Source organism: Nocardia sp. NPDC050630, from assembly GCF_044457245.1.
Taxonomy (GTDB): Bacteria; Actinomycetota; Actinomycetes; order Mycobacteriales; family Mycobacteriaceae; genus Nocardia.
This window is the reverse complement of the sequence record NZ_JBITGN010000011.1, coordinates 1-57,671: the sequence shown is the minus strand read 5'-3', so window position 1 is coordinate 57,671 and position 57,671 is coordinate 1. Positions and strand designations below refer to the sequence as shown.

Annotated in this window: 46 protein-coding genes (1 of these 46 running past the window's edge); 24 read left to right on the top strand and 22 right to left on the bottom strand. The window is 65.4% G+C overall.

What is annotated here, in order from left to right:
• Together ACIBG0_RS25785 and ACIBG0_RS25780 are read left to right on the top strand one after the other, a co-directional pair.
• Positions 1 to 206, top strand: the 3' end of a protein-coding gene (locus tag ACIBG0_RS25785; protein WP_397035544.1) for a PLP-dependent cysteine synthase family protein. It extends 922 nt beyond the left edge of the window; 206 of the gene's 1,128 nt are visible here — the last part of the coding sequence; the start codon falls outside the window, past its left edge; the stop codon is at positions 204 to 206.
• Entirely contained in the window at positions 203 to 1,480 is a 1,278-nt protein-coding gene (locus tag ACIBG0_RS25780) for an MFS transporter (RefSeq protein ID WP_397035543.1), read from the top strand. The genes ACIBG0_RS25785 and ACIBG0_RS25780 overlap by 4 nt, the downstream gene beginning before the upstream one ends.
• A 239-nt stretch (positions 1,481 to 1,719) precedes the next feature.
• Here ACIBG0_RS25780 and ACIBG0_RS25775 read toward each other — a convergent pair whose 3' ends face one another.
• Entirely contained in the window at positions 1,720 to 2,211 is a 492-nt protein-coding gene (locus ACIBG0_RS25775; RefSeq protein ID WP_397035542.1) for an STAS domain-containing protein, read from the bottom strand.
• A 757-nt stretch (positions 2,212 to 2,968) separates the two neighbouring features.
• Between ACIBG0_RS25775 and ACIBG0_RS25770 the strand changes: the two genes are divergently transcribed.
• Positions 2,969 to 4,210 (top strand): glycosyltransferase, encoded by a 1,242-nt coding sequence (locus ACIBG0_RS25770; RefSeq protein ID WP_397035541.1) that lies wholly within the window; start codon positions 2,969 to 2,971, stop codon positions 4,208 to 4,210.
• Between the two features lie 239 nt (positions 4,211 to 4,449).
• Here the strand turns inward: ACIBG0_RS25770 and ACIBG0_RS25765 are convergent, their stop codons facing one another.
• Positions 4,450 to 5,031 carry a TetR/AcrR family transcriptional regulator gene (locus tag ACIBG0_RS25765; RefSeq protein WP_397035540.1) on the bottom strand — a complete coding sequence of 194 codons (582 nt, stop codon included), beginning with the start codon at positions 5,029 to 5,031 and terminating at the stop codon, positions 4,450 to 4,452.
• Positions 5,032 to 5,292: 261 nt separating this feature from the next.
• Here ACIBG0_RS25765 and ACIBG0_RS25760 point away from each other — a divergent pair, with 261 nt between their 5' ends.
• The 3 genes from ACIBG0_RS25760 to ACIBG0_RS25750 all read left to right on the top strand — a co-directional run bounded on the left by ACIBG0_RS25760 (position 5,293) and on the right by ACIBG0_RS25750 (position 9,113).
• On the top strand, positions 5,293 to 7,308 hold the full coding sequence (locus ACIBG0_RS25760) for a polyprenyl synthetase family protein (RefSeq protein WP_397035539.1): 2,016 nt from the start codon (positions 5,293 to 5,295) through the stop codon (positions 7,306 to 7,308).
• A 378-nt stretch (positions 7,309 to 7,686) separates the two neighbouring features.
• Positions 7,687 to 8,292 carry an ABC transporter ATP-binding protein gene (locus tag ACIBG0_RS25755; RefSeq protein ID WP_397035538.1) on the top strand — a complete coding sequence of 202 codons (606 nt, stop codon included), beginning with the start codon at positions 7,687 to 7,689 and terminating at the stop codon, positions 8,290 to 8,292.
• A complete protein-coding gene (locus ACIBG0_RS25750; RefSeq protein ID WP_397035537.1) occupies positions 8,289 to 9,113 on the top strand; it encodes an ABC transporter permease in 825 nt (274 codons plus the stop codon). Before ACIBG0_RS25755 ends, ACIBG0_RS25750 begins: the two co-directional genes overlap by 4 nt.
• Positions 9,114 to 9,177: 64 nt before the next feature.
• Here ACIBG0_RS25750 and ACIBG0_RS25745 read toward each other — a convergent pair whose 3' ends face one another.
• Both ACIBG0_RS25745 and ACIBG0_RS25740 read right to left on the bottom strand, forming a co-directional pair.
• On the bottom strand, positions 9,178 to 11,187 hold the full coding sequence (locus ACIBG0_RS25745) for a polyprenyl synthetase family protein (RefSeq protein WP_397035536.1): 2,010 nt from the start codon (positions 11,185 to 11,187) through the stop codon (positions 9,178 to 9,180).
• A 1,436-nt stretch (positions 11,188 to 12,623) separates the two neighbouring features.
• Entirely contained in the window at positions 12,624 to 13,022 is a 399-nt protein-coding gene (locus tag ACIBG0_RS25740; RefSeq protein WP_397035535.1) for a hypothetical protein, read from the bottom strand.
• A 318-nt stretch (positions 13,023 to 13,340) separates the two neighbouring features.
• On the opposite strand from ACIBG0_RS25740, the gene ACIBG0_RS25735 reads away from it, so the two are divergent.
• On the top strand, positions 13,341 to 13,784 hold the full coding sequence (locus ACIBG0_RS25735) for a pyridoxamine 5'-phosphate oxidase (RefSeq protein ID WP_397035534.1): 444 nt from the start codon (positions 13,341 to 13,343) through the stop codon (positions 13,782 to 13,784).
• Between the two features lie 826 nt (positions 13,785 to 14,610).
• Positions 14,611 to 17,529, top strand: a complete 2,919-nt coding sequence (locus ACIBG0_RS25730) for a hypothetical protein (RefSeq protein ID WP_397035533.1) — start codon at positions 14,611 to 14,613, stop codon at positions 17,527 to 17,529.
• Positions 17,530 to 17,591: 62 nt separating this feature from the next.
• Here the strand turns inward: ACIBG0_RS25730 and ACIBG0_RS25725 are convergent, their stop codons facing one another.
• The gene (locus ACIBG0_RS25725; protein WP_397035532.1) at positions 17,592 to 18,374 is read right to left on the bottom strand and encodes an HAD family hydrolase; all 783 of its coding nucleotides are present in this window, start codon (positions 18,372 to 18,374) and stop codon (positions 17,592 to 17,594) included.
• A 67-nt stretch (positions 18,375 to 18,441) separates the two neighbouring features.
• Here ACIBG0_RS25725 and ACIBG0_RS25720 point away from each other — a divergent pair, with 67 nt between their 5' ends.
• From ACIBG0_RS25720 to ACIBG0_RS25710, 3 genes are all read left to right on the top strand, one after another.
• Positions 18,442 to 18,738 (top strand): hypothetical protein, encoded by a 297-nt coding sequence (locus tag ACIBG0_RS25720; RefSeq protein ID WP_397035531.1) that lies wholly within the window; start codon positions 18,442 to 18,444, stop codon positions 18,736 to 18,738.
• A gap of 157 nt (positions 18,739 to 18,895) precedes the next feature.
• The gene (locus tag ACIBG0_RS25715; RefSeq protein ID WP_397035530.1) at positions 18,896 to 19,348 is read left to right on the top strand and encodes a CBS domain-containing protein; all 453 of its coding nucleotides are present in this window, start codon (positions 18,896 to 18,898) and stop codon (positions 19,346 to 19,348) included.
• 117 nt (positions 19,349 to 19,465) lie between these two features.
• The gene (locus tag ACIBG0_RS25710; RefSeq protein WP_397035529.1) at positions 19,466 to 19,852 is read left to right on the top strand and encodes a universal stress protein; all 387 of its coding nucleotides are present in this window, start codon (positions 19,466 to 19,468) and stop codon (positions 19,850 to 19,852) included.
• Positions 19,853 to 19,903: 51 nt separating this feature from the next.
• Here the strand turns inward: ACIBG0_RS25710 and ACIBG0_RS25705 are convergent, their stop codons facing one another.
• On the bottom strand, positions 19,904 to 20,800 hold the full coding sequence (locus ACIBG0_RS25705) for a universal stress protein (protein WP_397035528.1): 897 nt from the start codon (positions 20,798 to 20,800) through the stop codon (positions 19,904 to 19,906).
• Between the two features lie 395 nt (positions 20,801 to 21,195).
• Here ACIBG0_RS25705 and ACIBG0_RS25700 point away from each other — a divergent pair, with 395 nt between their 5' ends.
• Positions 21,196 to 21,702 (top strand): DUF2267 domain-containing protein, encoded by a 507-nt coding sequence (locus ACIBG0_RS25700; protein WP_397035527.1) that lies wholly within the window; start codon positions 21,196 to 21,198, stop codon positions 21,700 to 21,702.
• Positions 21,703 to 22,154: 452 nt separating this feature from the next.
• Here the strand turns inward: ACIBG0_RS25700 and ACIBG0_RS25695 are convergent, their stop codons facing one another.
• Complete coding sequence (locus ACIBG0_RS25695) at positions 22,155 to 23,129, bottom strand: Acg family FMN-binding oxidoreductase (protein WP_397035854.1); 975 nt, start codon at positions 23,127 to 23,129, stop codon at positions 22,155 to 22,157.
• 240 nt (positions 23,130 to 23,369) lie between these two features.
• On the opposite strand from ACIBG0_RS25695, the gene ACIBG0_RS25690 reads away from it, so the two are divergent.
• Positions 23,370 to 23,810, top strand: coding sequence for a hypothetical protein (locus ACIBG0_RS25690; protein WP_397035526.1), 441 nt, complete (start codon positions 23,370 to 23,372; stop codon positions 23,808 to 23,810).
• 244 nt (positions 23,811 to 24,054) lie between these two features.
• Here ACIBG0_RS25690 and ACIBG0_RS25685 read toward each other — a convergent pair whose 3' ends face one another.
• The 13 genes from ACIBG0_RS25685 to ACIBG0_RS25625 form a co-directional block, all read right to left on the bottom strand.
• The gene (locus ACIBG0_RS25685) at positions 24,055 to 24,210 is read right to left on the bottom strand and encodes a DUF6131 family protein (protein ID WP_397035525.1); all 156 of its coding nucleotides are present in this window, start codon (positions 24,208 to 24,210) and stop codon (positions 24,055 to 24,057) included.
• A gap of 477 nt (positions 24,211 to 24,687) precedes the next feature.
• Positions 24,688 to 25,149: an SRPBCC family protein gene (locus tag ACIBG0_RS25680; RefSeq protein ID WP_397035524.1), complete on the bottom strand. Its 462-nt coding sequence runs from the start codon at positions 25,147 to 25,149 to the stop codon at positions 24,688 to 24,690.
• 77 nt (positions 25,150 to 25,226) lie between these two features.
• On the bottom strand, positions 25,227 to 25,400 hold the full coding sequence (locus ACIBG0_RS25675; protein ID WP_397035523.1) for a CsbD family protein: 174 nt from the start codon (positions 25,398 to 25,400) through the stop codon (positions 25,227 to 25,229).
• Between the two features lie 124 nt (positions 25,401 to 25,524).
• Complete coding sequence (locus tag ACIBG0_RS25670; protein ID WP_397035522.1) at positions 25,525 to 26,025, bottom strand: hemerythrin domain-containing protein; 501 nt, start codon at positions 26,023 to 26,025, stop codon at positions 25,525 to 25,527.
• Between the two features lie 177 nt (positions 26,026 to 26,202).
• The gene (locus ACIBG0_RS25665) at positions 26,203 to 27,393 is read right to left on the bottom strand and encodes a glycosyltransferase (protein ID WP_397035521.1); all 1,191 of its coding nucleotides are present in this window, start codon (positions 27,391 to 27,393) and stop codon (positions 26,203 to 26,205) included.
• Positions 27,390 to 29,285 carry a class I SAM-dependent methyltransferase gene (locus ACIBG0_RS25660; protein WP_397035520.1) on the bottom strand — a complete coding sequence of 632 codons (1,896 nt, stop codon included), beginning with the start codon at positions 29,283 to 29,285 and terminating at the stop codon, positions 27,390 to 27,392. The genes ACIBG0_RS25665 and ACIBG0_RS25660 overlap by 4 nt, the downstream gene beginning before the upstream one ends.
• Positions 29,282 to 30,373, bottom strand: coding sequence for a hypothetical protein (locus ACIBG0_RS25655; protein ID WP_397035519.1), 1,092 nt, complete (start codon positions 30,371 to 30,373; stop codon positions 29,282 to 29,284). The genes ACIBG0_RS25660 and ACIBG0_RS25655 overlap by 4 nt, the downstream gene beginning before the upstream one ends.
• Positions 30,370 to 31,536, bottom strand: a complete 1,167-nt coding sequence (locus ACIBG0_RS25650) for a glycosyltransferase (protein WP_397035518.1) — start codon at positions 31,534 to 31,536, stop codon at positions 30,370 to 30,372. Before ACIBG0_RS25650 ends, ACIBG0_RS25655 begins: the two co-directional genes overlap by 4 nt.
• Positions 31,533 to 32,372: an alpha/beta fold hydrolase gene (locus ACIBG0_RS25645; protein ID WP_397035517.1), complete on the bottom strand. Its 840-nt coding sequence runs from the start codon at positions 32,370 to 32,372 to the stop codon at positions 31,533 to 31,535. Before ACIBG0_RS25645 ends, ACIBG0_RS25650 begins: the two co-directional genes overlap by 4 nt.
• Entirely contained in the window at positions 32,365 to 33,102 is a 738-nt protein-coding gene (locus ACIBG0_RS25640; protein WP_397035516.1) for an alpha/beta fold hydrolase, read from the bottom strand. The genes ACIBG0_RS25645 and ACIBG0_RS25640 overlap by 8 nt, the downstream gene beginning before the upstream one ends.
• Positions 33,103 to 33,110: 8 nt before the next feature.
• Positions 33,111 to 33,449: an acyl carrier protein gene (locus tag ACIBG0_RS25635; protein WP_397035515.1), complete on the bottom strand. Its 339-nt coding sequence runs from the start codon at positions 33,447 to 33,449 to the stop codon at positions 33,111 to 33,113.
• The gene (locus ACIBG0_RS25630; RefSeq protein WP_397035514.1) at positions 33,446 to 37,915 is read right to left on the bottom strand and encodes a beta-ketoacyl synthase N-terminal-like domain-containing protein; all 4,470 of its coding nucleotides are present in this window, start codon (positions 37,913 to 37,915) and stop codon (positions 33,446 to 33,448) included. Before ACIBG0_RS25630 ends, ACIBG0_RS25635 begins: the two co-directional genes overlap by 4 nt.
• Entirely contained in the window at positions 37,908 to 44,876 is a 6,969-nt protein-coding gene (locus ACIBG0_RS25625) for an SDR family NAD(P)-dependent oxidoreductase (protein WP_397035513.1), read from the bottom strand. Before ACIBG0_RS25625 ends, ACIBG0_RS25630 begins: the two co-directional genes overlap by 8 nt.
• 890 nt (positions 44,877 to 45,766) lie before the next feature.
• Between ACIBG0_RS25625 and ACIBG0_RS25620 the strand changes: the two genes are divergently transcribed.
• From ACIBG0_RS25620 to ACIBG0_RS25590, 7 genes are all read left to right on the top strand, one after another.
• The gene (locus ACIBG0_RS25620) at positions 45,767 to 46,963 is read left to right on the top strand and encodes an Ig-like domain-containing protein (RefSeq protein WP_397035512.1); all 1,197 of its coding nucleotides are present in this window, start codon (positions 45,767 to 45,769) and stop codon (positions 46,961 to 46,963) included.
• Between the two features lie 445 nt (positions 46,964 to 47,408).
• On the top strand, positions 47,409 to 48,299 hold the full coding sequence (locus ACIBG0_RS25615) for a manganese catalase family protein (protein ID WP_397035511.1): 891 nt from the start codon (positions 47,409 to 47,411) through the stop codon (positions 48,297 to 48,299).
• Positions 48,300 to 48,536: 237 nt separating this feature from the next.
• On the top strand, positions 48,537 to 49,106 hold the full coding sequence (locus ACIBG0_RS25610) for a hemerythrin domain-containing protein (RefSeq protein ID WP_397035510.1): 570 nt from the start codon (positions 48,537 to 48,539) through the stop codon (positions 49,104 to 49,106).
• A 370-nt stretch (positions 49,107 to 49,476) separates the two neighbouring features.
• Positions 49,477 to 50,088 (top strand): flavodoxin family protein, encoded by a 612-nt coding sequence (locus ACIBG0_RS25605; RefSeq protein ID WP_397035509.1) that lies wholly within the window; start codon positions 49,477 to 49,479, stop codon positions 50,086 to 50,088.
• A 49-nt stretch (positions 50,089 to 50,137) separates the two neighbouring features.
• Entirely contained in the window at positions 50,138 to 50,341 is a 204-nt protein-coding gene (locus ACIBG0_RS25600; RefSeq protein WP_397035508.1) for a hypothetical protein, read from the top strand.
• Between the two features lie 157 nt (positions 50,342 to 50,498).
• On the top strand, positions 50,499 to 51,278 hold the full coding sequence (locus ACIBG0_RS25595) for an enoyl-CoA hydratase-related protein (protein ID WP_397035507.1): 780 nt from the start codon (positions 50,499 to 50,501) through the stop codon (positions 51,276 to 51,278).
• 203 nt (positions 51,279 to 51,481) lie between these two features.
• The gene (locus tag ACIBG0_RS25590; protein ID WP_397035506.1) at positions 51,482 to 52,129 is read left to right on the top strand and encodes a hypothetical protein; all 648 of its coding nucleotides are present in this window, start codon (positions 51,482 to 51,484) and stop codon (positions 52,127 to 52,129) included.
• A gap of 60 nt (positions 52,130 to 52,189) precedes the next feature.
• On the opposite strand, the gene ACIBG0_RS25585 is transcribed toward ACIBG0_RS25590, so the two are convergent.
• Together ACIBG0_RS25585 and ACIBG0_RS25580 are read right to left on the bottom strand one after the other, a co-directional pair.
• A complete protein-coding gene (locus ACIBG0_RS25585; protein ID WP_397035505.1) occupies positions 52,190 to 52,612 on the bottom strand; it encodes a tautomerase family protein in 423 nt (140 codons plus the stop codon).
• Positions 52,613 to 52,640: 28 nt separating this feature from the next.
• On the bottom strand, positions 52,641 to 53,342 hold the full coding sequence (locus ACIBG0_RS25580; RefSeq protein WP_397035504.1) for an SDR family oxidoreductase: 702 nt from the start codon (positions 53,340 to 53,342) through the stop codon (positions 52,641 to 52,643).
• Positions 53,343 to 53,396: 54 nt separating this feature from the next.
• Between ACIBG0_RS25580 and ACIBG0_RS25575 the strand changes: the two genes are divergently transcribed.
• The 4 genes from ACIBG0_RS25575 to ACIBG0_RS25560 all read left to right on the top strand — a co-directional run bounded on the left by ACIBG0_RS25575 (position 53,397) and on the right by ACIBG0_RS25560 (position 57,512).
• Entirely contained in the window at positions 53,397 to 53,582 is a 186-nt protein-coding gene (locus tag ACIBG0_RS25575) for a hypothetical protein (RefSeq protein ID WP_397035503.1), read from the top strand.
• Entirely contained in the window at positions 53,539 to 55,704 is a 2,166-nt protein-coding gene (locus ACIBG0_RS25570) for an acyltransferase family protein (protein WP_397035502.1), read from the top strand. Before ACIBG0_RS25575 ends, ACIBG0_RS25570 begins: the two co-directional genes overlap by 44 nt.
• 211 nt (positions 55,705 to 55,915) lie before the next feature.
• Positions 55,916 to 56,389, top strand: a complete 474-nt coding sequence (locus tag ACIBG0_RS25565) for a CinA family protein (RefSeq protein WP_397035501.1) — start codon at positions 55,916 to 55,918, stop codon at positions 56,387 to 56,389.
• A 130-nt stretch (positions 56,390 to 56,519) separates the two neighbouring features.
• Entirely contained in the window at positions 56,520 to 57,512 is a 993-nt protein-coding gene (locus tag ACIBG0_RS25560) for a TIGR03557 family F420-dependent LLM class oxidoreductase (protein ID WP_397035500.1), read from the top strand.
• The last annotated feature ends 159 nt before the right edge of the window (positions 57,513 to 57,671 follow it).

Sequence of the window (57,671 nt, the reverse complement as noted above, 5' to 3'; positions counted from 1 at the left end):
CGGTGTTCCCGGATGGGCCGCACCGATACTTCGACACCATCTACAACGACACCTACTGCGAGCAGCACGGACTGTTCGATGTCGATCCGCCGATCGAACCCGACACCATCACCCACCCGACCGAGCGAGTCGTACACTCCTGGACTCGCTGCACCACCGTCATCGATCCGAAACACCTCGTCCATGGTCGGGAGCAGGCGTCATGACCCTGCTCGCCAAGTTCCGCAGCTTCGATCTCGCCGCCCGCCTGCTGATGATCAACCAGTTCGGCATCAATCTCGGTTTCTACATGCTGATGCCGTACCTGGCCGGATACCTCGCCGGCCCACTGGGATTGGCGGCATGGGCGGTCGGCCTCGTGCTCGGCGTACGGAACTTCTCCCAGCAGGGGATGTTCCTCATCGGTGGCACACTCGCCGACCGGTTCGGCTACAAACCGCTGATCGTGGCCGGATGTTTCCTGCGGACCGGTGGTTTCGCGTTACTGGTGTTCGCGACCTCGTTGCCGGGCTTGCTGATCGCCTCGGCGGCAACAGGTTTCGCCGGAGCGCTGTTCAATCCGGCGGTGCGCGCCTACCTAGCGGCCGACACCGGAGAACGGCGCGTGGAAGCGTTCGCGGTGTTCAACATCTTTTACCAGGCAGGCATCCTGGCCGGTCCCTTGCTCGGACTCGCGCTGATGGCGCTGGATTTCCCAGTGACCGCGGGCGCGGCTGCACTGGTGTTCGCGGTGCTGACAGTGGCACAGCTGTTCGCCCTGCCCGCCCGGCGTGCCGAAACTCGGGCTGAGCAGACCACGGTGCTCGAGGACTGGCGCACTGTGGTCGCCAACCGGCGGTTCGTGGCGTTCGCGATGGCGATGATCGGCTCGTACGTCCTGTCGTTCCAGGTGTATCTCGCGCTGCCACTGCAAGCTGACTACGTGGCCGGGGCGCGGTCGCGGGAGGTGACCTCGGCGGTATTCGTGATCTCGGGTGTCGTCGCGGTGGTGGGACAGTTGCGCATCACCGCGTGGTTGCGGACCCGGTGGCGCGGCGGGCGCAGCCTGGTCGTCGGGATGAGCCTGCTGGCGGTGTCGTTTCTCCCCGTAGCGCTAGTGCCGGATCCCCAACGGTTCGGGACGGTGGCCGCGATCGTCGCACTCCTGGTGGCGGCGGCTCTGCTGGCGATCGGGACAGCGGCGGTGTTTCCCTTCGAGATGGACACCGTCGTCTCTCTCGCCCATGGCAGGCTGGTGGCCACCCACTACGGGTTCTACAACACCGTCGTCGGCATCGGAATCCTGATCGGCAACCTCACCACCGGCGCAGTGGTCGGCGCCGCCCACGCCGCCGGATCCGATTGGGCGGTTTGGGTCGGCTTCGCAGCCATCGGCGCGCTTGCCGCGCTGGCCCTGCATCGGCTCGACCGGTCCCACTCCGCGCAGGCCACCACCGGTATCGATCAGCCGAAGACCACTATCAGCGGCGGACGGCACTAACTCCCAAATTGCTGGCGCGGCCCGCCGATGATGTGGCGGGCCGCGTCGGACGCCACCACAATCCGGATGGTGCTGTCGTTTCTATCCGCGCACCCATTTCGAACCGCGCCCCCGCCCGACAGGCGGCAGCTCGAAGAACACCTTGCCGCAATGACCCTGGGCACCCTGCTGAATCAGGGCGAATCACCTGCGTAAGCGGACCACCTACCGATTCAGGGAGGCAACACAGGACCGTGTCTTCACGCGTGACCGTGCCGCTTCGCCACTTCACGCAGTGCATCGTCGAGATTGGTGAAGGTGTCGAAGCACGCTGACATACCGCTGGCCGCGATCACACGGTCCACGCACACGGTGCCGGTGACGAGGTACATCTCGTGGGTGTGCTGCGACCACACCCGCGCGTCGTCGAGCACCTCCATGCCTGCCACACCGAGAAAACCGAGTTGGGACAGGTCGATGATGATTGTCGGTGCAGCAGTGTGCAGCGTCGCGAGCAGTTGCCGCTCGAACTCCGCTACGGTGCGCAGGTCGACCTCACCCAGCACGCTGAACAGCGTGACACCGATACACGGCCGCGTTCGGACGACACGGACGTGGGCAGTCCGTGGTCGTCGGCCGACGTCGGTCGGCGAAGATATGCCCCTGCGTGCGAATTCCGGAATCGGGGGTCCGACCAAGCCCGTATCCGTCGGATTGCTTCTTGTCACCGGAACCAGGTATTTGGAAGGCATAGCGTGAATCCCGCATTCTTCTCGTACCCGCGCGATAGATATGGGCCGAAGATTCCTGCCGTCCAGTCGTCGATGGCCGCACTCGGGGTGTTTCCGAGGTCCCGGGTTGGAGGTTCAACCCCAACTGATCAGATCCCTCACCTTGATCTTACCGCGCTGGCAGTACGGGCGTACCAGAGGAAACCGAGGGGTTCGAGCGGTAGCGCGGGACGGATTTCGCGCTGAAGCCGCAGTGGGCTATATCCCCTGCAGGCAGATTTGCGGGCCCGAGTGGCGTTGATCCGCGACGGCGGAGCCTGGTAGCGATCGATTTTCTCGACCGATTCGTCTGGAACGCCGCCGACCGGGACAGGATGGTCTATTGACGTGACCTGTCTGCCATCAGCCAGTGAGGCATCCGGATCCGCGCGCCACACGCCGAGCGCGAATCCGCCTGATACTCGAGTGATTCCACCGCAACCGTCGACCTTGTGGCTAGCCGGAACCACGACACCAAGCATGCTCCTTCGCCAACCTGGGTGTCTGGTCACTCGGGTGCGGACAGCGCCGGAGGTCTGCAACCGGCGCGGTAGCCGGCCTCGGCGACGATGCCCGTGACGGTTCTGTCTGTGGAGGCTGTCCGTCCAGAGTGGACGAGAATCGGCGAAGACCACGAGACCCAACTCCTCCCCACTTCAACATATATCGGAGTGGGGGGCTTGCCGCAAGACCCGGGTCATACCCCAGAATTACCGGCCGAATGCCAGAATCTGCGGAAATGGGGAATTGCGAAGTGCGAGTGTTGTTGACGACGTGGGGATCGCGCGGAGATGTCGAACCGCTGGCGGGACTGGCGGCGGCGTTGCGAGAGCTGGGCGCGCAGGCGCGGGTGTGCGCGCCGCCGGACGAGGAGTTCGCGAAGCTGTTGGAGCGTATCGACGTGCCGCTGGTGCCGCTCGGCCCGACGGTGCACTCCATCGTCGCCAACCCGAAGCCGCCGACGGCGCAAGACGCGTTCCGGCTCGCTCCCGCGTTGGTCGCCGCGCGGTTCGAAACGCTCACCGCGGCGGCTGAGGGATGTGACGCGCTGCTGGCCACCGGACTGATGCCAGCTGGCGCACGGGACGTGGCCGAGAAACTGGGCATCCACTACGTGCTCGCGTGCTTTCACCTTCTCGGGCTGCCGTCGCGGCGCTTCCCTCCAGGAAGACGGCCTGGCACACCGTCCCCGCAGGAGGAGACCGACAACCGGGTGCTGTGGGAGCAGGACGCCCAGCGGGTGAACGCCTTGTACGGTGAGGCGCTCAACAGCCATCGGGCGGCGATCGGCCTGCCACCGGTGGACAACGTCCGCGATCACGTCCTTACCGGCCAGCCGTGGCTGGCGGCGGACGCGACGTTGTGTCCGTCGCACGGTATGACCGACCTCGACGTCGTGCAGACCGGGGCGTGGATCCTGCCCGACGAACGCCCGCTACCGGACAGGCTGGAGGCGTTCCTGGCCGCCGGCGCGCCACCGGTGTACGTGGGCTTCGGCAGCATGGCCGCGTACGCCCCGAAGGATATCGCCCGGGTGGCTATCGAGGCGGTCCGCGCGCAGGGCCGCCGGGTCCTGCTCGCCCGCGGCTGGGCCGAGCTGACCCCGATCGACGACGCCGACGACTGCTTCGTCCTCGGCGAGGTCAACCAGCAGGCACTGTTCGGCAAGGTTGCGGCCGTCGTGCACCACGGCGGCGCGGGCACCACCACGGCGGCCGCCCGCGCCGGTGCGCCTCAGGTGGTCGTGCCCCAGATCGCGGACCAGCCCTACTGGGCCGCCCGAGTGGCCGAGTTGGGTATCGGTGCGGCACACGCGGGTTCGACACCGACCGTCGACTCCCTGTCCGCCGCGCTCACCACGGCCCTGACTCCTGAGACCCGAACACGAGCCAGGACCGTGGCCGGCACGATCCGTCCCGACGGGGCAACGGTGGCCGCGAAACTGCTCCTCGACGCAGCCAGCCGGAAAAGCCGCCCATAACCATGTGAGCCGGACGGAATCGTCGAGCCGTGCCGCACAAGCTCGAGATCCAACTGGCCGGTTCCCATGGGCGGCTCGACCATGGACAGAGGGCTGGTGCGCGGGGGCAGAACAAATCCTGAAACGCGGCGAAGGGGGCGCTCGCCGATCTGGTTCGGCGGCAACTCAGGTCATCGCGGCACTGTGATGACGGGTCGACCGGCGCGGTGCGTGGCAGGGTCTTGGCGTTTTCAAGCCGCTTACGGGCTTGCTGGGGTGTCAGCGATCTGGGCGATGAGGAAGTCGAGCCGTTCCTCCTGTCCGTCTGCGGGGATCCGGCCGCTGTCCGACAGGACGGCCATGCCGTGCAACGCGCTCCAGGTGACTTCGGCGAATAGTTCGCGTTGCGTGTTGTCCGGCCGGAAGCAGCTCACGAACTCGTCGAAAGCAGCCCGCAGCGGGGCCGGTGTTTCGGCGCTCGCGAACTTCAGATCGGTGGGCAGGATGAACATGGCCTGGTAGAGGGCAGGTCGATCGGTCGCGAACTCCAGGTAGGCGCGGCAGACGGCGCGCAGGCTCTGTCCGGGGTCGGCGCCCTGCCGTGCGCGGCTCAGGTGGGCGGCGAGTTCGCTGAAGCCGTCCAAGGCGACGGCGCTCACGATCGCGTCCTTACCGTTGAAGTGGCTGTACAGCACCGGCTGGCTGTACTCGACACGTTCAGCCAGCCGCCGTGTCGTCACTGCCTCCCAGCCCTCGGTCTCCGCGAGTTCCCGCGCGGCCGTGATGATCAGCTGATGACGGTGGGCGCGTTCACGTTCGCGGCGCTCGCTGATGGCGGACATGACGACATCATAGCAACGCTAGACATTCTGTCGAGGGTAGAACGCCGCTCCGGCTCCACTGGGTAGTGGGTGCGATCGCCGAGGGGGAAGCCTCCGTGCTCGCGCTGGCGTCCCAGCCAGCCGGGCGGCGACTCCGGTGGCGGAGATGATCGCTAGTGGCGTCAAAATTGCCTGATACCAACATTTTCCGCGCGCTATGGTGTCAAATTTCAACTGCATCAACGGTATAGCTGACCGATGCCACTACTCAGGAGCGTGCGCGTGCCAAGTGAGATCGATTCCGCGGTCTTTCCGCAATTGGATGCGGACCTGGACCGTGTCCGTGATGTTCTCGGGCCCATACAGTTTCGTGGCAGGCCCGAGCTGACCGCACTCACTGACGAGGGCCAGAACACGTCTCGTCGGCTGGTGCGTCCTACGCTGACCTTGCTGTCGTACTACCTGCTCACCGATCCCGCGACACCGGCAGATCACCGGGCGGTGCGCGCCGCTGCCGGGGTGGAGTTGCTGCATCTGGGGTCGCTGTACCACGACGACGTCATCGATCATGCCGACCAGCGTCGCGGCCACCCGAGCACCAACGCGGTGTGGGGTGCGCATATGGCTGTACTGGCTGGTGACTGCGTAACAACATCGGGCACGCGCATGCTGGTCGAACTCGGCCATCGCGAAGTGTCCGCGGGGTTGATCGCGAGTGAGCAGATGTGTGCGGGCATGGTGATCGAGGCCGCCGATGAGTATGTGGCCTCCCGCAGTGAACAGTCCTACTTGGAGTCGATCGGCGGTAAGACGGCGGCGTTGCTGTCGTTCGCATGCCGGGTCGGCGCGATGCAGGCCGGTTGTCCGGACGAGCAGGAGCAGGCATTGGCCGAGTTCGGTCGATATTTCGGGCTGGCCTACCAGTTGTGTGACGACATCCTGGATTTGACCTCGACCGCCGACGAAATGGGCAAGCCGGTCAACACGGATCTGTTCGAAGGCATCTACACACTGCCCGTGATCCGTGCAGCTGCCCGCGACCAACGTCTTGCCGGCCTGCTCGGTCGGCGAATGACGCGGGAGCAAGCCGCACATGCCCGTGAGCTCGTAATCGCCTCGGGCGCCGTGGACGAGGCACAGGCGGTCGCCGACGAATTCATCGACCAGGCTCAGGACCAGCTTGCCGGTCTGCCGGTTGACTCTCGCGTTCGCCATGCGATGACCGGTTATGCCCGGTCGGTACTCGATCGGCGAACTTCCCGTCCGGCCGTTTCGGGGCCCTCGACGCCGACGTCCGAGGCCGGGGGCGAATCGGTCTCGCCGCAGGCCATGTCATGGCTGAAGAGCTTCATGATGGACACCGGCCTGATCGCCTCCTCGGCCGAGTTCGACCACAACCACCGGTGGGTGGGAGTGTTCCGGTCGCCGACGCACCAGTTCTTGCCCCCGGCCGACGCAGCTCGTGAACGGGCCTTCGTCGGCATAACCACCCTGCTGGCCGTATGGGATGACCTGTTCGATGATCCACAGCTGCGGGACCCGGAAACTGTCACCGCGCTGCGGCGTGGCCTGGTGACTGTGCTGCGCCAGGATCCGCAGGCACCGTGGCGGTCCGGCACGATCGCGACGGCATGGGCGGGTGTGTGGCCGCAGGTGCGCGAGGGTCGCACCATCGAGTGGCAGGAGCGGTTCCTGGAAACCGTCGGAGATTGGTTCGAAGCCTGCGAACGCGAAGCGCACCACCGTATCAACCGCTACGTCCCCACCACGGCCGACTGGCTACCGCTGCGGAACTCGACCGGTGGGTTCGACATCGCTGCCGCCGTTCTGGAGGTGCGCCAGGACTGGGAAGTGCCGTCGACGCTGCGGAAACACCCGGTGATCCGCCGTCTCGAAGAACTTATCTCCTGGGTGGCCATGGCGGAGAACGATCTGGTGTCACTGGACCGCGACGAGGCCGACCATATCCCCTACAACCTGGTCCGGGTGGTCCGTCAGGAAACCGGGTGCACCCGCAGTGAAGCCGTCGAGCAAGTGCAGCGTCAGGTGACTGAGAGACGCGCTCGGATCGACGGGGTGATCCGCTACCTCCCCGCTCTGCTGCGCGTACTTCCGGGTATATCCGGACGAAGGAAGGAGTACGTGTCGCTCTACGAGAGCATGCGAGATGTGGCATTCACGGCGCGGCTCGCCGATCGGTACACGCAGAGCTCGGCCTCGGCAGCACCGCATTTGGAACGCTTGCGCGGTGAGCTCTACTACTACCCCGCCGCCGACTCGGCTCCAAGCAGGCCGTAAACCCTTGCAGTCGCGGCACTTCACTGCTGCTCTGATTCCCCGGACCCCCTCGACCCGGACCGAGCACCGGTTTCCGTAGCTGCTGTGCCTGGCTGACGAACATTCTCTGCCGTGATGTCTCACCAACAATGGTTGGTGAGACAAGTTGAAGCGCAGAATATTTCGCCCCTCGATCTCGAATTCGACGCGTTGCCCTCTGCCGAATGGCGACTACATACGTGGGTGCAGGTCGGGCCCGCTCTATCAACGCGGTCGCGAGGCGGCAGGCCAAGTCCGCATAGTGACGCGAATTACCTGTCCCCGCACGGATTTTCGTCACTGCTTGGTAGCATGCGAACGGTTGCCGGGCCATGCATCGGCGGCAGGCAAGGGGCGATGATGGAAGTGGAGAACGTCCACCACTCATACGGCAGGCGGTCGGTGCTGCGTGGCGTCGATATGGTGTTGCCCGCGGGGACACTGGTGGGCATCGTCGGTGAGAACGGAGTGGGCAAGTCGACGCTGTTGAAAGTGCTCTCCGGAGAGCTGCGACCGGATCGGGGAACGATCCGGCACCGTGGGCGGTTCGGTTACTGCCCGCAGCAGGTCGTTCTGAACGACGCCTTCACCGTACGCCAGCACCTCGACTTGTTCGCCGCCGCTTATGCCGTTCCGGATCTGCGGCGGGCCGAGGAGACCATGGAGATCCTCCGGTTCTCCGAGTACACCGGTGAGCGGGTCGCGACGCTGAGCGGCGGCACCCGGCAGAAACTCAATCTGACGTTGGCGGTGATGCACGACCCGCAGGTTCTGCTGCTCGACGAGCCATACCAAGGTTTCGACTGGGAGACGTATCTGCGTTTCTGGGATCTGGTCACAGAGTTTCGTGACACCGGCCGGTCCGTTCTGGTCGTCTCACATCTGGCTCACGACACCGACAAGCTGGATCAGGTGTGGCGGTTGCACGACGGGGTCCTACAAGGCAGGCAAGAGAAGGTTGGATGAGCAACGGTATGCGCTTGTTTCTGATCGCCACCCGCTACGGCCTCATCGAGCACGCACGTAACCGGTTCGCCATGCTATTGGTGGCCGCCTTCGTCCCCATATTGATCACCCTGGTGCGAGTGGCCGTCACCGATATCGAGGTACCGTTCCGGCTTCGAGACACCGGTCTCGTGCTGCGCGCCAACGGCAATCAGCTCGCCCAGCTCAGCGGTGCCCTGATGGCGGTCTCACTGATCATCGGGTTCATGATGTTCGCGGCGACTTTCAGCAGTGGTGCATTCGATCGGCGACTTTCGATGGCCGGGTATCCCCGGGTCGCGCTGGGCCTGGCGAAGATCGCCTGCCTAGTGGTGGCCTCCGTGGTGGTCTGCGCGTACGCCACCGCGATCATCTGCTGCTATTGGTCGCCTCGTCAACCTGTCCTGGTCGCTGCGGCGCTCTTCGGCGCGGCGATGACCTACGGGGCGCTGGGTGTCGCGCTCGGCGCGCTGCTGCGCCGTGAGGTGGAGGGCATGTTCGCCATCGCGATGATCAGCTGCTTCGACATGGCCGTGCAGAACCCCATCGCCAGCATCGGGGCAGACAGCGAGCTCGTGCGCTGGCTGCCCTCCTACGGGGCAATGCAGGCTTCGACGGCGGCCGGTTTCTCCGATGCCACGCCATTCGGGGGGTTCGCGGTGCAACTGGCCTGGTTCGCCGCGAGCGCCCTCGTCGGACTGGTCGCTTTCCATCTGCGCACCCGCTCGTCCCTTCGATCCACGATGTGGATCCGCATCCCCGAAGCTCGCAGTCCCGGATCGACGAGGTCTGGGCAGCACTGAGCGGTGTCCCGCGCGACCAGTACGGTGGATTGCGCGGGACACCCTGATTGCCGGCTGCGGCGGCTTACGGCGCGGTAGTAGCCGGTTCGTCGGCCCAGTAGTAGATCTCACGGCGCAAGCGTTCCAAGTCCGGTGCTGCGGAAGCGGAGGTTGGCTCGTACCGATCGCTCTCGCGACCCCAGAGCCCCACGTTCGTCATATTCACGTACATCTCCGCGTAGTCCTTCCCCTCGCCCGACAGGCCGGGAAGCACGCGCAGGAGCGCGGGGACGTAGCGGATCAGCGCCTCGAGCTGGGCGCGCTGATCCGCTACCTGACTCTGCACCTGCTCGACCGCGTCGCGGCGGGTGCAGCCGGTCTCGTGACGGACCGCCCGCACCAGGTTGTAAGGGACTTGATCTGCCTCGTCCTGATCCAATCCCACCAGGTCGTTCTCCACGAAGGTCACCCAGAAGGCGAGTTCCTCGAGACGGCGGATCACGGGGTGGTTGCGCAGCTTCAACGGCAGTTCCCGGTCCTGGCGCACCTCCATACAGGCGATGGCGGTATCGATCCCGCTGGTCGACATCCGTAGCGGCAGATAGTCGGCTACGGAGGGGATATGGCCGTTGATGCGATGGTGCGCTTCACGTTCGGCGGCTTCGAACCAGTCCTCGATGCCGTCGAGGAACCGCTCCTGCCAGCGGGTGCTCCGGCCCTCCCGTAGGCGCGGCCACAAACTCGCCCAAGCCGTCGGGATCGCACCGGACCGCCACGGTTTCTGCGGGTCCTGGCGCAGCATTGCCACCATGCCACGCCTCAGCGCGGTAACGGCTTCCGGGTCCCTCAGCTGCGGATCCTCGAAGAGGTCGTCCCAGGCGAGGACAAGCACCGCCATGGCGTAGGCGGTCTGTTCACGGGCCGGGTCCGCTGCTGGGGCCAAGGATTGCGCCGGGATCCTGATCGCTCCCATCCACCGGTGGTAGTCGGCCTCGGCCGTGGAGACGGCAAGTCCGGTGTCCACCATCCAGCTTCGCAACCATTGCGCGAGCTGTGGCGAGAGCCCAGCACCGTGGGCTCGGGATGACCGCGTCGGCTGCCGGGACACCGCGGGACCAGGAGTGCGCCGGTCGAGTATGGACCGGGCGTAGGCGATCATCGCCTGGCGGGCGCGTGGGTCGACGGGCACACTGGCGAGCTGCCCACCAGCCTGATCCATGAATTCATTGGCCCTGGCCCGTGCTTCGTCCACGGCACCGGAGGCGACGACGAGCTCACGGGCGCGTGCGGCTTGCTCACCCGTCATCGCTCTGCGCAGCAGGCGGGCAAGATCCTGGTCGCGGGCAGCCGCGCGGATCACGGGAAGTGTGTAGATGCCCTCGGACAGATCCGCGTTGACGGGCTTACCCATTTCTTCGGCGGTGGAGGTCAGGTCGAGGATGTCGTCACACAATTGGTAGGCCAATCCGAAGTATCGGCCGAACTGGGCCAGCGCCTCTTCTGCATCCTCCAGCCGACCGGCCTGCATCGCGCCCACCCGGCACGCCAGCGACAGCACCGCAGCGGTCTTGCCATCGATCGCGTCCAGGTAGGACTGCTCGCTTCGGGAGGTCACGTAGAGGTCAGCGGCCTCGATCACCATGCCCGCGCACATCTGCTCACCCGCGATCGCCCCCGCGTGAACTTCACGCCGACCGAGTTCGGCCAGCATGCGCACGCTCGTGAGCATCACCGAGTCCCCACCCAATACAGCCATATGCGAACCCCACACCACGTTGGCACTGGGACGGCCACGACGCTCGTACGCGTGATCGACGATATCGTCGTGGTAGAGCGAGCCCAGATGCAGCAACTCGACGGCAGCAGCGGCGCGCACCACCCGGTCGTCGGCCGGGGCAGCGGGATCGGCGAGCAGATAGTACGACAACAAGGTCAAAGTAGGGCGGACCAGACGGCGAGAGGTATCGGGTCCTTCGTCGGTGAGCGCGGCCAGTTCGGGCCTGCCCTCCAGCCGAACGGGTCCGAGAACTTCACGGACGCGGTCCAAGTCCGCATCCAGATGTGGGAAGACGGTCGCATCGATTTCACGTGGCACGAGGGCGCTCCTGACTGGTTACATCGTCATCTGCAACACCATTGAACAGTGGAATTGGACACCAATTCACGCGGAAGATGTTGGTATCGGCCAATTTTGGTGCCCGTGAAACGTGTGCGATGGTGGGTTGCGAGCGCCGTCGCGCGCGAATGCGTCCCGGATCGACGTTGTCGAGCTGGTCGATCAGCAGCGGAGAACGTCTCCGAGCAGCCGCAACGCCTGGGCCCGGCATGTGGCGTGCGGACAACCGGCGCTCTTCGTCTCAGTGTCCTGCAGATCCGCAGCTACCGTGAAATCGCTGCTGGGCGTGACAATCCCGGTGTGCCGCGTGGTTAACCGGCCCCCTCCAGCGCGGTATGCAGCGGGTCGAGCGCGTGGTCGACCTCGATCGCGGCGATGGCCCCGTATCCGACGATAAGACCGTCGGGACCGTCGCTCATGCGATACCGGGAGATCAGGAAGATGCCGCTGCCGTCCGATCGGTTGGGATGTTTCGGTGGTACATCATGTTCGATGTGTCGAGGCTGGTGGGTGATCGGCATCGCGGGCCGACGGACAGGCAGTGGGATTTGTTGGGTACGGAAACCATTGACAGGCAAGCAAATCGAAGTTGACGCAGGCGTGGTCACTTGTATGGTTACTTGGGGATCGTGGATCGCGATTGTCCGCGAGCTCATCTCGCCCTCGACAAAGCCGGGGCTGCCGGAGAGCATGCCTGGATCGCTTTCCATCGCAGATCCCGTGCAGGCCAAGCGGTACTTACTCTCGACATCGTCCGGATTCACCGGCTTTCCGATGACTCGGGGCAGAAAACAGCGGACAACGTACCGAGCATCACTATCGGTGAAAGTGTCGCTCGCTCCGGTTACGCACACCCCCGACACGCGTATCCGTATTCGAATCACGACCGTGCTCAAACAATGGATAGCGCAAAAGGATCGGACAACGCCTTCGATAATCTGGAGAGTGACGCGTATTTCGCGGCGCTGCGCGGCGGAATTCCGCTGGAAGATCCGGCAGCCTAGCGCGGCGAATACGCATCGACCCCATAGACCAAGTGCTGAGCCGTGTTTCGTGTGGCTCCGGACGGATGTTATCGAACGACCACGATACGGACCATCCGGAACTACTACGCGCGTAGAGGTTTCCGAAAACCCGCGCGGGAGCATATCGAACGTTGGCGGAATGCCATGGCGGCGAGTCGAATCGACGAACCGAGCCGTTGGATCGGCGAAGACCACACCGCAGCTGTACCCGATGTTCGAAACCAGCCCCGACAGCCTGGCACGCATGGGTCCGGATACGACGGCAGCGCGCCGGTGCCGCTGGGCAACGCCCGTGCGAGCCCGCCGGGCTCATGTCCAAAACTACAGTGATATTCGCTTGCGAAGTATGTGTGCGGCGCTGAAAAGGGTTACTCGGTTATTGCGCTGCCATCAATCAGAGCCCGGCACTTGGGTGCCCAGCGCGGTTGTGGGGACACCGTAGGGCAGAAACCGCACGCGACGGCGTTCGTCGGTATTGTCGCGATGCGCACGCAAGGCCTCGAGCTCACTCGGAAAAACCTGCTCGACCCTGGCCTCGCCGGCGTCATCGATGCTGTAGATCGCCCACACTCCGCTGCCGGTCTCGCCGGTGGTCTCGCCCTCCGGTTGCGGTGGCCGCTGTCGCTGCGGCGGACCGAACTGACCCAGCAGCGACGCCAGCGTACTCACGGTTGTGCGATCGATGTACTCGCTGGCCCTTCCGAGGAGGTCACGGAATTCGATCCCCGCCTCGCGCAGCGCGCGTTCGAATTCTTCCGGATCGATCCCGAAAGGCCTGTCGGATGCCATGATATTGCTCCTAGTTGAATTCGGCGCTACGCCTTCAGTGTCCTCGCGTAATTCCGACTTCGCCACGTCCGGCAATATGATCTCTGCGCGCCGCGGCGAATTCGTCCCACTGGATCGGCTGTGTCGGGGCGCGTGTCGGCCTTCAAAACCCCGACAGTGACGATGTCGGGTGTCGACGACGCTCTTCGAAATCCGACCGGTGCCGCCCCCTGGGGCCATGGCTTTCGCGCACTGGGATAGGCCTGGGGACGTAATGAGATTGCACGGACTCGGCATCGGAAGGTCCGCATCGTCGCCCGCGGTCCGTAGACTTCGGCCGTGACCGATATCGCGGACTTTGCTCGGCTGATCGCCGGCGATCATGGCCTTTGTGTCGTCTCGACCTCGCGGGCCGATGGCACTGTTCAGTCCTCGCTCGTCAACGCGGGTGTGTTGGCGCACCCGCAGACCGGCGAGCCCGTGGTGGGCATGGTAGTCCGCGGTGGTACGCGCAAATTGGACAATCTCCGTGTTCGGGCACGAATGACCGTTGTCGTTCGTGTCGGATGGGCGTGGGCGGCCGTTGAGGGACCGGTGTGGATCGCGGGTCCCGACGACCCCGTGCCCGACATCGATGCCGAACGGCTGCGGCAGTTGCTACGGGAGGTTTTCACCGCGGCGGGTGGCACGCACGACGACTGGGACGAATATGACCGGGTCATGGCTGCCGAGCGCCGCGCAGTCGTTCTCGTCGTCCCGGATCGTATCTACGGAAACGGCTGAGGCGGCGAAAGTGCAGGCGGCGATCCGCTGCCGCCTGGAGCCCAGGGCGACGATGTTGATCTGGCAGTCGGTGCCGAGCCAGGCGACGTAGGTGATCCCCTTGTTGGGTCGCGATGGCGGGTGGCCCATTGGCTGATATCGGCACACCCTCGGCAGGGTGGATCACCAGATGGTCGACGCCATTGTCGATCAAAAGTGAGTTCCCCCAATACATTCCCGGAGCTCGCACCACGTATTGAGACCGTAGGTTCCGCGGCATGCGAAGTCAGGATTTCGTGTCGGCCAGCGGACCGCATTGATGAATAGAACGGTTAGCATCGACTCTCCGTCACGTCGGTGCGCTCAGTAGGCTCGGTCTCGCTTTCGATGATCCCGACCTCGGATTGATCAGTTGCTCAACGGGATTTCGCGAGTAGGTCGAACTCGGCGAGGCTGATGATCGTCGCTCGAGCACCTTGATCCGTTGACGTGGCCTTCAACAGGGCCGCTACGGCTAGGACTGCGCTACTGCGGCTTGGAGAGCTGACTCGATGAGGTGCGGCCGGTTCGCCCCGACCGAGTTTTCCCTGACATAGCAACATGCCAGCATCATCGGCTTACCGGAGTCGTGCGTACGCAGTCGCGTGACGGGGTGCAACCGCTCGAAACAAGCCAACTCGACGTTACCGGCGTTTCGGGTTACAGATCGGTGTCCAATGCGCACTTCTGTTGAATTGCATACCAGCACCGCCGGATTCGGAACCGGCAACCGCGATCCCGTGCGACGCTGTAGGCCCCCGCGGCTCGAACCGGGGAACTATCGCAGTGTTCGAAAGGGCAGACAATTATGACAACGACCGACGACCGGGCGCAGACCATCGACGGCGCGGCCGCCGCCGAGGAAGAGACGACAGCTACCGACGGCGAGGGGGCCGTGACTGAGCCGGAGACGGCCACTGCGGCCGAGGTCGACGCGCCCGCCGCAGCGGGCGAAGCCGTGCTCGCTCGGGGTGAAGTTGCGGTTGAGGGCGAAGCGGCGGCTGCCGTAGGTAAAGCGGTGGTTGCTGAAGACGAAGCGGTGGTTGCAGAAGATGAAGCAGCCCAGGAAATTACGGCATCGGTGGCTGAACACGATGTGGCGGCCGAGTGGGACCCAGCAGCTGCGACTGAGGGTACCGAAGCGGCCTGGAGCGAATCAGCATCTGCTCCGAGTGAAGCGGCCGTAGCCGAGAGTAAGTCCGTCACCGATGCTGAGGCGGAACCCGTAGCTGAGGCGCCCGACGTCCGTGAATCCCCCATCGCCGAGAGCGATCCGGTTGCCGAGGCTGAGATGATCACCGAAACTGCGGCAGTCGAGGGTACGGCAGTCGCCCAAGATGAGCCCACGACCGAAGATACAGTGCCGCAAGTGGACTCGAGAGTAGAGACCGAAATTGAGGTAGCCGACGCGGCCGAGGAAACGCAGGCGAGTGGCGCCGAAGACGAAGCCACCGCCGAGGCTCAGCCTGATGCTGATGCTGATGCTGAAGTTGCGGTGCCGGTCGCGGAAGCTGCGGCTGTTGCCGCCGAGATCGAAGCAGATACCGCAGCCGTAGATGATGTGCCGAAAGTGGAGGGCGTAGTCGAGGCCGAAGCTGAGGTTGCCGACGCGGCCGAGGAAACGGAGGCGAGTGGCGCCGAAGATGAAGCCACCGCCGAGGCTCACCCTGACGCTGAGGCTGAAGTTGGAGTTGGAGCGCCGGTCGCGGAAGCTGCCGCTGTTGCCGCCGAGATCGAAGCAGATACCGCAGCCGAAGACGAACTGCCGCAAGTGGACCCGAGAGTAGAGGTTGCCGACGCGGCCGAGGAAACGGAGGCGAGTGGCGCCGAAGACGAAGCCATCGCCGAGGCTCATCCTGACACTGAGGCCGAAGTTGCGGTGCCGGTCGCGGAAGCCGACGCTGTTGCCGCCGAGACCGAAGCCGAAACGGCAGCCGAAGACGAACTGCCGCAAGTGGAGGGCGTAGTCGAGGCCGAAGCTGAGGTTGCCGACGCGGCCGAGGAAACGGAGGCGAACGGCGCCGAAGATGAGGCCACCGCCGAGGCTCATCCTGACGCTGAGGCTGAAGTTGCGGTGCCGGTCGCGGAAGCCGACGCTGTTGCCGCCCAGAGCAAAGCCGAAACAGCAGCCGAGAACGAACTGCCACAAGTCGCGGCCGAGGGAGACGAGATCGCGGACGCGGCTGAGGATACGGAGAAGGTGAACACCGAAGACGAGGGCGTTGCCGCGAGTGGAGCTGGCATGGCCCGACCTGACGCGGAAGCTGAAGGATCGGCCGAAGGTGCGGAGTCGGTGGCGCAGACGGCTGCCGTTGCTGTGAATGAGGGCGAAGCGGTCGCCGAAGGTGAAGTGCTGGAAGCCGAACCGGTAGTCGAGGCCGAAGCCGCAGTCGAGATCACCGAAGACACCGACACCGGCGAAAGGGGGCCGACGGTGGCCGAGGAGATGGGCAACGCCTCGGGTGAGGTAGCGGTAGCTGAAGACGGCGTGGACGTCAGGACCGAAACGCCGGCCGAGGTGGACGTCGCCGCAGAGGACGGTGGTCATGCGGTGATCGCCGAGGCTGAAGCGGAAGCCGAGCAGGTTTCTGCGTTGGAGGTGGCCGCTGACAGCGCGGCACCCGCATACGGCGAGGAGGTGGCCGAGGCTGAAGCAGTTGTGGGCGAAGCGGCCGACGAAGGACATCCGGCCACTGTCCCCGAGGCGGAAGCGTCCGGAGTGACAGAGCCGGCGGCCGAGGCAACTGCGGCGGAGTCACCCGTTACAGACGCAGGGGTCTTCGAGGCGGTCGAACAGGGACAGGCCGAGGACGAGCCGCCAGCGGTGACCGAAGTGGAAGCGGAATCTGCGGCAGTGGTTGTGGAAGCAGCCGAGGAATACGCGGCAGCTGACACTGAGGAGGATGTGGAGACCGAAGCCTCCGCCAAGGTAGCGGCTGCTGAAATCGAGGCGCAAACTGACGACGAGACGCTGGCCGAGGTGGGTGATATCGAGGTAGCTGTAGAGGGCGTCGTCCAGTCCCTCGAGGCGGAAGCGGCCGCTGAAGTACAGGCGGTGGCCGAGGAAATGGCAGCGGTTTCGGAGGCAGCAGAGCCGCAGGCCCAGGCCGAGGTTGTGGTGGCGGAAGCTGAGGAGGTCGCCGAGGACCCGACTGTGGCCGAGGTGGGTGATATCGAGGTCGCTGTAGAGGACGTCGTCCAGTCCCTCGAGGCGGAAGCGGCCGCTGAAATACATGCGGTGGCCGAGGAAATGGCAGCGGTTTCGGAGGCAGCAGAGCCGCAGGCCCAGGCAGAGGTCGCGGAACCCGAGGAAGTAGCCGAGAGCGAAACCACTAGTGAGGTCGAGCAAGACGGTGACGAGGGCACGCCCACCGAGAGGGAGGTAGCCGAAGTTGCGGCAGCGACCGACGGCGGGACAGGCGTCGAGCCCGAAGAGGAAATGGGCATGGTGGCGGTCGGAGCAGAGGACCTGGTGACCTATTCGAGTTCAGTCGTCCTGGCCACCGAGAAACCGGCGTCCGGCGGTACGGGTGCAGCGGCGAGAATCACCGACCATGCAGCGATCATCAGCGATCAGGCGAGGATCATCGCGAAACTTCGACGGCGGGTGATGGTGCTCGAAACCATGGTCAAAGCGCAGCAAGCCCAAGCCGACTCGCTGGTCGGACTCGCCGCGACCTATCGGAACGAATTGACCAGTCTCGCAGCTGATCTCATGGATCTCTGACCGGCCACTACGAAAACACCGGGAAGTGCCCGCACGCTCGAAAGCCCACGGCGCTTCCCGGCCTATCGAGATGATGAGGCGCAGTTATTGGCTGTCGTTGCGGTAGATGCGGGGTCGTCGCCGAGATAGATCGGCAGCTCCGGGCCCGGCAGATGATTCAGGATCCAGTCCAGTGCCCTGCCCTTGTCCCAGTCCACCTCCGGGCGCAACTCGGTGACCTTTCGGCCGTTCGTTACTCGCAGCCCGCCCTGCTGTGCGACCGCGTGCACCGCACCGATTGCCAGGGTCGCCGGGTCGGGTTTGCCGGTCATTTCCAGCTCTTCGGCGACCGTCCCGTCGACGCGCACCGCGAACAGATCGTCGACACCGGCGGCCTCGAGCAGTTGGGCACAGTGGCAGCTGGCTGAGAAGATCGCCGTACCGAACCCCGCGTCACGCAACTCACGCACCAGCGCGACCGTGGACTCGAAAACCGGGACTCCGTCGCGGACCAGCCGGTCCCAGAACAGATGATCCTTACGATTGCCGAGACCGCAAATGGCGGCGTCGTGCTCCAGATCGGACGGGTCACCCCAAGGCAGCGAAATTCCCCGCGACGCAAGGAAATCCGCCACACCGCTGTAGCGCGGTTTACCGTCCACGAAACACTGGTAATCCGCCTCGGTGAACGGTGATCGATGCTGGCCCGGCTCGGCGGGGTGTTCGGCGAGAAATGCGTCGAACAGTTCGGTCCACGCGGCGGCATGCATCGACGCGCTGTCGGTGACCACCCCGTCCATATCGAAGATCACCGCGTCGTGTCGGCGTACATCTATCACCGGTGCGGGCTCTCCGCTTGCTCTCACCTATTCAGACTCGGGCGATCCGTCCCTGTGATCAAGGGCCAGAAGTCCCGGTGTGGTCGCGGCGGCAATGACGTCCACATCGAACTCCGCAGCTCTACCCGCACGCAGCGGGTATGGGCATCGTGTCGAGCAGGCGTTGGCGGGCCAACCGCTCACAGAATTCGGGCAATGCGCCGGGTGGAGTGCCCGCCAGATCGCCGGCGCACCGCCGGACCGTCGAAGCTACCCGGATTCGGGAGAACTGGCCGTCGAATTCCAGGTGCAGTCGCTCGACCGTCTGTTCGAACGGCCTCCGGTCGATCGTCCGGATCGGTTGTCGCTGTATCGCTGGGGTGGTCACGAGCCCAGCATGCCGCTCGCGTGAATCGTGTGGCAGAGCCGAAAGACCCTCCTCGTCGGTACCCACCAGGACCAGTATCGAGGAGTCGTCGCCGCGGTGACTTTCGGCCCTCGCTGACCAGCATGGAAACCGTCGATGATGGGAGTGACCAGTGCACGACTCATTCGACAAGGAGCCAGCCATGACCACCGCACAGGCCATCATGCAGCCCGATGTCGCGAGCATTACGGTCCGCGACACCATGGAGACCGCGGCGCAGCGGATGCGTCAGCTCGATGTCGGTGCGTTGCCGATCTGCGATGGTGAGGGACATCCCGTCGGCATCGTCACCGATCGCGATATCGTCGTCAAATGCATTGCCGCCGGCGTGAATCCGCGCACTACCACAGCGGGTGAAATGGCCCAGGGCGACGAACTGCTCACCGTCGACGCCGACACCGATATCGATGCCGCGCTGACACTGATGGAGCGACACCAGATCCGACGACTTCCGGTGACCGAGGCGGGCAAGCTTGTCGGCATCATCACCGAGGCCGACCTGTCCCGGAGGCTGCCCGAGAGCACCGTCGGCGAATTCGTGGAAGCCGTATGCGCACAGCACCTTCCGGCAGCCAGCACCCAGAGATCGCAATAACGTCACCAGTCACACCGAAATCGCCAGGATCGATCGCTATCGGCGCTCGGCGCTCCGGTCTGCGATGGCGCTGCGCTCCCTGACGGTCGGGTGGCGCGATGGTTCGCGGTGGTGGCGGTGGGCATCGACGGAACCGAACTCAGCATTCCGGCCATTTCCCACGCCTTCGAAATCGCCGCCGCGCTCGAGGTGCAGCTCACCGCCGTGCACTGCTGGCCTTCACGCATCGAACCGGTTGGCCACTGTCTCGACCACAATGAGCAGCAGCGCGCGCTGCTGGCCGAGTCACTGGCTGGCTGGCGCACGGAATATCCGGATGTCGAGGTCATCGAGGTGCCGATCCCGGGCCTGGCGCGCGCGGTGTTGAGCGAGATGGCGCGTGACGCGCAGTTGCTGGTCGTCGGCAGCCACGGCCACCCCGCCGCCTCCGCGCTGCTGTTCGGATCGACCAGCCGAGACCTACTCCACCACACCACATGCCCGGTACTCGTCTGCCGGAGCTGAACCGAGGAGACAGACACCGCTGGTCCACAGATCCAGCGCACTCGGGCTGCGTCATTCAACCCGCACGACTGTGATCGGGCACTGCACCGAATGCAGTAATGCGGTACTGGTCGAACCGAGTTGCATGCCCGCGAAGCCGCCGCGGCCATGGCTGCCGACCACTACCAGTTGGGCATTCGCGGACTCTTCGAGAAGAGAGCGAACGGGTTTGTCGCACACCAGGACTCGGCGGACCGAGACATCCGGGTAGCGTTCGGCCCAGCCCGCGAGGCCTTCGGCGAACAGCGCGTTTTCCGATTCCGGAATGTTCGTCCGGCCCGTCTCCGCCACGAATCCGCTCGCGTCACTCCAAGCGTGCAGGGCGATGAGACTCACCCTGCGCCGCGATGCCTCCTCGAAGGCCAATTCGATGGCGGCCACGCTGTTTTCGGTGCCGTCGACGCCCACCAGCACCGGTTTGCACGCCGAGATCGCATCGGTCTCCGAGTTGGTGTGCACCACGGTGACCGGGCAGTGTGCGTGTCGGGTGATTGCGGCGCTGACCGAACCCAGCAGCACGCGACGCACGGCGCCGAGGCCGCGGCCACCGACGACCAGCATGCTGGCCTGCTTCGATCGGGTCAGCAGGGCCGGGATGATCGGCTCGTCGATCGATTCGGTCGTGATCGCCAGTGCCGCATCCGGCGCCGCGCCGCGCGCGACCCGAATGGCCTGGTCGAGTACTTGTTCGGCGTCATCGCGGAGCTGGTCGATATCGGTTTGGGTCACCGTCGCCGACGGTCCGAAGCCGAACGGAATCGCGAACGATGTCACGATTTCCAGGCGGCGCCGGCGCACTGCGGCGTCGACCGCCGCCCAAGCCACCGCTTGCAGGGATATGGCCGAACCGTCGACCGCGACCACAATCGGCGCGTTGAGCGGCGCATGCGTAGGGGCTTGGCTCGGCATCGGTGTCCTCCTGCTTGGTTGAACTGTTCGATAGTCACGCTCGCAGCGTCGGTTATCTGGCGAAAGGGCCTAAAGACCTGCTCAGCGCGCCGATCGGTCCTCGCCCACCCTGTTGTGCCGTGAGAATGTCGCACCGGCGGCGGGCGTCGAAGTCCGTTTCGTCGCTGATCACGGTGGCGTCGCATGGCAGCTGCGGACCCGGGCCCGGTGCGAAACGTCCGTCACGGAAGGGACTTCCGACTTTCCCAGCTGACGTCGACACGCTGCCGCGGTAAGGCGGCCCCCGATCCGAATGCGGGACCATCGGCTCATCCGAGGCACCGTTCGGCCCTAGGCCAGTGGCCGCGCACGTCGCAGGCTGGGGCCTACACCACCGGCAAGCACTCAGGAGGCCAATGATGCCGCACCACGCCGATCCCCTAGCGCCCGCCGTGCAGACCGCGCACGATTGGCTGCGTGCTGTGGCCGACAGTCTCGATACCGACGAACCGGCATTCGCCTACCGCGCGCTGCGCGCCTGGCTGCATACCGTGCGCGACCGCATCAATGTCGGCAGCTCGGCACATTTGACCGCGCAACTCCCCGAGATTCTGCGTGGGGCTTACTACGAGGGCTGGGTGCCCGGCCACGTGCCGGTCCGGCATGGTGTCAGCGAATTCATCAGGCAGTTCGCCCGCGAGGCCGGTATCGATGAGGACGAGGTCGGCGCCGTCGCGGGCGCGGTCACGGCGGCGCTGTCGGAGCTGTTCTCCCCCGGGCAGCTGAATCGGATCTTCGCTGTACTGCCGATGCAGCTATACGACGTACTGTGCGGTGCGCGACCGGTGGTCGACGAATCGCTGATCGAATGGCAACCGATCGCCGAGCCCGATCCGGTCGCCAGCCTCGATAACCGTCCTTGACCGTCCATGCGCCATTGGTCCCACCCTGCGGGCACCACGCCTCTGCCTGGCGAGCACCATACGGCGCGACGGTGTCGGTATGGAAGCGAATACAACCCACATCGCGGTCCACTACACGACCGCACAGGGATCGACCGCGATATCGCCGAATTCGTCGATGACGCGCTCGCCGCGCGCGGCGCCTCGATCGAGCTGAGCGATATCGAGCATGCGCCGGAACCGGGATGGTCGAAAGTCCCTCGGCAAGCGTCGGTTCGGCACTGTCCTAGGACATAAGCCCGGTCGTAGCTTCGAAATCGAAGCAGTGTCCACGGCAGAGGAGTCCGAGATTGGAACGAGCGCGGGCCTGGGCGGATCGCCTCGCCCGCACCACACTCGACCGTATCGCGCACCGGTCCTGAGAGCTGCGACGTCGTATCAGGTCGCGCTCACCGAATCGACGTAATCGACCCCTAGCAAGCTGTTGCCTCGCTGGCCTCGATGGGATCGAGCACTTCCTCGACCTCCCGGCGCGGCGTCATGGGCAGCGGATCGGAACTCGGCGCCCAACCGACCCTTATCAGGGCCTGCGGATAGCCTTCCAAGCCTGCGGCGCGAACCCGGGGGCGCAGCGCCGGGATTTCGAGCGGTTCGGTCAGTACGCAGGTGGCCAGGCCGACGTTCGTCGCGGTCAGCAGGATCGCGCTCAACGCCTCGCCCGCGCATAGTCGCGACTGTCGGTCATCGCCCGAGGTGCCGAGTACGAGCAGTTCGGCGAAGTCGGGTTCGGGCACCTCGCCGGTCTGCGGACCAGCCGGAAATTCATCATCGGCCCGAACTCGCGTAGTGCCTCCTGCGGGCACAGCATCCGGTGTTCCGTGCCTGCCGCTCCACTCAGCCAGTTCCCATCGGTACTTCTCCAGGTCCTCGGCCCGACGCTGGACCGCGTCACGCAGCGGATCGACCAATAGCTCACGCGGCGTGCCGCTCACCTGCCGCACGACCGCACCCAATCTCGCGGCGCGCTCGCTGGCCAGTCCCAGATAGCCCAGCGGCACCGGCCATGAGCTGAAATGCCGATAATCGGTCCTTCTGCGGGTGATCGCGGCACTCAGCGCGATATCTTGGGAATTCGGCCGATTCCGCACCAGTTCGATCGTCGCCAGGTGGTTCGGTTCGGCCGGGTTCGGCAGGCGGTGCACCAGCGCCGACCACCCGAGCGCGGCGAAGGCCACCCGCAGATGATGCAGTGCCGCACCGCAACTCAACAACATGTTGCGTTGACCGCGGTCGGTCGACGACAGCGCCCGGGCTGGGTCCAGGTACAGATGCACGCAGTGATCGGCGATTCGCCATCGCCACGGTTGGGTGTTGTGTACCGACGGCGCCCGCACCGCGAGCGCAAGCGCTGCCTTCACCGTGTGATCATCGGGCAGTCCGTGGTCCATTCTCGTCATCCCTTCCTTCATCCCATTTCACGCTGCCACCGATGCATCGCTGCCGGTTAGAGCAGGACGGCCCCTCCTTGCGGGACTTCGGACGCCGCATGCAGGGACGGTACGGAAGCCCCGTGGAGGTCATCGGACCGTGAGGTCGGGTCCCGGGCTGGCCTGGATCCGCAGACCATGCGCGCAATGAGTTGAACCACACGCTTCCCATAATAGTACGCACGTGCGTACTGTAGGCACATGCGTACTATTGAGATACCCGAGCAGCCGTTCGCGGACGGCATCGTGCTCATGCCGTGGAAACCCGGTCCGCGCCAGGATGTTTCCGGGAGTGTGTTCGTCAGCGTGACCGACTTTCTGGCTCGGTCCGAGGAGGAAGTCCGCAGCATCTATGAGATCGGGCTCGAGCTGGGGAACACCTGGCCGGTCATGCAGGGCGCGGTGGGCCTGTGGCTGTGGGGCCGGCCCGCCGCGCTGCGCGGGGGATCCATCACGGTGTGGGAATCGGAAGAGGATATGCGCCGATTCGTGCGATGGCCGGTGCATACCAAGGTCGTGCGCGCCTGGCGCGGCAGAGTGGGTATCGGCACCGACTCGTGGCAGGCCGACCATTTCGAGCCACGACAGGTACTCGAACGCGCGCGGAACACACTCGAACGTCCACATCGCGACGCCACATAATCTTGTCCGCATGAGCCAGGCCGCAACGGAAAATCGTTGCGGCCCAGCCGATCCTGAGCACAACCTTCGGGAATGCCCGTCTCAGGGGATCGATGCCCGCCGTAAACGCGGCATCGACGACTCGATCGGCGGTCCCATGATCGAGAAGTGCCTCATGAGCGCTAGCGGCTGCGCCGCCGACGCCGAGCGCGCTCAGCCGATAGCGGTCGCAGCGACCCGATCGGAGCGCAAACGCGCGCCGGGGTCAGTAGTAATGGCGTCGGCCGCCGACGGCGCGACCCGTCGACCCCAACAGCAACAACACGAGCCCGATGACAAGAACCACGATCCCGATGGTCCAGAGGATCGGGAAGTTGAATATGAAACCAAGCACAAGAAGGATGATTCCGAGAACGATCATGGCCAGCTACCTCGTTTCGCTGCTGTGTTCGAAGGGCTCAGAAACCCTCCGGTGCTGTATCGGTCATGCGCGCAATGCCAGCACGCGTCACTACGCACACCCAGCCACGGCCACGGGAAGCACACAGCCACGACGATCGACCTGTGTGCTGCATATTAAGTAGACGCCTCAGGACCGAGGATGTACACCCATTTATCGAAGTTGCAGCGCGATCGTATGTTTGCTGACAGTACGCTCAACAATGGCTAGCGGCGCGTTCGCGGGAGTTGAGTGCTCGCCGCCCATGGCTTGTCACTTCGCATCCCAGGACCGAGCGCGGCGTAGCGATGGTTCGGAGACTGGTTGAGTATTCGCGGTTCAGCGCAGCGGGCCGAGCAGGGCTCTTCGACGGTGGCCGTTACCCAGCCCTGCTCGGCCCGGACCCGCTCGCGCTCTTGCTGCTGGAAGGCCTAGAGCGCGAGCGTCAGGTAATCCGAGTTATGCGTCAGGGCGTGGAATATCACCACGCCAGGCGCCTGTTTCGTGCTGCTGGCCTTCGATGAACTTCTTGAAGCGCTGCATGTCGCCATTGACGCGATGCTTCAGCAGGCCGAGCTTGTCGGCGGCGTTCTCCACGAACCCCTCCGGATCGATATCCATCTGCGCGGCGATCCGCGTGTGGGTGTCGTCCAGCCGATGAAAAGTGATCACGCCCGCGTGATCGGGACCACTATCGGACTTCCACGCGACACGTTCGTCGGGATGCTGCTCGGTGATGGTCGCGTCGAATTCCCGGGTCGAGGGTCCGACGTGGATACGCCAATGGGTGTGCTTGTCGTCGAGTTGGTCTACCGCCTCCACACCCTGCATGAACTGCGGGAAGGTCTCGAACTGTGTCCACTGGTTGTAGGCGGTGCGAACCGGTACTTCGACATCGACGGTCGCGGCCACAGTGCTCATATCAGCTTCCTTTCCAGGCTCGTCCCGATGCCGACGCCTATGCGTCCGGCCGAGATGAACATGCACGCATGGACAAGTCAGTCGCGAAAGGCGTCCTTGACCTTCTCGCCCGCATCCTTGAGGTTGGACTTGGTCTGCTCGGTCTTGCCTTCCTGCTTCTTGTCCCGGTCGTCGGTTGCCTGACCGAACTTCTCCTTGGCCTTGCCGGAGAGTTCCTCGGCCTTATTCCTTGCCTTATCTACAGTGCCCATGATTACGGCCCCTTTGTTCGGAGGTGCCCGGCCTGCTGGTTCCAGCCGGTCTTCTGGCGATAACCCGCATTCGGACAGCCAAACGCTGCTGAGGAGACTTGCCGGGGCCGAGGGCTGGCTGTTCTCAGGAAATCACGGCGTCGATGGTCTTCTTCAGCGCCGAGGGTTGGGCGGGCGAGGTGGGCGCCTTCTTCTTCAGTTCGATCATGCGGGCGCCGATTTCCTGCAGTTGCTTGCGGCCCAGCTCCTCACGGACCTTGGGGAACCATTCGTTTTCCTCTTCGTCGATGTGGTGATCCACGCTTTCGATCAGCACGGTGGTCTTAGCGGTGAAGCGCTCGTCCTCCGGCTTCATTGTCGCCAACTCCCCCACCAGCAGATCGGCGACATGGTGTTCCTCGTAGGACTCGAGGATGTCGTCCTCCAGGTCGGGAGCCAGCTTGCGGACCTCGGGATACATGCACTCGTTCTCGATGTAGGTGTGCACGGTCAGCGCCTCGATGATCTTGTCGACCACCCGGCCCTTGGTGGCGTACGCGTCCTGCCCGGCCTTCTCGAACTCACGGAAGAGTTTGCGGATTGCCTTGTGGTCGTCGCGCAGCAGCACGATCGCGTCGGTACTCATGGTTACTCCTCGGGATATGGACGGTTTCGCCCGTTATTCCCGCTGGCACGCCAGCAAAACCGCTGCCATCGGATAGCTTCGATCGGCATGATCGCGAATCGCGGTGAGGCTTCGAGCAGTCGCGGTGCTCAGCCGCCGAGCAAACTCGACCGCGCTCGCCGTATTCGGCGAGCGCGGTCAAATCCTTGCCAATTTCTCCAGGTGGTCGGCCGCGGCGACCGCGCCGCCCGCCGCGGCAAAGGACTCTTGCACTGCGCGCGCGGCCACCCGGTAGGACGGGTCTTCGATGACGGCCGAGATCGCTTCCCGCAACTCGGTCGGGCGGACGCGGCCGAATTTCACCCGGATGCCGGCACCGGCGCCGACGACCTGACCCGCGACGACCGGATTGTCATCGCGGATCGGAGCCACCACCAGCGGCACTCCGTGTGCCAGGGCCTCACACGTCGTGGTGTGGCCGGCATGACAGACCACAGCGTCCAGGTGTGGCAGGAGTTTCAAATAGGGCACGAACTCCCGCACTAGCACGTGCTCGGCGGGCAGGTCGATCCACGAAGGCGGGGCGACGACGACCGCTTGGAGCCGGTCGCCGAGTCCCTCGACAGCCGTGATCGCCTTTGTCAGAAACGACTGGCCGATGTCGCCGCTGACGGTTCCCAAGGTGATCAGGATGTGCTGACGCTCTGGATCGAGCCAGTCGAAGGGGAACTCCCCGTCTCGCGCGGCGACCGCTGGTCCAACAAACCGGTAGTGGGTAGGAAACCGGTCCAGCGGACCCACCAGCGCTTGGGTCGTGAATGCGAGCACCAGATCGTCTGAGAAGCGCAAGTCGAGCAGTTGATCCTCGGTCAGCCCCCAACAGCGCGCAAAGCCATCGAGGTGCTGCCCGACCCAGTCCTGCAGTTTGGGTCCGAGCGGCTCGACCAACTCCGCCGACATAATTGCCAAAGTGGCCCATGGTAATTCGCGCCGACGGGCGACCAGCGCCCCGGCCACGGTGTGCTGGTCGACGGCGAGCACGTCGGGGTTGAAGTCACTGACGGCGGCTTCGATACCGGGCACCATCGAGTTGGCCAGCGGGATCAGGAAATCCTCCCATAGGAAGCGAAACGCCTCAGGCCCCCGCCTCCCCCGTCTGCGTGCCTCGATCGAACGCCCCCACTCGTGCGACCCGACCGGCTCGGCGGAACCGTCGGCGGGATAACCGACCTCGATCAGCTGACTGCCCGCTGGCAGCATCGGCCTGATCCGTTCGCAGTGCCCAACCCAGGCGACGTCATGACCGCGCGCGGCCAGTTCCTGCCCGACCGCTCCGGTCGGGTGGACATGAGCGGCCAGCGGCGGGACGACGAACAGGAACCGGCTCATGCGACACCGGTCCCGCACTCTTTGCGGGCCAGGACCCGGTACGCGTTGCCGCCGCCGGTATGGCGGACGACCTGGTGGCACACCGAGTCGGTGATCCAAGCGACGAGGACCACCGGCAACGCGGCGGCGAGCAGCGCCAATTGAGCCGCTCGGAACATCGGTGAGTTGCGCAGCCGGGTCTGCGGCAGCCACGGCAGCTTCGGGTCGTAGGTAATGGCGTTCACGGCGAGGACCAGTCCCCACGTCAGGTCGCTACCCCGCTGGTTCGCCTCGCCGCGGTGGACCGCCACCGTCGTGAAGCCGCGGTCCGTCAGTGCGCGGATCAAGTTGTCCGGCCGGATCATATGCTGATGCTGTGGCTGAAGCCAGGGCATCCACCACCGTCCGAGGAGCCGCCCGAAACTCGACTCGGGGTTCGGCAGCTCGATCAGCAGATGACCGCCGGGGGTGAGAGCCGCAGCGGCCGCATCGAGCTCGATAAACGGCTCGCGGGTGTGCTCGAGATAGTGGAACATGCTGACCACGTCGTACCGGCCGGCCATCTCGTCGGCGAACCCGGGAAACATTCCCCGGTAGCCCCGGCGGATCCAGCGGCGGCGCTCGGCCTCCTCGATGACGTCGGCACGGTCCAGCCCGTCGAAGACCGTCTGCGGCCAGACCTCGCGGGCGGCAGTGCAGAAATGGCCATGACCGGTTCCCACGTCGAGCCAAGATTTTGGTGTGGTGAACGGCAGCGGCATTCGCGCTCGATCCAGATAAGTGCCCTTGGTGAGCGAAAACCCCTGTTCGGTGACCGGACCGCCGAGACCGTCGTAGAAGTCGCGGTAATAGAACTCGAGACCGGCCAGCGACAGCCGAGGATTTTGGAAGACGTGCCGGCAGCTGCGGCATTCCTCCAGAGTGAACCTGCCCGGCTTGTGCTGGAGCAGGTCGGGCGTGACCAGGCGAACCGACAAGTCCGCCGCGCCACACCACGGACAGGTTTCCCGGCGCGGCTCGAAGAATCGCTGCGTTCCGGCGGCCAGCTCGGTTTCGTAGGCGGGCCGGCGTTCTTCGATCTGTTCCAGGAGCTCGGACCGCGCGGCCGCGCCCTGTCCTCGCACGGCCCCCGCCCACACCTTCGGCCTACGCCACGTCCTGCCGATCACGCCTCGGACCGAGACGTCAGCTGTGATCGAACCGGACCCTGCCGAAGTCAACAACGGCTGCAGTCCGAATGCCAACACGGCAAGGGCACCACAGACCGGATTGGCCATGGCACACCCGAAAACGAGGGCAGCGAAGGTCAAAGGTGGTCCCGCGAAGGTGGTCAGCAACTCGGCAGGGGACGCTGGCTGATCCGTTACGGCCCGGATCCACGCACGCTGCACATTGCTGTGATCGGGCAGGGCGGGCAGACCAGGCACAAGGGCAGCGTCGGTGGAGGTTCCTGCGTACTGCTTGAGTCGCAGTGCGATTCCGGCGAGTTCCGTTGGCTCGAGCATCTCGAACTGGCCGATACCGGCTCGCTCCAGCACATCCGCGTCGGCGAGTATCGCGTGCGATGCGCTGCGCGCGGGGGCGAACGGATCGGAACGGAACGTAGCCGGGTTATACCTGCGCAGCAATTCCAATATCGTCTCCGCTGGCAGACCATCCGGGATGAGGTCGAGAACCTGCAACCCGCGCCGAGCGGCGTGCGCGCTTGCGGCGCGCCGGGTCGCGTCGTCCAACCGCACTCCAGCAGCGGTAAGAAATCGGTGGGCGGTCCCGACCGGTTCCGTCGATGGCTCGACGACCGGCAGGCGGCGCAGGCGCATGCGGATGCGGATCCCATTTCCCACAATCCCTGCCGCGGTCACCAGCGGCAGCAGGCCGAACGACTTACTTCGGTTCGATGCCAATGAGATCATGATCGGCTCTCCGTCTTCGTAGTCGGTCCGGCGATGCGTCCGGCGCGGCGGACGGCAGCCGAGGTCATGAATCGTGGTATACGCCAACCACTTTCACCGAATGCCCGAACGATCGAGGATCGGACGGCGGCGACTTGGGCGGTGGGCACCAACACGATCGCCGGTCGGCCCATTCGGTCTGTTATTGCCCGAGCGCCCAGCGCTCCCGCCGCGACCGCGGTTGTCACCGCGAGGTTCTGCTCGGCGCTGGTCCGTCCGGCATCGTGTGCTCGGCTGTGAGCCGAGGTGAGAAGCGGACCCAGGCCTTCGATGTCACCGCGGCGCAGACTCGCCATCCCCGCCTGCACCAGATCGCGCTCGTCTACATCCAGGGCGTCGGTACGGAGCATCTCGGCAGTGCCCTGACGTACCCGAGTATCTATGATCAACAAGCGCAAGCCCGCCGACTCGAGGTCCAGCGGCAGGTATTGGTTCGTCGTGTCCCGGCTGTCGCGAGTAAGTGCCACACCGCCGTCCAGGAGCAGGGAAGCGGCTGCCACACCGGGCCCCTGGACGGGAACGCGGAAGGCGCTGAGTGCGCGGCCGACGAGTTCGACGCTCTCGGCGGACCGGATGTCGAGCCCGTACAGGTCGCGGAAGGCGAGGACGGTCGCACACGCTATGGCCACCGAGACCGCCGGTCCTGAGTCGCGCGGAATATCGGTCATGACGGTGACGGTCGCGCCGCCGAACCTGTGCCCGGCTTCGCGCATGGCCCACAGGACCGCCAGCGGCTCGACGACCCAGTCTCGAGTCGCCGCACCGACGCCATATGCGTCCGGAGCGAGGTCGGCGAGGTTCGACTTGTACTTCTCACCGAGGCGATTGATCGATCGCAGCATGATGGTGTCGTCTTTGCGGGGTTCGACAGCCGCGATCGCCCCCCACCGAACTGCCATCGCCAGCGCGGCATCGTCGTCGCCGAGTAGCGTGATCGCACCGGGGGCATGCCAGTATCCAGCGGGGTGCTTGCCGTGAAGCTTCTTGTAGAAGTGGCCGACCACGCGGAGGTCGAGGGCCGCGTCCAGCTGCGAGACAAGATCAGTCATGTCATTTTCTCCAGATGGTCCGCGGCCGTAACGGTGCCGCCGGCCGCCGCGAAGGATGCCTGCACCCGGCGGGCAGCATGGCGGTAAGAGGGTTCGTCGAGAACGGCGAGTACCGCTTCACGCAGCTCTGCGGATCGCACGCGATTGAACTTCACTCGGATTCCCGCACCGGCGTCGGCGACCTGCTGGGCGACGATCGGTTGGTCGTCCCGGATCGGTGCCACCACCAGCGGCAACCCATAAGAGAGCGCCTCACAGGTTGTGTTGTGGCCGCCGTGGCACACGACTGCGTCGATGCGGGATAGCAGCGATAATTGCGGAACGGACTCCCGGACGAGAACATGTGGCGGGGTGGGACCGATCGACGCGGGCGAGGCCACCACGATCAGTTGCAACCGCTCGCCCTCCTGGGCTACCGCGTCCAGCAGCGTACGAAAGAAGCGGCCGCCCACGTCGGTGTTCAGCGTTCCGAGCGAAACGAGCACCCTTCGCCGCTCCGGATCCAGCCACGACCAGGGGAACGGAGTTGTTTGCGGCCGGGCGGTGAGCACCGGGCCAGGGAACACGTAGTGCGCGGGAACACCGTCGAGCGGGCCGATCAGCGCCGCGGTCGAATAAATGAGCACCAGCTGGTCGGACCAGCGTAGATCGACCGGATCGGCGATGCCGTGGGCTCGCTGGAAGCCAGCCATGCACTCGGTCACCCAGTCCTCGACTTTAGGCATGGCGGCAAGCGGCCGAACCAGTTCCGAGGATGTGACGGCCGAGGTCGCCCATGGCACTCCCGATCGGCGTGCGGCTACCGCACCTCCGAGCGCCTGCTGGTCGGACACGATCACGTCCGGGGCGAACGCATCGATTGCCGCCGTAACCGCGGGGAGCATCGCGTGCCCGAGCGGGACCAGAAACTCCTCCCAGAAGAACTTCAGTTCTTCCGACCCCTTCAGGCGCAACCATTGATCCCCGAAGGAATGCAGCCGATCGGCGGAAAAGTCGTTGGCGACTGAAAATATTCGGGTGTTCCCGGGCAGCAGAGTTCGGAGAGCTTCGGTGTGGCCGACCCACGCCACCTCATGATCCCGCCGGGCCAGCTCCCCTCCCACGGATACCGTGGGGTTGATGTGCCCGGTGAGTGGCGGTACGACAAAGAGGAAGCGACTCAACGGATTTCACCGCCTCCGAGGGTGGCAGTGCGCGCGATCGATCCGTGCCGGCTGAGCCACGACACCACAACCTCACAGAGCACGTCGGTCGACTCGCGCAGCACCGTGTGGGCCATTCCCGGGAGGATCTCCAAGGTGCAGTCCGGCACGTGGCGGGTCAGATCACCGGCCGCGGAAACCATGTCGGACCGTTCGCCGAACACCGCGAGCACCGGGCAGCGGATCTCGGCCAAACGCGTCGGGTCGACCGTTGGGCTGGCGGCCAGGTCTTCGATGAGTGTGGTCTCGCTCAGCAGTCCCGACATGCCGCGCACTTGCCTGGCTATTTTGCGCCAGCCAACAGCCGCGCACTGCTCGTCGAGCCGGTCGTACTCGTATAACAGGGCCGCCGCGCTGAGGGTGTTGAGCATGCTCTCCAACCACGCCTCGACCGCCGCGCCCGCGCAGCAGGAGTCGATGAAGACCACGCTCGCAACCCGATCCGGGCGCTCGAGCGCGGCGAGCCCGGCCAATATGCCGCCATAGCTGTTGCCGACCAGGTGTACCGGTTGGCGTTGGTCCAAGGCGTCGAGAATCGCGAACAGGTCCCCCACGGCGTCGGCTAGGCGATAACCGGTCCGCGGTCGTTGCGACCGGCCCTGACCACGTTGGTCGTAGAGGATCACCTCGGCGCCGGCCTTCGACACCGGACCCGCGAGCGTGTAGTAGAAGCTGGACAGGTCGTCGACGGCAAGGCCGTGCAGGAACACCACCGTCGGGGAATTCGCCGAACTCGGGCCCTTCGGTGCCAACCGTTGGACGTGGAACCGAAGGCGATTGGCGACGATCTCAGTCATCGGTAACCCCCAGGAAGCTACTCACGATGTCGGCGAGCGGACGCCGGGATTCGACGTGTAGATCGTGACCGCCCGGCAGGACGCGGCAGGTCATCGCAGACTGGTCACGGGCCATACCCTCGGCTGCGGCGCGATACCTGGACTGTGATCCCACGGCGATCAAGGTCGGAATCCGAGCCAATTCCCGTAGGTCGGTGGCGGTGAGCGCAGGTTCCGCCTCGAGTTCGGCCAGCAAAGTCGTCTGCTCGACCAAGCCGAGAGCCAGTGCAGCCCGGCGGTTCTCGCAGGATTCGGCCGCAGCCGTTCGTGCCTGTTCGAGCGCCTGCGAGCTTTCGTCGGGCGTCCACCACGGCCGAGCCCGTTCCGCTAATGGCGGATCGACCATGACGATTCGGGTGACTCGATCGCGATGAGTGAGTGCGAAACGCGACGCGACGATCGCGCCGAAGCTGTGCCCGACGACCGCGAACGGCTCCAGATCCGCGGTCAACGCGTCCAGATCTGAGGCCATGTGCGTCGAGCCGTAACCCGACGGCGTTCGCTCGCTGAGCCCGTGGCCGCGCCAGTCGATGAGTCGGATCCGGCACCGTGCCGCGAGCAGCGGTGCCACCGTCAGGTACCAGGAGGCCACGCTGCCGGTGAACAATCCGTGCAGCATCACGACCAACGGGCCCGACGTCCCCAGCTCCACCGTGTGGAAACGCGCCCCGCGTGCGGTTACGAATGCCATCGCCTCGCTCACTCCGGCGTCGGGACCGGCTCCTGGCCCGGCACGGTGTCAGCGGCGGGGCTTGCGAGACAGCGCTCGATGTGTGTCACCAGGCGGCCCACGTTCATCGAAATTATCTCGTCGATATCCATGTCGGCGACGAAAGCCACGAAGTCGACGTTCGCGCCGAAGCGCTCCTGGAGCTTCTCCCCCAATGCCACCATCTCGATGCTTTCCATCGCCAGGTCGTCGCTGAAGGTAGTAGCCGGGGTGATCTCGACGTCCAACAGGAAATCTGCGCCGATCACCTGGGTCAGCAGGCTGACCACTTCGTCGAAAACGCGAATCTCTTTGCTGTCGAGTGTCATTGAGCGTCCTCTCGATCGTCCGTTGCTGTCCAGGCGACTACGTGTGCTTCATTCGCGCGGTCGACGAGGCGGGTGTGGACTCGCCAGGTCGTGGAGTCGCCGGCGACCGCCTTCACGGTGAGGACTTCGTCACCGTCATCACTGCTCGCCGTGGCCGAAACGACGAAATCCTGGCCACGCAGGTCTGTCCCGAGTGCTTTGGCGACTGCCTCCTTAGCCGTCCAGAACCGGGTCGACCATGTCGTCCGATCCCCGGCCAGACGATCCAGCTGCGCCCGTTCGCTCTCGGTGAGCGAGAAGTCGGCTGTGCCGGTTCGCTGGGCCACTGCCTGGATATCGATGCCGACCGGCCTCGTTCCGGCGAGCGCGACACCGAGGCCAGATGCGCGCCCCCGACATTCGCTCTGCGCGATGCAGACCCGTAACTCCGGGGGGACCGGTCCACCGATAACGCACGGCTGGCCCTGCTCGTCTGTGCCGACACCGACCTCGCACGGGTACACCGGACCGCCGCCGCGACCCCAGGACCAATTCCGTACCGCGTCCTTGGCGGCAATCCGGCCGAGTAGCCACTGTCGTTGGGCTAGCGGGGGCAAGTGTTCGTACTCGGTACGCTCATCAGCTCGCAGGTATCGGCGCATCGCCAGCTCACGCGAACCGGTATCGGGCCAGCGTTCCCGCACCAGACACCAGTCTCCCGGCTGCATCTCGCCGATCCCGGTCGACGCCGGGTCGAACTTCATCGGCCAGGTGACCTCATCGCTGGCGAAACGGTGGTCGGTCCAGCTCTGCATCCGAGCCCAGAGGTGGCCTGTCTCGTCGACGAGTTCGGAATCGGCGCACACCTCGGTATCGGTGATCTGCCGAGCCCACACGGTCTGGGTCAACCGCGCTCCGACGTCGGGATATGGCCCGTAGATGTGGATCGCCTCGACGCTGACCGGAAAGCAAACCCTATTGGCGTCCAGGCTGATCTGTGCCCAGTGGCCGATGAGCTGCCCAGCGGCGTCCAACAGCGCTCCCCTGGTCGGCAGGTTCACGAGGACGCCGCGGTGACCGTTGTCCGCGCTACACAAGATATCGGCGATCCCGGCGAAGCGCGGACCGTGGAACGCCCAGTGGTCGGTGTACACCGCTGGCGCGCCGACTACCGGCGGCCGTTCTCCCGTCAGCGGCTCGGTGCTCGGGGCGGGAGGTTCGGGGTAGCTCGCGGCGAGCAGGACCGTACCGCTGGCATGCCCTTCGATTCGCACAGTGACCCGTTCGACACCATCGGGACCATGACCGTCCACCTTGGCATGTATGGTCACGGTCGTTGGTGGGGCGGCGACGAGCCAGCGAACAGCACGAACCTTCGCCCAGCCGACCAGCACTCGGTCCGGGAACAACGTTCGCGCGGCGTCGGCCATCATCTCGAGCATCACCGTCAGCGGAACCACCGGAAACGCATCGGAGGGATCGGGCCACCCCGCCGGTACGGCGGCCAGGGAATGGTCGACCAACTCGGGCATTGTTTCCAGCGAGCAGACTTGGCTGATCGTGACCTCGGCAGGAGGCGCGACGGGGTCCCCGACGACCGGCGCGGTCGACGTCCCGCCGGCGCGCCAGGCATCGACCACCGATCTCGCCTCTGCGGTCACATCGGACAGAAGGGTGTCGAATTCGGCGAGAACGGGGTGGTCGCGCGCGTGATCGACAGGGAGCGAGTTCGGTCCTGTCGAGATCGTGAGCGGTTCGATCGCTTCGTTGATGTGAACGAGCGGATTACCCAGGTCGAGCTGCATGGTGGTGGCCGATTGCGCGGTCGGTACGCGCACACCGGGCAGCCGATGACAGTGCGGAGACCGGCCGGCAGTCCACAGCGCAGCAGCAACTCTACGCAGTTGATCGAGGCCGGTTCGACCCGGCGCAGCGGCCGCCACCACAAGGTGCTCACGTCCGCGCAGCGTGTCCTCGACGAACCCGGGCAGACTGCCGGGTCCCACTTGGATGAACGCCCTGATCCCGGAGTCGTAGAGCTTGTCGATGAGCTGTCGGAACCGCACCGGCTCGATCAGGTGTCGGATTACCAGACCGCGGACTTCGTCGGGTGAGTCCGGGAATGGGGCGAGGGAAGTTGCCGACCAGACCGGTACGTCGGGCGGCCGCAGGGACAGTTGGTGCAGCGCGTCGTGAGCCGGGGCGAGGTACGGCTCGATCATCGGCGTGTGGAAGCCGGTCCGCACCGGAACCAGTTGAGCGAGCACCGCATGGTCACGGAATCTGGCTACCGCGGCTCGGATGCGGTCCGGGGGACCGCAGATAACCGATTGGTGCGGGCAATTGTCATGCGACACAACGACACTGGTCGCGCCCGCCAAGTCGCCGAGGACAGCAACGGCCCGCTCGGCGGAACAGCCGAGCGCCGCGTACACAAGGTCGAGCGGCTGCGCGAAGTCAGGCCCGAGCGATTCCAAAAAACCGTCCAGACTCTCCCGTGTGTAGATCCCGCCGACGACCATGGCAGTCCACTCGCCGAGGCTATGCCCGGCCACTACGTTCGGGACGACGCCCAACTCGCCGAGGGCTGTAGCGAACAGACGGCCGACAGTGATCGCGTCGACCGCTTGCTCGATGAAGTGGCTGCCGCGGCGCAGTCGCGGCGCCGGAAGGCCGAAGTGTTCGGCCACATCGTCCACCTCGTATTCGATGTCCTGCTCCAGACCGGGGAAGAGGAACGCGATCCCGCCAGTCGCATTGAGCAAGGGCGACGGTTCGAAATAGATATCGTTGCGCCCACGCCACGGGCTGCCTCGGGCAACGATCTTGCGCGCCAAGGCCAGCCGCCGCGGATCCGGGGCGACGATCGCCAGCCGACTCGGTCCGCCGTCCACCGCGTGGCCTGCGGCATCGTCCCGCTCGAGCAGCCGCGCGTCATCAACCGCCAGGCTGCGAGCGATTTCATCGGTGTCAGCGCCGGTCAACAGCAGCAGGTGTTCGCCCTCGATATCCGAATGCCGGTTGGTGGAGTGCGGCACATCGGCGGCGGTCGAGGCTCCCGGCGCTTGCTCGACAATCACGTGGGTGTTTATCCCGCCGAATCCGAAGGCGTCGACCGCAGCGCGGCGCGGAATGTGGGCTGGGCCATCCCACGGCCGGGCCTGTGTGACCGGGATGAACCGGGTGCCGGTGAGGGCGCGGCGGGGCTCCTCACAATGCAGCGTCGGTGGCAGGACACCATAGTGCACCGCGAGGACAGCTTTGATCAGTCCAGCGATGCCAGCGGCGGGCATGGCATGCCCGATCATGGATTTGACCGAGCCGATGCCGATATCCGGGTGCGGCCCGCGCTTCTCGCGAGTGCCGTTACCAGGTCCGAAGACCTGAGTGAGCGTGTCGAGCTCGGTCTCGTCACCGAGCGGCGTCGCGGTGCCGTGCGCTTCGAGCAGGCCGATCGACGCAGGAGCGGTGGGATCGAGGCCGGCAGCGTGCCAGGCGCGCTGCAGCGCGAGCACCTGCCCCTGTGTCCGCGGCGCCATCAGAGTAGAAGCCCGCCCGTCGCTGGACACTCCGGTGCCGCGGATAACCGCATAGATTCGGTCGCCGTCACGCTGGGCGTCCTCCAGCCGCTTGAGCAAAACCATCCCGGTGCCCTCGCCTATCAGCATGCCGTCGGCGCCACGGTGGAACGGGCGGATGGTCTGGCTGCGGCTGAGAGCGCCGAGCTGGGTGAAGACACTCCACATCACGATGTCGTGGGTGTGGTGCACCCCACCGGCGATTACCGCGTCACACCGCCGCGAGGCGAGTTCGACGATGGCTTGATCCACGGCGATCAGAGCGGACGCGCAGGCCGCATCCACGACATACGCGGGACCTCCCAGATCGAGCCGGCTGGCGACGAGGGAGGCAGCCAGATTCGGCACCAGACCAATCGCCGCTTCGGGCCGCTCGGGTCCCAAGCGTTCCTGGAAGGCCTCCCGTACCTTGTTCAGCTCCGCCTCGGCTAGACCCGGAACAAGGTCACGAAGGGTCGCAATGAGCTGGTGCGCGGTTCGTACCCGCTGGTCCAAGCGGGCTCCGGCCGCCGACAAGTACCCGCCGCGACCCAGGATGACCCCTACCCGGCTGCGATCCGGTAACCGTTCTTCCCCGCCGGCATCGTCGATCGCTTCGGTCGCTACCCGCAGCGCCAGGAGCTGGTCGGGTTCGGCGCCAGCGGCCGCGACCGGCATGATGCCATGTCGCGCGGGGTCGAAAGTTGCCAGTTCGTCGACGAAACCGCCCCTGTGACAGTACATACGGTCACTTGCGGCGGGTGCGTCCGGCTCGTAGTAACTCGGGTCCCAGCGAGACGCCGGCACCTCGGTGATGGCGTCCACGCCCTCGACGATGTTGCGCCAGAACGTCGGAGTGTCGGGCGCCCCCGGGAAGAGTGCCCCTAATCCGACGACCGCCGCGTCGAGCCCGAGTGGCGACTCAGGCATCGATCCGCTCTTGCCTACCGTGTGTGTGCCCATTCCCGACAATCGCTTCGGGATGTCCACGCACATAGATGATCTGCGCGGCGCCCGAGTCGCCACCGTGAGCCAGTTCCCGAAGCAGGCAGGCTACGCCGTCGTCGTGGTCGATGACCCCGAGCCCGCGACGGGCGTACTCATGCTCGAGTTCGGCCGAGACCATACCGCCGTCGGCGGTCGCCCATGGGCCCCAGTCCACCGACACGACGCGCCCAGCGAATCGCGTTGACGCCGCGTGGGCCATGGTGTCCAGAGCGTCGTTGGCCGCCGCGTAGTCCGCCTGGCCGCGGTTTCCGTATACACCGACGATGCTGCCGAAGAGCACGAGGAAACGCAGATCGGGCCGGACTGCGGCAATGAGTGCCCGGGCGCCGTCGACCTTGGTCGTGAAGACTCGTTCGAACCCGGCGAGAGTCTTATCGCACAGCAGCCGGTCGTCCAGCACGCCGGCGCCGTGGACCGCACCGTCGAGACGTCCGTGCCGACCGTAAATGTCCTCGACAACACCGCGCATCGCCGCGGAATCTCGCACGTCGGCCGCGTGGTAGCGCACCGAGCCGGCATACCGACTCAGCTCGGCCATGGTGGCCTGGATCTCCCGTTGTTTGAGCAGCCTACTGGTCACCGCCTCGACCTCGGACGGAGAACGGATGCCCTGCTCGATCACCACGCGCCGCATGGAGACCCGGTCGGTTGCCTTCGCCGTCTCGGGATCCTCCTGGCCGCTCGGCGCGGGAGTTCGCCCAACCAGCTCGATGTGGCAGCCGGTCGCTCGGGCCAGCCCGATCGCGACATCGGACGTGATTCCGCGAGCGCCTCCCGTCAGCAGAACAACGGAGGAGGGCTCGAGCCCGAGTGCCGCGATATCGCCATCGGTCGGCGCGACTGGCAGTGGAGCAGACGTGACACGCGGTGCGGCACGCTTGCCGTCGCGGTAACCGACAACAGCGGGGGCATCCACGCATAGCAGCTCGGCAAGAAGGTATGAAGCGATCCGGTGCGGCTCGTCGTTGACGTCGATATCGACGGCACGTACGTCGAGCTCCGGGAATTCGCGGGCAAGCGCGCGGACCAATCCGTGCAGGCCCAGTCCCGCGTCGTGCACGAGTTCGCTCTCGGTACCCTCCCTGCCGAACCTACCGCCGAACCCGGTCGCTATCAGCAACTTACGAGTTCCGCCCAGAACGATGTCGCGGATCCCGGAAAACCCATCCGGCAGTACCGGCTTTGTCCCTGGAACGACGGCAGCGAGGTGCACGACCGTATCGGCCTCCCGCAGCGCCGCGTCGCCATCCTCGAGTCCGCGCACAATGCGAACTTGCGCGCCGTGCCGCTCCAGCAGGGCAGCAAGTTCGTGGTCGATGCCAAGCCCCGCCTCGACGATTGCGAACCGGCGATCGGCGAGGGCAGCGCCGTTACTGTTCGCCGCCACGACGGATTCCTCCAGCTCGGCGACTTCGACCACGAACCGCTCGCACCCAGCGGCGGGCGACGAACCCGCGCTCGTCGGCGTGGATTGACCGCTGGGGGCCACGTCTTCGCCAGCCTCATGCGATCCGCCCGGGACCGGCGACCCATTCGAGCGACCGATGAGCCAATCGACGATGGCGCGCAGCGTCTTGAGGCGGCCCAACTGCTCCACACCGGACTCGTCGACCGCCGCGAGGCCGGCACCGAACGCGGTTACCCGCTCCTGCAAGGCGCCGAGGATCTCGGTGCGCTTGATCGAGTCGATGCTGAGATCGGCTTCGAGGTCGAGGTCTGCTTGGAGCATGTCCTCGGGGTATCCGGTGCGCTCGCTGACGATCGTCCGCAGCGCCGCCAGCGCGTGATCCGGCGTCAACGGGGCATCGGGTTGCGGCTCACTGCCATTAGTGGGTAAGGGGACGTCCGCGGCAGCGGGGGCTGCGCTGTTCGGCGCCGACGCCACGTTGTCCGGCGCGGAATTCGTGAGGCGCGGCTCAACCGGCGCGCCGAGATAGCCCAGCATCACGTCGCGTTGTGCGGCCATCAGCTCGCGAGTGGAGCGTAGGAAGTCCATCATCGTGCTGTCGCGGGCTGCGCCGACCTCGATCGGCATGCCAGGAAGGGCGGGAACCGCCTGCGTCCCCAGCTCCCGCGCCGGCTGAAACGCGCCGGGGAGATACTGACCATCGGAGGTGCGCACCAGATAGCCGTTGACGACCCAGCCCGGTCGGCGCGGCGCTGTGGACGCCGATACCACGGCCGCATCTCGCCCGCGGAACAGCGGCATTGGATCGACCGGCACCCCCGCCACCGCGAGTTCAGCGAGCGCCAGCAACAACCGACGCAGTCCGGGCTCGCCCGGAACGTCGCAAGCTATCGCCCGGTGTGGGCGACCGTCGAGGATCTTGTCGACGAGTCCGGTCAGCACCCGCCCGGGCCCGGCCTCGACAAAAACGCGGACGCCGGATTCGAACATCGCCTCGATCTGCTCGACGAAGCGAACCGGTTCGGCGACCTGGCGCACGAGTAGCTCACGGATGCCATCCGCGTCGGCGGGATACGGTGAGGCGGTCGCGTTCGACCACACCGGCATTCTCGGCGCGCTCACTGAGCAACGGCCGAGTTCGTCGGCAAGCAGGGCACCAGCGGCGGCGACCACCGGACTGTGGAACGCGCACGCCACGGGCACCTTGGTCGCGGAAATGCCGTGCTCGCCGAGCTTGGCGAGCACCGTTTCGATCGCTCGAGTCGCGCCGGCGATAACAGTCTGTTCGGGGGCGTTGTGGTTGGCCACCACCAGTTCGGCGCACGACTCGTCGCGCGCGAGGAAATCCCGCACCCGCTCGGGTGCGGCGCTCACTGCCGCCATCTGGCCGGGGTCTTCCCCAGCCGCGGCCAGGATCGCCTCGCCACGCGCCCGGCTCAACGCGAGCAACTCCCCCTCGTCGAGCGCATCGGCTGCGCAAAGCGCGACAAGTTCGCCGTAGCTGTGGCCCGCGACCACATCAGGTCGAACGCCCACCATGGCGAGCAGGTCCGACACGGCGATCTCTGCGACACCGAGCGCGGGCTGGGCAACCCGGGTATCGGTCAGCGTGGCGCGTTGGCGAGTGGTCTCCTCCGGCGAGAAGGCTGCCGGCGGAAACATCGCTTCGTACCACTGGGCCCCCAGATGTAGGTGGCGCCGCAGCCTGGGGAAGGCCACGAAAAGATCGGCGAGCATCCCGACTCGCTGCGATCCCTGGCCAGGAAACAGGAACGCCACCTGACCGGTTTCGCTCCCATCCGGCGCAACGAAAATCCCGTCCTCGGGCGCGGGTTCGAAAGCCCGAGCGCGAGCCAGCTTGCCCGCCAGCTCGTCCAGGTCGGATGCCACAACCGCGACTCGCACCGGGCATTGCGAAGAGGTCGCCGATGCAGTACGAGCGAGATCCCGCAGCCGCCAGGGCCGTCCGGCGGTGTCATTGGTTGCGATGAGTTCGGATATGCGGTCCATCTCCCGCACTGCCTCGGTTTCATCGGCGCCGCGGAAAAAGAACAGCTCCGCTGGCCACTCGTCGAGTCCATGTGCCGGCTCGGGGGCGCCGCGGTACCCCGCGAGCACCGCGTGGAAATTGGTGCCACCGAACCCGAACGAGCTGACACCCCCGATCCGATCGGCCGGGTGCGCGAGCCAGGGCCGAGCCGCTGTATCGAAGAAGAACGGGCTCGACTCACGCTTCCAATATTCGTTCGGCGCCGTGATGTTGCTTGTCGGCGGACGCACGCCCGCGTAGATCGCCCGCGCCACCTTGATCAGGCTTGCGATACCGGCCGCACATTTGGTGTGGCCGATCTGGGACTTCACCGATCCCAGCGCACAGACACCCGGGGTGGCGCCGGCTTCGGTCAGCACCCGGGTCAGCGCGGCGAGCTCGGTACGATCCCCCACGATGGTGCCGGTGCCGTGCGCTTCGACGAGACCGAGTCTCGCGGGCGACAGGCCAGCCATGTGGTAAGCCCGATCCATCGCAAGCTGTTGCCCCTCGAGCCGCGGGGCCGTGAGCCCCAACGAACGTCCATCGCTGGAGCCGGCGATCCCCTTGATCACCGCGTACACGCGGTCACCGTCGCGCTCGGCATCGGCCAGACGTTTGAGGACTAGGCAACCAACCCCTTCCCCGAGAGCTATTCCATCGGCCGTCGCGTCGAACGTTCGGCACCGTCCGCTGCCGGATAGGGCACCCACAGCGGCGAAGAGGAGGTAGTCGTAGATGCTGTTGTGGGTGTCCGCGCCCCCGCACAGCACCATGTCGCTGGTGCCGGCCCGCAGTTCCTTGCAGGCTGAGTCGAGGGCCGCGAGCGACGAGGCGCACGCTGCGTCCACCGTGTAGTTCACGCCGCGCAGGTCGAGCCGGTTGGCGATGCGACCGGCGATCACGTTGCCGAGCACGCCTGGGAACGAATCCTCGCTCATGGCGGGCAAGTGGGCGTCCAGAGCTGATGGCAGTGCACCGAAATAGGCGGGGAAAAGCGATCGGAAACCGTACGCCGTTCCCAGGTCGGTTCCCGCCTCGGTTCCGAACACCACGGAGGTACGTTGCCGATCGAACTCGCGGTCACTGTATCCGGCATCACGCAGCGCTCTGATGGCTACCTCCAACGCCAGGAGCTGGACCGGCTCGACACCTGAGAGGGACGCGGGCGGGATTCCGTACGCGAGCGCGTCGAACGCAACGTCCGGCAGGAATCCGCCCCATTTCGACGGCGACTTACCTCCCCCGACGCGCCCCACCGCATCCGGATCGAAGTAGACGGCGGGATCCCAGCGGTCAGCCGAGACCTCGGTTATGGCATCTACGCCGCCGACCACGTTGGACCAGTACCGTGCGGTATCTTCTGCCTGCGGAAAGACACCGGCGATGCCGACGATCGCCACGTCCAGCGTCGATGCGTCCGCATCCGATTTTCCGGCCGGAGTTGATGGCGAGGTGATCCCCAGCTCGGCAGCCCTGGCCGCGACCATATCGGTGGCGCCCGCACTCACCTCGTTGTGCAGTCGCTCAACCGTCGTCGTGGCCGCCCGCAGCGAGGCGACGTCGCCGATCATGAACATGCCGTCGGCGCTTTGAAGGGTCTCGTCGACCGGCACGATGTCCGCGCCCTGTCGGCGCAGCCCCTTACTTGCGATGCGCAGCCTGCCGAGGTTGAGCTTCTCCAGCTCGGCCCACATTTGCTGCTGTCCGACTCCATCAGCGGCCAGCCGGCGCTTGGTTTCCAGAAATGTACTCACATACTGCGTGTCCACACACCGGGTGGAGTGCCCGGGCGAGGTCTCCAACAGCACGGTGTGCGCACAGTCCAGTGCCGCGCGCTGAAATGTGGATGTGATCGCGCCCGATGCAACGGCCTCCTCGGTGAAGAGGTACGCGGTGCCCATCAGCACGCCGAGCCCGGCGCCGCGTTCGGCCAACGGAGCGCCGAGCACAGCGACCATGGCCGCCGACCGCTCGTCGTGCACGCCGCCGGCGAACAGGATTTGCAGCTCCTCGAAGTACCGCTCGCCCGCAGCCGGGCTTGTGCCGAACGCCAGCAGGCGTTCGATCTGGGTCTCCCACAGCGCGAAGCTGCTGCGTGGACCAACATGGCCGCCGCACTCACTGCCCTCGAAAACGAACCGACGCGCGCCTTGGGCCAAGAACTGGTCGAGCAGGCCTGGTGATGGCACATGCAAGAAGGTGGGGATGCCAGCCGCTTCCAGCTCCGCCGACTGCGACGGCCGCCCACCCGCGATGAGCGCGAAAGGTGGACGGACCGCGAGTATCGCCGCAAGCTGCGCCTCGCGGATTTCGGTCGGTACGAACCCGAGGATTCCCGCGCCCCAAGGCCGATCGCCCAGCAGCCCAGCAGTCTGCTCCAGCAGTGCCTGGGTTTTCTCCCCGGACAGCAGAGACAGCGCTAGGAACGGCAGTCCACCTGCGTCCGCGACTGCCGACGCGAAGGCGGCTCTATCGCTCACGTGTGTCATCGGACCCTGCGCGATAGGAAAGCGCAGTCCGTGCGCGACGGCGAAGGCCGCGCCCGAATCGAGCGGCCGGCATGTCTGCGCGGTAGTCAACGCGGCCATAACGGAGCCGCGAATCGCATGGACCACGCCGCCCGCGGTGACGTGGCGCGACGCCAGCTGCGCCGCCGTGGCGGCTTCCTGACCGACCGGCAGCAGTTGTTCACGCAGGTCACTTGCGCCCAACCGAGCGGCGATCGTCTCAGGGGCGACCTCATCGGCACTGACCATGCTCCTGGCTAGCGGAAGGTCCGGCCGGACGTAGAAGCGGTACCCGCCGACCACCGCGGTCTCGCTGCCATCCATCGCCCGAATTGCGCTCGACACCTCCAACGGGAGATCCATCTCGGCGGTTAGTGCGAACTGGACGTCCAATACGACGCCAGCGGCCCCGCCCGCGATCGCGGCGGCGGCCGTGCGTACGCCGATTCCACCTGCGGCCCAGATGGGCACCGTGATCTGTGAGTCCGCCAGCAGTTGCTGCATCAGCACAAAAGTGGTCGAACGACCGACTCGCCCGCCTGCTTCACAGCCACGTGCAATCAGGCCGTCCGCCCCGGCCGCGACAGCGGCGCGTGCCTCGACTTGCGAGATCACTTCGATCAACACCCGCTGACCTGGCTCGACGACCGCTGGCCACCAAGGCGAGCCCTGGCGGGGCACACATGGCAGTACTACGGTGTCGACCCGCTCAGGCAGATCATGCGGGGTGAGATCGCAATCTCGCGGCACCCGAACCCCGAAAGTTCCCGGCCACCAAGTGCACACCTCCGCGAGGTCTGCCTGTGCCGTTTCCCCCTTCAGAGCCAGGACACCCAGGCCGCCTGCTCGTTCCACGGCGACGACCAGCCGTGCGTTCGGCTCATCGAATGGATTGATACCTATGATCAGGTCGTTCGAACCAAGTGCACCAAGCATGCGCCGCTCCCTCCGGAGGACCGCTTGCCCCTTCGTTTGCGCGACCATTGCTGCGGCCGACTCAACGGAGGAGTCGAATGGTTCTGCTAAGGATCGTCGAATAGCTCCTGCTGACGTCAACACCCCTGACGCTCTTATCCGAGCATAGTCCTCGCCGAGGCTGCGGCGGGAGCCCATCAGTCCGATATTCTGAGATCTCGCGCCATTCAGCGATACGCAGCGGCGCGTGGATGGCGGTGTGCCGCAACAGCCGGATCGGGAGCGTCGCCAAGAGCCGGACACCGGCCCGGCCAGTCAACTCGCGTCCCCGGCAAGTTGATCGTGTACGACGCTGGTAACGCTCCAGAAAGTTCAGCAGCTGCGCACGAAAAGTGGTGCGGCAGTTCGGGAAACACCTACAGCGATGGGCGTCGAGGAACGAGTCCGCGCCAAACTGAAAACCTCAGCGGCGCTGTGTAATTGACGCACGTGTCCTAGCAGGTGGGTTGTGGGACAAAGAATCCCGCATCGGTAGAACGGCCATCCGGCCACTGGAGCGGCTGAAGCCGGCATGCTGGCCATTCGGATCTTCCGGTGCACCCGTTCGATCCGGGACTACATCCGAGGTATCGGCCGCACTTCAGCCGCTGATCATTGATCAGCCTGGTCGGCATCGTGCGGCCCCGAGTCGGCTTACAGCTGACCTTTGCGCAATCAGCCCGTGTGACCGTCAGAGGGTTTTGCGGACCGCCGATGACCGTCTCAGCGGATACCCGGATCAATCGCCGAACGGTATCGGTTGTGCGACGGATCGGTGGAGATGCTGGTCGTCGGTGTCCCGGACGGCACATAGCTGCCGCATGCTGACGAGACACAGGTCGGCCCAGCACCCCGGAGAAGGGAGATAGACGGTGGCATTGGGACGTCGTCGGCTGCTGATCGGCTTCGCCGGTGCGGGAGGCCTGGCCCTGACCGGGTGCGGGTGGGTGCGAGACTCCGCGCCGCCATCCACATCCGCCACAATCGGATTCGATCCCCCACCCGGCACCCACGATGTCCAAGCGCGCAGCCACGCCACGATCACCGTCACCGACGGGACGCTGCGGTCGGTCGATTGGACAGATGAAACGGGCAGATCACTGCCGGGCGCATCGTCGCCCGATCACCGCAGCTGGACCAGTGCTGAACCACTCGGCTACGGACACACCTACACCGCCAAAGCCGTGGCCAACGGCGAGACCGGCGATGTCACCGCGACGACAACCTGCACCACGGTGCGCCCCCGACAGCTCGTCGACGTCTCCCTCCGCTCCGCCAATCTCGTTGAACTAGCCGAAAACGACACCTACGGAATAGGTTTCGTGCTTGTCGCCCATTTCGACGAACCCGTGGACCGGGCAGCCGTGGAACCCCACCTCGAGGTCACCACCGACCCGCCCGTCACCGGTGCCTGGTACTGGCTCGACGATCAGAACGCACACTGGCGCCCAGAGCACTATCACGCACCGGGAACCAGGATCACGATCGCGGCCGAACTGTTCGGCCTCGCGCTCGGCGAGGGCCGCTACGGCCTGCGCGACCAACGAGTGTCGGTGATCATCGGGCCAGCGCACGTCGCGATCGCCGATGACGACACCAAACAGATCGAGGTCTTCGACAACGGAAACCTGGTGCGCACCATGCCCACATCGATGGGCAGGGGCGGCACCGCGGTCATCGGCGGCCGAGCCATGTCGTTCTGGACGCGCCCGGGCATCTACACCGTGCTGGACCAAAAAGACCCGGTGATCATGGACTCCGCTAGCTACGGCCTGCCCACCAACTCCGGACTCGGCTACCGCACCAGCATCAACCATGCGGTCCGCATCAGCCATGACGGAATCTACGTGCACGAACTTGCCGCAACCATGTGGGCCCAAGGCAACACCAACGTCTCACACGGCTGCCTGAACATCTCCCCCAACGACGCCGCATGGTTTTACGACTTCGTGATCCCCGGCGATGTCGTTGAAGTCCGCAATACCGGCGGCGACCCCCTCGACATCTGGCAGAACGGCGATTGGGGCATCCCCTGGTCCGACTGGCTGCACGGCGGCGCCCACACATGACAAAGCAGATTCGTTGCGTTGCAACAGAATTCATCACTTCCGGTCAGGGTGGCGCGAGGTAGCGGCACCCCTGGACCCGGGCGGATGAAGTTCGTGCTGTGCCGACAGATCGTTCTGCCGAACCCGCGGTTTCGCCAAGGGACGCGACGTGAACGATCGGGCAGTGTTGCTGAAAATTTACTGATAGTGATCCTTCGTATGTCGGGAGGGAGCATGATGGGCCAAGTGAGCGATGTCAGTGGGGCGGCATCGCAGGTCTACGACTGCGGCGGGTGACGGACAAAATCGAGATGCGTCAGAGGCGGGGTGCCGGGTTTTCGTCGCCGAACAGCCGTTTGTGACGCGGATGTCGGCCGTAGCCGAGTTTCGCTGGCGCGGTTTCCGGTCGATGATCGCGAGTAGGCGCGAGGTATTCGGAGTATGACGTCGACGACCAAGGAGAGCGATGTTCATTCACAACAAGGATCTGCAGTTCGAGGTGCGGGTGGATCGACCGGACCCTCGGTTCGCGACCCTGCTACAGGAACAATTCGGTGGCGCCAACGGCGAATTGAAGGCGGCGATGCAGTACTTCAGCCAGGCTTTTGTCCTGCGCCGCAAGAACCCGAAGATGTACGACCTTTTCATGGACATCGCGACCGAGGAGTTCAGTCATCTCGAGATCGTCGGTTCGATGATCACGATGCTGTTGGACGGGTTGAACGACGATCTGAAGCAGGCTAACGAACGGTGTGACTGGATGCCGGTCGTGACGAACTCGGATGGACGGGAACAGGCGATCCATCACGTGGCCGCGGATCCGTTGTTCTTCGCGTTGCAGGGTGGCGGCCCCGATGTGGGCAATTCCGCGGGTGTGCCGTGGTCGGGGGCGTACGTGAACTCCAACGGCGAGCCGTCGGTGGACTTGCGCAGCAACCTCGCGGCGGAGTCGCGGGCGAAGATCGTCTACGAATACCTCAAGCAGTTCACCGACGACCCGGGTGTGCAGGATACGTTGTCGTTCCTGATGACTCGTGAGGTCGCGCATTTCCAGCAGTTCACTGCGGCGCTGAACGACCTGCCGGTGAACTTCCCTCCCGGAACGCTGCCAGGAGACGATCGTTTCCAGAACGTCGCGTTCAACATGTCGAACGGCGCCGAGAGTGCGCGCGGGCCATGGAACGAGGGACGCGGTCCGTGGCCGGAAGGGATGGAATGGCGCTACGTCGAGGATCCGGTCGGCCAGTGGCTGCGCAGCGGTGAGCGCGAGAACCACGGCACGCAGATGAACCCGGGCGGTGAGCCCGTGGTGCAGGGCAGCAAGCCGTTCACGCACGAACAGCACATTCCGGGCTGACCAGTTCGATCAGATTTCGCCACGAGATCGGTGATGGTCGCCTCCTGGTGTGACGCCGGCGAGTAGCGATTTTTCTGGCCTGCAGAGGATTTTCGCGGTGCCGAGCAGTCCGCGCTGCTCGGCACCGTTATCGCAGAGCGGTGCCCCAGCTCGCGAAGTGTTTGCTGTCCCCTTCCAGGGGTAAGGCCGCAGCAGCGCAAGTCGCGCTGACCGTACTACTTGTCCAAGGAGACCATCGTGGAAGCAACGTCGATCAACACCACCGATGATGTCGTCACGTTCCTGATCGAGCAGCACGTGCGTATCCGCGAACTGTTCGCCCAGGTCGAGCAGGCCCCAACGGCTGAGCAGCGGGAGCAGAAGTTCTACGAACTGCGCCGCTTGCTGGCGGTCCACGAAACCGCCGAGGAAGAAATCATCCACCCGCGCTTCCGGCGAGAAGTCCATGACGGTGCCGACATCATCCAGGCGCGTCTCGACGAGGAAAACAAAGCCAAGCGCCAGCTCGCCGACATCGAAGCGGTCGATATCGATTCCCCCGAGTTCGACGCCAAGCTCGCGGCCCTGCGCGACGGGGTGCTCGCGCACGCCGAACACGAGGAGCACGAGGAGTTCAACCGATTGCGTTCCGAGCTGGAACCCGATGAGCTGGCACGCCTGCGCAATGCGGTGAAATTCGCCGAAGCCATGGCGCCGACACGTCCGCATCCCGGCGTCGAGTCCGCGGGCGCGAATCTGCTCGTCGGACCATTCGCGGCGATGATGGACCGCGCCAAAGACGCCATCAGCAAACCCCACACGAAATGATCACCACTTACCCGGTGCGGGGCCTGTTTTCAGCCGTTGACGACACCATTTCCTGACGTGGTGAGCGCGGACCACGCCGTTGCCTCGCAATAAATCTGCGGCCTCGTGATCGCATTGCGACGAGCCGCCGGGCAGCGTGGGTCCGCGTGCAACGGCGATGGCGATGCGTGATCTCAACGGCGAAACCGGCGGCCGCACCAGCGGATGCCGCATATGGGCTGTACTCACCGCTCCGCGTGCCGTGGTCGGCGGCGATGATCCACCGCCGGTGATCGAAAACCTACGGCCGCGAATACGTTTGGCCGGGCGTGAACGGGTATCCGTCGAAAGCTGAGTTCGGACAATTTTATTCACAGGAGCTGCAGAGACCATGCCCGTATTGAACGCACTCGCACTGGTTTGCACCTTGAAGAAGTCGCCGGCGCCGTCGAGTAGCGAGACCATCGCCCGACAAGTTCTCGACGAGTTGGCCGAGCATCAGGTCAAGGGAAATATGCTGCGGGTGGTGGATTTCGATGTCAGCCCCGGCGTCACCGCGGATGAGGGGCCGGGTGATCAATGGCCCGTGCTGCGAGACCACATCTTGGCCGCCGACATCCTCGTCATCGCCACCCCGACCTGGCTGGGGCACATGTCCTCGATTGCTCAGCGAGTGCTCGAACGCTTGGACGCCGAGCTCTCGAACACCGACTCACAAGGGCGTCCCGCCATGTTCGGCAAAGTCGCCGTCGCCGCGGTAGTCGGCAACGAGGACGGCGCACACAAGATCGTCGCCGATCTGTTCCAGGGACTCAACGACATCGGCTTCACCATCCCCGCCCAGGGTTGCACCTACTGGAACGGAGAAGCCATGGGCAGCACCGATTTCCGAGACCTCGACAGCACCCCGGAGACCGTCGCCACCACCACGCGCACACTTGCCGGCAATGCCGCACACCTGGCCCGCCTGCTGCAGTCCGAGCTCTACCCCGCGTCAGCTTGACCGCTGAACCTGATCAGGTTGTTGCCGCGGGACGGATCGGACTCCACGGATGGAACGCACCCGAAGCCGTTTCGAGCCGCCACCACGCCAACCGCTCGGCGAGTTCGGGCAACCAATCAGCTGGCGAATGGCAGAGATCGTGTCGCGCGCGGGCAGCGGCGGCGTGGAGAACGTCGGCGGCGAGAGCGGGGAAGTCGTGTCGAAGGTGCTCGATCGTATCGGCAACCACGAAGTCGGACGTGGCTCTATCTGATCTCACCGATGTCATCTCGTGCCCTCCTGCCCTGCTCATTCGTGGATCACTTCGTCCGACGGTATTTACTCGAGCGTGGCAGGGACAGGGCCACTGGTCCCACTGTCGTGGGTCGATAGGCCCTGTTGAGGCGGCGTCGACGATCTACGGTGGACAGATGACCGCCTTGGAATATCAGCATGTGCTGGTCGCGCGGGACGGCGACACCGTGCGGATCACCATGAACCGGCCGCAGCGGCGCAATGCGCTGTCAGGCGAGCATCTGGCAGAACTACTCGCATCGTTTCGGACTGCCGGGGAGACCGACGCCACCGGCATAGTGCTGGGGGCGCACGGTCCGGTGTTCTGCGCGGGACATGATTTCGCCGACGTCGCCGCGCGCGATCTACTCGGCGTGCGGGAACTGCTCACACTGTGCACCGAGCTCATGTCGACCATCCAGTCGGTGCCGCAGGTGGTGATCGCCCGGGTGCACGGTTTGGCCACGGCCGCCGGCTGCCAGCTGGTGGCCTCATGCGATCTTGCCGTCGCCGCCGAATCGGCCGGTTTCGCGCTCCCCGGCGGCAAGGGAGGCTGGTTCTGCCATACTCCGGCGGTGCCGGTGGCGCGCGCCGTCGGCCGTAAACGTCTGATGGAACTGGCGCTCACCGGCGACCCGATCGATGCCCGCACCGCCGAGCAGTGGGGGCTGATCAACCGAGCGGTGCCGGACGCCGAGCTGGACACCGCCGTAGACGAGTTGCTCGCCCGCGCGACCAGAGGCAGCCGGGCCAGCAAGGCGCTCGGCAAACGCACCCTCTACAGCCAACTCGACCGGCCCGAAGCAGATGCCTACGCCCTCGCCCTGGAAGTCATGGCCGCCGCCGCCCAACTTCCCGATGCCCGCGAAGGGATGGTGGCCTTCCTCACGAAGCGCCCGCCCGTCTGGCGCGACTAATGCTCACCGCTCGTGGCCGATCGAACATTGTTGGCGCTCAGCGCATGTCTGTCGACAGCCACGGGCGAACCCGACAGCGGCGTATGTCAAGCTGTGCCGACCCAGAGTGAACGGAACGCCGGAAAAGACAAGCGGGCAGCGGCCTGTTCGCGGCCGCCCTACACTCGACGCACACGCATGCTCTCGACGGAGGTGATCGGCGGTTGAACCCCAGGGACCCGCGCGACCAGCACACCGCACGTTACGAATCCGGTTTTCAGCCGGGGAACTACCGTGACCCCGCCTATAGCCAGGATCACGGATCCAGCCAAGACGCCAGTTACAGCCAGGATCACGGTTACAGTCAGGATCACGGATATAGCCGAGACCACGGATACAGCACGTATCAGCAATCCGATTATCCGGACCGGCAGTCTCGACGACAGCAAGGTCCGGACGTCAACATCGGTATGTTCGTCGGCGGTGTATTCGCGGCTGCGGTGGTAACCGCGCTCGCCGCTTGGCTGTGCGCCTGGATCATCGAGATCATCGCCACCCGAGTGACCGAGAGCGGCAAGTTCGGGGTGTGGAACCCGATGGCCCAGGATGCGTACTGGTTCGCGGCCGTGGCCTTCATCTGCACGCTGCTGGCCGGGGTGCTCTGGTATCTGCTGCGCCTCGGCACTCCATCACCGGAATTGTTCTTCAACTGGATCGTGGGAATCCTCACCGCCGCGGCCGTGATCATTCCACTGGCACTGTCGAGCCACCTCTGGATCGGAATCTCCACCGCGATCGAACATTTGGTGATCGGACTGCCGATCCTGAGCTTGGTACGCATGGTGGGTACCAAAAGCGTCGTAAACCAGTGAGGAACGGCCGCCCCGCCTACAGTCGGCATCGCCCCGCTTAGCTGCGTTACGGCCCCGGCTTCAGTACGGGGTGGGTTTGTTTTCCTCGGCCCAGGTCTGCTCGATATCGCTGCCGATCGGCGGCGGGAAGAGGCCGGCGATCATCCAGGTGTCGCGGGCCACCTCGTTGATATTGAATTCGAGGTACAGGCCGCGGTCGTGCGTATAAGGGGTCATGAGGGCGTCGAGGCCCCGGGTCATGCGCTTTCGCATCTCGGGGTCATCGAGTTGACGGGCGAGGTGGTCGATGGTGATGCGCACCGAGGCGGTGGTGGGTTTGCCGCCCACATAGAAGGAGTCGGCGGGGAGTTCGTGGAACAGTGCTACGGCGTAGAACTCCGGCAGACCGACGCGGGCATAGTAGGCGGTGATGTCCCGGGCGAAGTTTTGCTTGTCCTCGCTGGTGTAGGTGTTCGGGGGGTGGTAAATGTGCCAGAGCGGCATGGTGGATTCCTTTGGACGAAGCGAAGTTTCAGCGACGGAACGGAAGGACCAGGTTTTCCACGGGACCGGAGAGAGAGGCCTTCACCTGCCGGGTGAACTCATCGACGAGTACCTCGTGCGCACCCTGTTCCAGGCCGTCGGCGAGTGCGGCGGCGACCGTGGCGGGGCTGAGCTTGACGACATCGATGGCCTTCACCATGTCGGTGTCGGCGAACCCAAGGTGGACGCCGACGACCTGGGTACCCTGTGCCGCCAGTTCGACGCGCAGGGAGTTGGTCAGAGACCACAGGGCCGCCTTGGACGCGCCGTACGCTGCGGCCCCGGAACTCCAGGACAGCACGGAGTGGATATCCACTAGTGCGCCACCACCATTGGCCGCGAGGATAGGGGCGAAGGCCTGGGCGATGCGCAGGGGGCCGAAGACGTTGGTCTCGAATGTTTCGACGACATCGGCCATTTCGGCGTGCAGTAGCGGCGCTGGACGCAATACACCCGCGTTGTTGATGACGATGTTCACGTCAGTGGCCCGATCGGCCACGGCCGCAATCGAATCCGGGTCGGTAACTTCCAATTCGAGCGGGACGACCCGAGAGTCTTCGCCTGCCTCGACTTTGCGTGCGGTGGCGTAGACCTTGGCCGCACCACGCGCCAGGAGCTCCTCGGTAAAAGCGCGGCCGAGGCCGCGCTGCCCGCCGGTCACCAGTGCGATAGCGCCTTCGATTGTGGTCATGTCTGCCTTCCTGATGCGATGACGTCGCAGCTGACTATATAACACTATAGTCAAATGGCGGAGGTGTATAACGAACTGGCCACCGAGCAGGCTCGGGTGGTGGTCGCGTTTCATCGCCAGTGGGGCCGAAAGGCCGAAGCCTGGCGTGCGGTGAGTTGCCGTGACATAGCTGACGTGATCGACAACAATGCCGCGCATGACGGTGGCGGCGAGCGGCGGATTGATAGATCGGCGGGCTGATCAGGCGATCAATACGACACCGCGCGCGACGTTTCGGCCCGACATCGAGGGGTTGCGAGCAGTTGCCGTACTAGCCGTTGTGCTTTTTCATGCGAACTTGCCCGGGGATGGGGGCGGATTCGTCGGTGTCGACGTCTTTTTCGTCATTTCCGGCTTCCTCGTCACCGGAATCCTTTGGCGGCAAGCGGCTTCCGCCGACACCGTCGGGCTGGTCCGGTTCTACGGCGCGCGGGCCCGCCGTCTGCTGCCCGCAGCAGGTTTCGTGGTGGTTGCCACCGCGATCGCAGCGGCCGTACTGCTGCCACCGCTGCAGGCTCGCCAGGTGCTCGGCGATGGGATCGCCAGTGCCTTGTATGCCGGGAACTATCGGCTCGCGCTGCGCGGCACCGACTACCTTGCCGGTGACACGTCTCCGTCGCCGTTTCAGCACTTTTGGTCGCTGGGTGTGGAGGAACAGTTCTATCTGTTGTGGCCCGTACTGATCGCGGTAACGGCCTGGTTCGCGCGGCGCCGCCGAATCGGCGCGGCAGCTGTGTTCCCGTACCTGAGTGTTCTTGCGATTGTCGCCGCGCTCTCCTTCGTCATCTCGCTGATCTGGACCCGCAATCTGCCAGCATGGGCGTTCTTCTCGCTGCCGACGCGGGCGTGGGAACTGGGTGTCGGCGGCATGATCGCGCTGTCGGCCGTTGCGTGGTCGCGTTTGCCGCAAGCGGTCGCCGCCGCTGCCGGATGGATCGGGCTGGTCCTGATCGTCGTGGCATGTGCCCGGCTGAACGGCCAGACACCATATCCCGGCACCGCGGCCATACTGCCAGTTATCGGTACTGCCCTGGTGATCGTATCGGGTTGTGTGGGAACACGATTCGGAGTTGGGCGCGGACTGGCACTGCCCGTAATGCGGGCGATCGGCCGGGTGTCGTACTCCTGGTATCTGTGGCACTGGCCGGTTTTGCTGTTGGCGCCGCGTGTGCTCGGTCACCAGCTCGGACTGAGCGGCTCCATGGGCGCGGTCATGGTGGCTGGTGGACTAGCCATGCTCACGTGGTGGCTGGTCGAGAATCCGGTTCGCTTCGCCGCTGCGTTGCGAGGATCGGCCGCACGCAGCCTCGCCTGCGGTGGCGCGATCACCGCGGTGGCCGGTTGTGCGGGACTGACGCTGCTCGTGCTCATTCCCGTCCCGGTCGGCCGTGGTGCGGCGGCCGCGGCTCTCACGCTCGCCACACCCGCCGCACCGGCCACTTCCAGCGCCGACGCGCGTGATGCGGCGGTCCGGCAGCTGACCGCACAGACGCAGGCCGCAGTCGCTGCCTCGGCTGAAATCCGATCTGTCCCTTCGAATCTCACTCCCTCGCTGGCCGACGCGCCCGGCGACAAGGCGGGCGTGTTCGTCGACGGCTGCGTGCGATCGTGGCGTGAGGTGGGACAGGCCGAGTGCGCCTCCGGCGATCCGGACTCGACCACGACAGTGGCCCTGGTCGGCGATTCGCATGCCGCGATGTGGCATCCGGCGTTCGAGCCGATCGCCGCGCAGCGGCACTGGCGCCTGGAAACCATGGCCAAGGTCACCTGCCCACTGCTCGGCTTGCCCATCACCAGCCCCTATCTGGGCCGGGAGTACACCGAATGCGAGCAGTGGCGCGACCAGATCCTGACCCGATTGCGGGCCGAACGCCCCAGCCTCATCGTGCTGAGCATGTCCCGGCGCTACGGCGCCGACTTCGGCTTCAGCTCTTACGACCAGGCCTGGATCGAGAGCCTCAACCACCTCGTCGGCCAACTGCGAGCGACCGGAGCGGCGGTCCTGGTTCTCGGGTCGATCCCCGATCCGCACACCACCGTGCCGGTATGCCTGTCCGAACATATCGACGATCCCGCGCCATGCACGCCGGCACGGCCGGTCGCGGTCGATGACGCGGGCATCGCGGCCGAGCAGGCGGCGGCCACCGCCGGCGGCGGCCAGTACGCCGATCTGACCCCGCTGTTCTGCACGGCCGCCCGCTGCCCCCTCATCATCGGTGACAACCTGGTGTACCGCGACGATAATCACCTCACCGTCGGTTACGCCAGAACACTCGGACCGGTCATCGCCGCACTCGCTGACCATGCGCTCTCCAATAGGTGAGCTGGCCACGCAGGTGCGAGTTGGATTCAGGCAGCCGAACATCAATGCGTTCACCTGTTGCCCAGAAAAGAGACGCCATACGCCAGCACACCTACAACCTGGCCAGCGGAAATTTCACTGGCGTCATACACCCGCCGGCCAAGACTCCGGCCAACGTATAACCGCCAACTGGAAAGGTCGGCGGATCCGCTGGAGTCGATAGGGTGGTTCGATGTCCAGAATCGATGAGTGTGCTAGCCGAGTGGCCGCGGCCGCCATGCGGTCGAAACGGACGGTGGCGGTTGCCGAATCCTTGACCTGCGGCCAGTTGTCGTCGGCGTTGGGCGCTGCCCAGGATTCGGCGCAGTGGTTGCGCGGTGCTGTGGTTGCCTACAGTGCGGATGTCAAACACCAAGTGCTCGGGGTTCCCCAGGTGCCTGTCGTATCGGAGACCGCGGCGCGAGCCATGGCGGCCGGTGTGCGGAAATTGCTCGGCGCCGACGTCGCCGTGGCTGTGACCGGGGTGGGCGGTCCCGATCCCCAGGACGGTGAACCGGCGGGATCGGTATGGCTGGCAGTCCACGCCGAGACTGTGACCTGGGCACGGCATGAGCACTTCGATGGCGAACCCGAAGACGTGCTGCGGCGCACCGTCGAAGTCGCGCTCGACATGGTGCGCGAGGCGATGGACGACACCGCGCACTGACATATCCGGCGGTCCCGGTACTACCAGGGGCGCGACTTCCCTTTGCTCGCATGCGTGGAAAGCGTCACCGATAACTACGCGGTAGACGGGTAGCCCACCGATATCCACCGCCGAGCGAGAAGGAGCGACAGTGACCCGATTCGGATACACACTGATGACCGAGCAGAGCGGCCCACGCGAACTCGTCCGCTATGCGGTCGCCGCTGAAAAGGCAGGATTCGACTTCCTGGTCAGCAGCGACCACTACGCACCGTGGCTCGAGGAGCAGGGACACGCCCCGAACGCCTGGACCACCCTCGGGGCCGTCGCACAGGCGACCCGGCGAATCCCATTGATGACCTACGTGACGTGCCCGACCATGCGCTACCACCCGGCGATTGTGGCGCAGCAGGCGGCGACATTGCAGATCCTGGCCGAAGGGCGGTTCACCCTTGGACTCGGAAGCGGCGAGAGCCTCAACGAACACGTGATCGGCGCGGGCTGGCCCGGGCTCGAGGAACGGCTGGAGCGACTCGCGGAGGCCATCGGCATCATTCGTGATCTGCACGCGGGCGGGACGGTCAGCCGACTAGGCGACTGGTATCGAGTCGACGCCGCCAAGGTATGGGACTTGCCGGACCAGCCGGTGCCGATCGCGGTCGCGGTATCCGGACCACGATCGGTGCAGCGACTCGCCCCGTTGGCCGACGAGATGGTCAGCACCAGTCCCGATGCTGAACTTGTTCGGTCATGGCATCGCATGCGCGCGACCGACTCCGCTGCGGCGAAGCCCCGCGTCACCGGGCAACTGCCGATCAGCTGGGATACCGACCGCGACAAAGCAATCCAGCGTGCCCACGAGCAGTTCCGGTGGTCGGTGGGCGGCTGGGATGTCAACTCGAACCTGCCTACGCCGGCGAGTTTCGCGGCCGCGACGCAGTTCGTTCGCCCGCATGATATCGCCGAGACGATCCCGTGCGGTCCCGATCTCGACGCCATCGTGGCGGCGGTGCGGCCCTACCAGGACGCTGGCTTCACCGACATCGCTGTCGTCGAAATCGGCGACGAACAGCAGGACCGGTTCCTCGCCGAGGCGGCCGAACCGCTGCTGGCGAAACTCCGTGCCGCCGATACCGATTCCTGAGCTTCATGGGCGACAGGTCGAGCCGCCTACGATGGCTGTGTTCTTATCGGGCGATCTGCCTCAGCTAGTGGGTGCGCCCGTTAGTTCGTCGGGGGTTATGCCGCGAGCGGTCGGGGTGCGTGCAGGTCGTGGTGGCCGAGGCGGTGCAGTAACTGGTTG

Coding starts and splice junctions, on each gene's coding strand:
- ACIBG0_RS25780 (WP_397035543.1), top strand. CDS start 203: ATGACCCTGCTCGCCAAGTTCCGCAGCTTCGATCTCGCCGCCCGCCTG.
- ACIBG0_RS25775 (WP_397035542.1), bottom strand. CDS start 2,211: ATGCCTTCCAAATACCTGGTTCCGGTGACAAGAAGCAATCCGACGGAT.
- ACIBG0_RS25770 (WP_397035541.1), top strand. CDS start 2,969: ATGGGGAATTGCGAAGTGCGAGTGTTGTTGACGACGTGGGGATCGCGC.
- ACIBG0_RS25765 (WP_397035540.1), bottom strand. CDS start 5,031: ATGTCCGCCATCAGCGAGCGCCGCGAACGTGAACGCGCCCACCGTCAT.
- ACIBG0_RS25755 (WP_397035538.1), top strand. CDS start 7,687: ATGGAAGTGGAGAACGTCCACCACTCATACGGCAGGCGGTCGGTGCTG.
- ACIBG0_RS25750 (WP_397035537.1), top strand. CDS start 8,289: ATGAGCAACGGTATGCGCTTGTTTCTGATCGCCACCCGCTACGGCCTC.
- ACIBG0_RS25740 (WP_397035535.1), bottom strand. CDS start 13,022: ATGGCATCCGACAGGCCTTTCGGGATCGATCCGGAAGAATTCGAACGC.
- ACIBG0_RS25730 (WP_397035533.1), top strand. CDS start 14,611: ATGACAACGACCGACGACCGGGCGCAGACCATCGACGGCGCGGCCGCC.
- ACIBG0_RS25720 (WP_397035531.1), top strand. CDS start 18,442: ATGACGTCCACATCGAACTCCGCAGCTCTACCCGCACGCAGCGGGTAT.
- ACIBG0_RS25715 (WP_397035530.1), top strand. CDS start 18,896: ATGACCACCGCACAGGCCATCATGCAGCCCGATGTCGCGAGCATTACG.
- ACIBG0_RS25705 (WP_397035528.1), bottom strand. CDS start 20,800: ATGCCGAGCCAAGCCCCTACGCATGCGCCGCTCAACGCGCCGATTGTG.
- ACIBG0_RS25700 (WP_397035527.1), top strand. CDS start 21,196: ATGATGCCGCACCACGCCGATCCCCTAGCGCCCGCCGTGCAGACCGCG.
- ACIBG0_RS25695 (WP_397035854.1), bottom strand. CDS start 23,129: ATGGACCACGGACTGCCCGATGATCACACGGTGAAGGCAGCGCTTGCG.
- ACIBG0_RS25690 (WP_397035526.1), top strand. CDS start 23,370: ATGCGTACTATTGAGATACCCGAGCAGCCGTTCGCGGACGGCATCGTG.
- ACIBG0_RS25685 (WP_397035525.1), bottom strand. CDS start 24,210: ATGATCGTTCTCGGAATCATCCTTCTTGTGCTTGGTTTCATATTCAAC.
- ACIBG0_RS25680 (WP_397035524.1), bottom strand. CDS start 25,149: ATGAGCACTGTGGCCGCGACCGTCGATGTCGAAGTACCGGTTCGCACC.
- ACIBG0_RS25675 (WP_397035523.1), bottom strand. CDS start 25,400: ATGGGCACTGTAGATAAGGCAAGGAATAAGGCCGAGGAACTCTCCGGC.
- ACIBG0_RS25670 (WP_397035522.1), bottom strand. CDS start 26,025: ATGAGTACCGACGCGATCGTGCTGCTGCGCGACGACCACAAGGCAATC.
- ACIBG0_RS25665 (WP_397035521.1), bottom strand. CDS start 27,393: ATGAGCCGGTTCCTGTTCGTCGTCCCGCCGCTGGCCGCTCATGTCCAC.
- ACIBG0_RS25660 (WP_397035520.1), bottom strand. CDS start 29,285: ATGATCTCATTGGCATCGAACCGAAGTAAGTCGTTCGGCCTGCTGCCG.
- ACIBG0_RS25655 (WP_397035519.1), bottom strand. CDS start 30,373: ATGACTGATCTTGTCTCGCAGCTGGACGCGGCCCTCGACCTCCGCGTG.
- ACIBG0_RS25645 (WP_397035517.1), bottom strand. CDS start 32,372: ATGACTGAGATCGTCGCCAATCGCCTTCGGTTCCACGTCCAACGGTTG.
- ACIBG0_RS25640 (WP_397035516.1), bottom strand. CDS start 33,102: ATGGCATTCGTAACCGCACGCGGGGCGCGTTTCCACACGGTGGAGCTG.
- ACIBG0_RS25635 (WP_397035515.1), bottom strand. CDS start 33,449: ATGACACTCGACAGCAAAGAGATTCGCGTTTTCGACGAAGTGGTCAGC.
- ACIBG0_RS25630 (WP_397035514.1), bottom strand. CDS start 37,915: ATGCCTGAGTCGCCACTCGGGCTCGACGCGGCGGTCGTCGGATTAGGG.
- ACIBG0_RS25625 (WP_397035513.1), bottom strand. CDS start 44,876: ATGCTTGGTGCACTTGGTTCGAACGACCTGATCATAGGTATCAATCCA.
- ACIBG0_RS25615 (WP_397035511.1), top strand. CDS start 47,409: ATGTTCATTCACAACAAGGATCTGCAGTTCGAGGTGCGGGTGGATCGA.
- ACIBG0_RS25605 (WP_397035509.1), top strand. CDS start 49,477: ATGCCCGTATTGAACGCACTCGCACTGGTTTGCACCTTGAAGAAGTCG.
- ACIBG0_RS25600 (WP_397035508.1), top strand. CDS start 50,138: ATGGAACGCACCCGAAGCCGTTTCGAGCCGCCACCACGCCAACCGCTC.
- ACIBG0_RS25595 (WP_397035507.1), top strand. CDS start 50,499: ATGACCGCCTTGGAATATCAGCATGTGCTGGTCGCGCGGGACGGCGAC.
- ACIBG0_RS25585 (WP_397035505.1), bottom strand. CDS start 52,612: ATGCCGCTCTGGCACATTTACCACCCCCCGAACACCTACACCAGCGAG.
- ACIBG0_RS25580 (WP_397035504.1), bottom strand. CDS start 53,342: ATGACCACAATCGAAGGCGCTATCGCACTGGTGACCGGCGGGCAGCGC.
- ACIBG0_RS25575 (WP_397035503.1), top strand. CDS start 53,397: ATGGCGGAGGTGTATAACGAACTGGCCACCGAGCAGGCTCGGGTGGTG.
- ACIBG0_RS25570 (WP_397035502.1), top strand. CDS start 53,539: ATGACGGTGGCGGCGAGCGGCGGATTGATAGATCGGCGGGCTGATCAG.
- ACIBG0_RS25565 (WP_397035501.1), top strand. CDS start 55,916: ATGTCCAGAATCGATGAGTGTGCTAGCCGAGTGGCCGCGGCCGCCATG.